The organism is Asaia spathodeae NBRC 105894 (genome assembly GCF_025994195.1).
Taxonomy (GTDB): Bacteria; Pseudomonadota; Alphaproteobacteria; order Acetobacterales; family Acetobacteraceae; genus Asaia; species Asaia siamensis.
In genome coordinates, this window is record NZ_BAPY01000002.1 from 1 (window position 1) to 57,671 (window position 57,671).

Consider the following 57,671-nt stretch of genomic DNA (forward strand, 5'->3'; position numbering starts at 1 on the left):
CTCGGGTGCCACCAGCGACGGTCTGGGCATCACCGCCAGCGACCTGAAATATGTTACCGGCCTGCAGGGCGACCAGACCACCATCACCGGGTTCAATGCCGCCATCGCTTCCTATATGGGTGGCTCGTCCATCGCAGGCGCACCGTCTGTCTTCGGCACCGGCACCGCCTTCCAGGCAGGCACCGCTGGCACGAGCCTGACCGACGCTCTTGGCCTTACCTCCAGCAGCACCGCTGGCGTCAACCCGACGACCAACGTGTTCGAAGGCTCCGGCACCCTCAAGGGTACCGGTAATGTCTCTGACATGATCGCCCAGGTGCAGGCAGCCATCAAGGCCATGACCTTCGTCACCTCGACGCTCGGCGCCAACAGCAACGTCATCAAGAACATGAGCACCTACGGCTCGACCATCTCCGACAACCTGACCAACGGCATCGGCGCCCTGACCGACGCTGACATGTCTGCCGCCAGCGCCAAGCTGACCTCACTACAGACCAAGCAGTCGCTGGCCATCAAGTCGCTGACGATCGCCAACTCGCAGTCGCAGAACATCCTGTCGCTCTTCCAGTAAGAATGACTAAAACCCTCGCCTCATGATGAGGCGAGGGTTTTTCCTTGCCCTTCCTGCTATCCCTGACTGGGTTTTCGAACCGCTTCGGAAAATTATTCTACAGGCCCGCTCAGAACACGCGCCGCGATAACGACAGGCGCCCCGGCCGAATCGGCCCCTGTTCGAAACGTCGCCCATTTCCCCAATGAAAAAACCCAGGTGCCAGTAAAACTGACAACCTGAGCATGCGGCTTGCAACTGCCGTCCTGCCCGCTATCATCCTGACGCGCGCATTGCGTATAATCCGCCTCAGTCAGCGGAATATAGATATTCGCATTCAGCTGCGCCGTGCGGCCATGAATCTGGATCGTCCCATCCACCCCGGATTTTTGTCCCTGCTGCCCGTTATTGGCAACATCGTCAGGTGTGCCTCGCGTCACGATATCGATATATTTCGTCTCGTTATCGGCGCAGACCTCGACAGAAGCAGAGCCTATGGGCTGGGCATCCGCACGCGGTTGGGTGTTCTGAACAAATGCCTGAATCTCGGCAACGCGCACGACACCGGCGGGGCAGCGCATGCTGTCCCCATTGCCACGATAGGTCGTGCCCTCCCCCATCGCAGCGCGCGTCATTGCAGGCGTCGCGAGCGTTATGCCCGCAGACAGAATCACGGTGCTGGCAAGAAGGCGCGCTCTCGCCCGACATTTTCGCGTTTCAAGCACCTGCCCGCCCCTCACTTGTTGTTTGTAACCACATGGCAGGAGCGTATTGGAAATACAGCCTTGCAGTAAGGGCTCTTGCACAGGATAGGTTTAAAAAGCGTCACGATCTAATTGCGGATAAACCCATCGTGCAAAATTTTTCCGAAAATATGAAACCGGTTGCCCGACCGGTTGGATCACGTTACGAACATCAGCGTGAGGCGACAGACCCTGATCGTCACAATTCAGGATAAATCCGGTGCAGGCCCATGATCAGTGACGTTATGACCCGTAGCTTCGACGCATTGAACGCCTATGGCCAGACGCAACGGACGCTGCAGACCAATCTGAACCCGACGGCGAAGAGCGCAGAATCAGAAGACAGCGTGACCAGCTTCAGCAATGTGCTTGGCGACGCGATGAAAAATGCGATCCAGGTCGGCAAGACTGCAGAAACGAAAGCAGCGACCGGCCTGTCCGGCGGGGGTGATCTTACCGATATCGCCACCTCGGTCGCCGAGGCGAAACTCACCTTGCAGACCGTGACTACGGTGCGCGACCGCTTTGTGCAGGCCTATCAGGACATCATGAAGATGTCTGTCTGACACAGGGCCACGATGCAGCCCTCGGTCGATATTCACGAAATCCTGCAACAGAGCCTGTTTGTTGCGGTCAAGATGGGCGCGCCGTCGCTTCTGGCCTCTCTTGCAGCGGGCATTCTGGTTTCGCTCTTTCAGGCCGTCACGCAGGTCAATGAGGCGACACTTTCTTTCGTCCCGAAATTCATTGCCGCCACAGCCGCGCTCATGCTGACGAGCTCGTTTCTTTACGCAACGCTGCACAGCTATGCCATGCTCATCTTTGATCAGATGGTTATCGCCGGGGGATCATGAGGCGAGCCAGCATGATTGGTTCGACACCGCACCAGAGGCTTGCACCGTGACCGATCTCCCGCTGCCCGCTCTCTCTGCGCTGTTCGTCCTGACCCTGTGCCGGGTCAGCGCGCTGGTCATGTCAGCACCGGGCTTTGGGGAAAGCTCTTCACCCATGGTCGTGCGTGCGGGGGTGGCACTCGCTGTGTCGCTTCTGATCATGCCGGTCGAGCAACCGCATCTCATGCCTATCGCCACGGCGATACTGACAAATCCCTCTTTGCTGGTGGTCACGGTCGGCCAGGAGCTGCTGGTTGGTATTTTCATCGGTCTCATCGCGCGTCTGCTGGCCATGTCGCTGGTGATTGCCATGCAGTTCATCGCCACCTTCACCGGGCTGGCGAGCGTGTTGCAGCCAGACCCCGATCTTGGCGCATCGAGTACCGCCATCAGCCATATGGCATCGTCTCTCATCCCCGTTCTTTTTCTCTCGACCGGCTTATATGTTCTCCCCCTCGCGGCGCTGACCGGCTCGTATGACGTCTTTCCTCCCGGCCAGACGCCACTTTTCAACGATATGGCCAAGGCAATCGTCACCACCACTGCGCTCAGCTTCAAGCTGGGCTTTCAATATGCCGCGCCTTTCGTGCTGATTGGCACGCTATGGCCCGCCATGCTGGGGGTGCTGAACCGATTGATGCCCTCCATTCAGGTTTACGGCATCGCCATGCCCGCCCAGCTTCTCGGCGGCGTGCTGCTTATTGCCCTGCTGATCCAGGTGATCACGGGCGTCTGGCAGGAACGTATGCAGGAATCCCTTTCGGAACTTCCGGGCCTTCATGCGCCGCACTGACGCGCCCGGCGAAGTGGCGACGCCCTGATGGCTGAAGACAGCAGCAGCGAAGATCGCACACAGGCCCCTACGGGGCGACGCCTCGCCAAGGCAAGAGAAGAGGGCAATGTCGCGCAATCGCGCGAAACCCAGATGCTGCTCGTTCTGGGGGCCTTTCTTGCTGTCTTCTCCCTGGCTGGCGCCGCATCGGCCACACGCTTCGTCGCACATATGCACGGCCTGATCGAACATTTCTCGACCCCCATCGACGACATGGCCTCAATCGGCTTTGTCATCCGTCAGGCCCTGAATGAAGGGTTTCTCCTCATGGCCCCTCTGGTGGTCGTCAGCTTTGTGGTCGTTATCGTTTTCAGCATGTTCCAGACCCAGTTCCTGTTCAGGCCGCAGGCCCTGACGCCCGATATCACGCGGCTTTCCCCGCTGGCTGGCTTCAAACGCGTGTTCAGCATGCGCAACCTGATCGAGCTACTCAAAAGCCTGGCAAAATTCCTGATTTTCGGCATCGTGCTTTACACCATCGCCTCAGGCACGCTGCATATTGCCCCCGAGGCCGAACGATGGACCCTGCGTCGCCTGACCTACGAGATGATTTCGTGGTTCACCTATGCGACACTCATCATTCTTCTGGTGCAGGCCTTTATCGCAGGGCTCGATGAACTCTGGACACGCTACAGCCGCCTGCAAAAGCTGCGCATGAGCCATCAGGACATCAAGGACGAAACAAAACAGGAAGATGGCGACCCCAAGATCAAGGCAAAGCGGGCCCAGATCCGTATGCGCCGCGCCCGCCAGCGCATGATCCAGTCCGTCAAAAAAGCCACGGTTGTGGTCACAAACCCGACCCATTACGCCGTGGCATTGTCATATGAGAGTTCGGAAGCCGCAGCTCCCAAGATTGTAGCAAAAGGGGCAGACGAGCTGGCCGCCCGAATCAGGGAAGCCGCTCAGGACGCGCGCGTCCCCATCGTCAACAGCCCCCCACTGGCCCGGGGTCTCTATGCCCTGCCGCTGGATACCGAAATCCCGCCGGAATTCTTCAAACCGGTCGCCGCTGTCATCGCCTATGTTATCAAGCTCAAGACGCCACGTTCAAGACTCTAGAAGCCGACCCACGGGTCGAAAGACGCTACGCGCGGCTATCCCTACGAGGTAATCCTGCGAAAGCGGATAAGGCTGCGGGTCAGTTTCTCTGGCGCCCAGTTGGGCATGTGCCGCCAGGGCGTGGTGACGTTGGCGATGTTACCCGAGAGAGAAACGAAACGCTTCTGTTCGGACCCGACCCATTCAGGCACCCAGGCCGTCTCGATCTGGGTGATCCAGGCATTACCCTCAATACGGAAGCGACCGATATACGAAACAAGCGTCTGGAGCAGGGCGGCGCGATCGGCATCGTTGCGGGCAGGCACTCTACCCTCTCCCTCCAGATTGAAGGCGACCCATCCGTCCTGGGTAAAGATGACACGCCCACGCGGTGCCTCACCCATGGCAGGAACCAGACAGGCCGTATCGCGCTCCTCGACGCTATAGGCGATAAGCTCCCAGGTGCCGATCAGAGCCTGACGCAGCGCGTCGCCCGTCACGTCAGTATTGGACGGTTTCTCTGCTATTGTCTCGCCTGCCATCAGATCTGCCCCGCTGAATGTTCACCGTTACTTGTTCCGCAACGTGTTTTATCCCCAATTCCATAGAATTCGCTTCAAGGTTTTTTCAACACAAGATCACGCGAAATCCCGAATCGGGGGGCAGAAGAAAGCAGAAGATGATGCGATATGCCAGTGCGAAGATGCAGACCTGCCCTGCTCTCGCGTTCAGATCAGCCCCTCCAGATGCAAGGCGTTCGTCCTTGCAGCCCGGATCGAGCCCGCCCCGGCCTGCGGTCATCACGCGTGACCGAGAACCGGGACTGGTGGAAAATCAGAAAAATCTCTCTCGTTAATGGCTGATCTTACAGCCTGCCCATCAGGATCAGGACCACCAGAATCAGAACGATCAGCCCGACACCACCGCCTGCGCCATAGCCGGTCCAGGCCGTGCCATACCAGCCGCCATAACCACCGAAAGTGCCGAGAAGCAGGAGCACGATCACAATCAGAACAAGAATATTCATAGCGGGATTCCCCCCAGCGGCAGTCATGATTGCACCGCCGTAGGCCCTACACGCTCGAGAGGCGCGCAGGTTCGCCGAGACCTGAGGCGAAACCCATATTTTAGGTTTGTGTGTTTTTCATATCCCAGCCGTTACAAGCAGCGCAGACACGAAGCAGCAAACGCTGCCCCTCCATCCCGGCAAGAGAAGTAATCCCTCCTGGGATATGGAGTGTCCGGTCACGGGGGCGCTCAGTCGACTCCCGATTCAAAAGTCGGGATAAACCGGTTCCAGACCCCTTCAGCGAGACAAGGACACTCCCTCCCCTCATCGAAACCGATCGTCTCTCGCATGCGTGGCATCCCGCGTCGTCGCTTTCGATACTCTTCACGAGCCTGCGCCACGCACAAACTGCCAGAAGGCCTGCGTCACCGGCGCGAGCCGACCCCCTGACTTTGAACAAGCATCCATTTCGCCATTCCGACCGAACTGGAAACGCCCAACGGAAACAGGAATACCTGCCAGGCTGCTCGGCAAGGCCGCCGATGCGCTCCCTGGAAGGTGGGATAATGGGATCCTGAAGCACTGAACCTGCTCGCCCTCAGGAAAGAACAACGCAAATGATGAATTATGCTCCGAAGGCCTGAGATATGACGATCTCCCCATCGATAATGAGCGATGGTAAATAAGAGAATACAAAAATACTCACTATTGTTCTTGGTTTCATTTTGCAAAAAATACGAACAAAGAACCACATGAAGACTCTAAAAAATACAAACATTTATGAAAAAATATTTATATCATTATTTTAAATAAATTAACCAAATTTTTTATAAATCACGCTTGCGGCTGAATATATATCTCCATGTCACGAGTAACATTGATTACAAACGCCGCCTTTTATCGCCTAAAATCCGTCAGGATTTTGCCATTAAACTGTCGTTAAACTGCGATTGACTCTCATAACGGAATCGTGATCAAGTCCCTGAGCGATGAACGGCCGGGATCATTGGCAACCAGGAAATAATCATCCCTTCCCTCATTGCGACTTCGCAGAACGCCTGCGCCGGACAATCTCAACTTTCGAGGGCGAAATGACGAACAAAACCAGAACAAGATCCTTGCTCACCCTGTTGCTTGCCGGTTCCACGGTCGCAACATTTGCAGGCCAGTCGGCACGCGCGCAGATCAGCCCGGATGCCTTGCGTGAATCGTTACGCGTGGCGCCACGGCCCGGCATGATGCCCCATGGTGGTCGTCTTTTTCCCGGAAGCTCCCTCAATGGTGTCCCCGGGTTTCCGCTTCCGACCGTTCACTCGCAAAAAGCCTATGACCCGCAGGACAGCTTCACGGCCAAATGGACCCGTGCCGATGCCATGCAGATCAAGGCGCATTCCGACACGTCAGTCGCCGCCGGCCAGAACTCTCTGCCGCAGCAACTTGTCATGCCTGATGTTCCGGCCGATTTCCCGGCAACCAACCCCGATGTATGGGTCTGGGACACCTGGACTCTCATCGACAAGAAGGCCAACCAGTTCAGCTATAATGGCTGGGAAGTCATTTTCTGCCTGACCGCTGACAAGAATGCGGGTTATGGCTTCGACGATCGTCATACCCATGCCCGTATCGGCTATTTCTATCGCCGTGCCGGTGTTCCTGCCAGTCGGCGCCCGGCCAATGGTGGCTGGATCTATGGTGGCCATCTGATCCCCGAAGGCGCGCAGGAGCAGGTCTTCGCAGGCACGGATTACACCATCACAGCCGAATGGTCAGGCTCGATGCGCCTGCTTGACCCCACGAGCAACAAGGTTTCGCTGTTCTATACGGACATGGCCTTCAACCGGAATGCGGCAGGTCAGGACATCACGCCCTCGCAGGCAGTGATCACCCAGAGCCTCGGCCAGATTCATGCCGACTTCAACCATGTCTGGTTTACCGGCTTCACAACCCATACGCCGCTGCTGCGCCCTGATGGCGTCCTCTACCAGAACGGCGCACAGAACCCGTATTACAATTTCCGCGACCCGTTCACCTTTGAAGATCCGCAGCATCCGGGCGTGAACTACATGGTCTTTGAAGGCAATACTGCTGGCCAGCGCGGCACGGCAGATTGCACGGCAGAAGACCTCGGCTATCGCACCAATGATCCGCATGCGGAAACGGTGCAGCAGGTGCTCTCGACCGGCGCCTATTACCAGAAGGCCAATATCGGTCTCGCAGTCGCCGAGAATTCCTCGCTCTCGAAATGGAAATTCCTGCCGCCGCTGATTTCCGCCAATTGCGTGAATGACCAGACCGAACGTCCCCAGATGTATATCAAGGACGGCAAATACTACATCTTCACGATCAGCCATCGCACCACCTATGCGGCTGGCGTGGATGGACCTGACGGTGTCTATGGCTTTGTCGGCAATGGCATCCGCAGCGACTTCCAGCCCATGAATTATGGCTCGGGCCTCATGCTCGGCAACCCGACCGACCTCAACGAGGCGGCTGGCACCGATTACGACGCCAACCCGAACCAGAATCCGCGCGCCTTCCAGTCCTACTCGCATTACGTGATGCCGGACGGGCTCGTGGAGTCCTTCATCGATACCGTCGAAGGCCGTCGTGGTGGCGCCCTGTCACCCACCGTCAAGGTTCGCCTGCGGGGCGACGCGTCGGTTGTCGATACGCGCTATGGCAATAACGGCCTCGGTGGCTATGGCGACATCTCGGCCAATCGCGCTGCGATCAATGTCGTGGGATTCATTCAGGATCTGATCAGCCAGAAGACCCTGTTGAGTGCTGATACAAACACGCGCATGCGTTCCTTCCTCAACACAAGCCAGTAACCTCGAACCCGGTCTGCGCGTTACGACGCGCAGACCTTATTTCCCTCGACCTGGCAGGTGACGATGCTGCGGCTTGCTTCCGTTTTCCCACCCTTCACGCTGAAGCTGACACGGATTATCGCAAGGCGGCTCTGCAGTTTCGCTGCGCCACTGGCCCTTGTCGCCCTGTCGATTGCTCCGGGACAGGCGGCACCAGCAACCGATCTCCTGCCCGATACGGCTCTCTGGCGACCAGCCCTGCATTACACGCCCCCCGCCCACTGGATGAACGACCCGAACGGCCCGTTCTTTCTCAATGGCACATGGCATCTCTATTATCAGTACAACCCGGACGGCATGGTCTGGGGACATACCTCCTGGGGTCATGCCACCAGTCCCGATCTGCTTCATTGGCAGGAGCAGCCCGTCGCCCTGCCCGCCACACGAGGCCGTGATATTTTTTCGGGGTCGGTCGTCTATGACTGCGACAATCGCTCGGGCCTTGGCACGGCGGCCTCTCCCCCTCTGCTCGCGCTTTATACCACGGTATTCAGCGGCGATCCCGCCCATCCCGATGGAACCCAGGCCCAGTCTGTCGCCCTGAGTCTCGATCAGGGACGTTCCTTCGTGCCTCATGAGGGCAACCCGGTTCTCACGCTTCATCCTGACTCCCGTCAGTTTCGTGACCCATCCGTCATCTGGTACGCCCCCGGGAAATACTGGGTGATGACAACCGTGGTCGCCGACGCGCAGGTCGTGAAGCTCTACCGCTCGACCGATCTGCTGCACTGGGATTTCCTGAGCGACTTCCAGCCTTCGGGCTATCGCAAGCCCGGCATGTTATGGGAAATGCCTCTCCTCATTCCCCTGCCTCTCGACGGCAACGATCATGATCTGCGCTGGGTCATGATTGTCAGCGTCAATCCGTGGAGCATCGCTGGCGGGTCGGGTGTGCAGTATTTCGTCGGCCATTTCGACGGCACAAAATTCACCCCGGATAATCTGCCACAGGAAGGTGCAGACCCCGCAGCCTATCGCTGGCTCGATCATGGAGCCGATAATTATGCTGCCATACGCTTTGCCAACGCTCCCGATCAAAGCCCGCGCCTGATCAGCTGGATGAGCAACTGGGCTTATGCCGACAGGCTGCCTACCTCACCCTGGCGAGGCCAAATGACATTGCCCGTCAGTCTTTCGCTGCGCAGCGACCATGGCGCGATCACCCTTCAGCAGAACCCCGCGCCCGAATACGAGCGCTTCGCGCAGGCGCATCCGGGTCGGAATTTTACGGCACGGCGTCTCGCTGCCGGGGCAAGCTGGCATCTGGCCATGAAAAGCGGTGTGCAGGACATCGCCGTTACTCTGAAAAGTGCAGGCAAAGGCAAGGCGGGCCTCGTGCTCCGACAGTCGGCAGACGGAAAGGAAGGAACCCGGATCAGCTATGATTTTGGTACGCATCTCCTGACCCTGGACCGCAGCCATTCAGGAAAAACCGGTTTTTCGTCCAATTTCAGCCTTGTTCATATTGCTCAACTGGCGCCACGGAACGATACGATAACGCTTCATATCGTGGTTGATCGCAATTCGGTCGAGCTATTTGCCAACGGAGGAGACCTGCGCATGACAGATCTGATTTTCCCGCAGGAAAACAGCAACGACATGACCCTTTTTGCCACCGGCGCACCCACCCTTGTGGACTCGCTGCATGTTGCAGATCTTGCTCCCTGAAAAGGCGCTCAGGGATGCAAGGGCTGGAAAAGACGCCGCGCCGAGCCAAGCACGCGCTGCTGGTAAGCAAGGTTGAGGGTGAGCGTATGCGAATGATAATTGCCGATCGCCCTCATCAGATCACCATGGGTCTCATTCAGGTAAAGACGCATGATCGCGCCCGCCGCACTGATATTATAACAGGGCTGCGTCAGAAGACGGCGGTAAACGAGCTCGGGCGCGGCATGTGTAAACTGCGCAATCGGCTGCACCCAGCGCGTATTGACCTGCATCAGACCCAGATCATCCGTTCTGTTACTGTTATGATGCACAAGACCGCTTTGACCGTTTTCAACCGCAAGGATGGAAGGCAGGATTCGAGGCGGCAAGTGGTACAGAGACGCAACGAAAATCATGCAGCTGGCATAGGCAACAGCCATGGCCCTTCCTTTTTATATCGGGATCGATTCTGATGCGCTTTTTCCGCACGCTAGCACATTCATGCAAGGCGCAGGCGCCAAAAACCCGCCGCGAGCCCCAGACAGAAGAAGCAGGTTTCACCCTGCTCGAATTGCTGGTTGTCATTGCCATTCTGGGCCTGCTGATCGGACTTGTTGCGCCGGCAGCCCTGCGCCAGCTTGGTGGCGCGCGTAATTCGGTCGCGCATCAGTCCATCCAGCGTCTGGGCGAGGTTCTCGATCTCTATCGCCTCGACATGGGCACGTATCCCAGCACCGAAGAAGGGCTTCATGCCCTGATCGAGCGCCCGCAGGGAGCCGAAAACTGGAATGGCCCCTATCTGAAGGATGGCGCCGAACCCAAGGACCCATGGCATCATCCCTATCTCTACGCAGCCCCCTCCGAACGGCCCAATCATGAGTACGATCTGTGTTCAGGAGGCGCAAAGAACATCACGAATGACCGTTCCTCAATGATCTGCAATCCGTGAGAGCGCCATGATCGCCTTGCCGTCTATCACGACATCGCTCGTCATCTCCTCCCCCTTTATCGGGTCATTCCTCGGTGTGCTGGCCTGGCGCCTGCCCGAAGGGCGGTCACCATTCTTCAACCGGTCGCGCTGTCCGTTCTGCAATGGCGTGCTCAGGGTTTGCGAACTCATTCCGCTCGTGAGCTACGCCGTGCAGAAAGGCCGTTGCCGCCAGTGTCAGGCGCCGATCGACAAATTCCATCCGCTCATGGAAGTCGCTGCCCTGGTCGTGGCCGGAAGTGCCGATCTGGCAACGCGTTTCGACCCGGTAGGCGACAGCCCGATCCACATCATGGCGCAGGGCTGCCTGTTCGGCTGGGTGCTGCTGCTATTGGCGGCTATCGATCTGCGCAGCCATACCCTGCCTGATTATCTGACCCAGCCCCTGCTTGGCGTCGGTCTTCTCTTTGCAGCCCTTCAGGGCAGAACGAATTTCCACATCCACACCCTTACAGCCCTGCTGTCATGGCTCGTCTTCGAGGGGCTGGCGACGCTTTACCGTGCGCTGCGCCATCGCGAGGGGTTGGGCGGCGGCGATGCGAAGCTGATCGCAGCAGGGGGCGGCTGGCTGGGACCTCTTCTTCTGCCCGAAATCATCGGTTCCGCCGCCATCATGACCCTCATCGCGGCGGCAATCAGCACAAAAGGCAGACTGAAAGGCGCCATGAAAATCCCGCTCGGCCCGGGTCTTTCTCTGGCCCTCTGGGGGGGATGGCTGATCGAGACCTCAGGTCTCGCCTATGCCTGACCAGGCACTCGATGCCCTCTCCGCTCTGCTCGTCGAAACCGGACGCTGCGATCGCCGCGCCATAGAGCGCGCCGAACGCGCTGCCGAGCAGAGTGGCGGTCGGCTTGACCATATCCTGCTCCAGCTCGGTCTGGTGTCAGAAGGGCTCATGGCGGCAAGCTATGCCGAGCTGCTGGCCCTGCCTCAGGCTTCTGCCGCACACTACCCGCCAGAACCGGTCCTGTCCGAGACCCTTTCGACGCGCTTTCTGCGCGACGCCCATGTCGTGCCTCTGGGTGTCGAGGGCGATACGCTGCGTCTTGCGATGCGCGACCCGCTCGACAGCTTCACTCCCGACGCACTCGAAGCCGCAACCGGCCTGACGATTGCGCCCCATGTCGCTCTCCCCCTCGAACTTGAGGCCGCGCTCGACCGCCTCTACCCGCGAGACGTAGCCGAACCCTCCAGCGACACCCAGGATGAGGCCCCCCTCGAAGACGATGCCGAGCGGCTGAAGGATCTCGCTTCCGAAGCCCCTGTCATACGCCTCGTCAACCAGATCATCAGCCGCGCCGTCGAGACACGCGCCTCCGATATTCATATCGAGCCCTTCGAAGACAGGCTGCGTGTGCGCTATCGCTATGACGGCGTTCTTCATGAAGTCGAGACGCTTTCAGCGCAGCTCATTCCGGCCGTTCTGTCGCGCGTCAAGATCATGGCGCGGCTCGATATCGCCGAAAGGCGCCTGCCTCAGGACGGGCGTATCAAGCTTGCCGTACGCGGCCATGAAATCGATTTCCGTGTATCGACCATCCCCTCGCTTCATGGCGAAACACTCGTCCTGCGCGTGCTCGACCGCTCCAGCGTGCGCTTCGACTATGCGACACTCGGCCTTTCCGACAAACTTGTCGCCAGATTGCGTGACCTGCTGGCCCTGCCCAATGGTATCGTGCTCGTCACTGGCCCCACAGGCTCTGGCAAGACCACCACGCTCTATACGGGCCTGACCGATCTCAATGCCGTCACACGCAAGCTGGTCACGATCGAAGACCCGATCGAATACCAGCTGGCCGGTATCAACCAGGTGCAGGTCAAACCCCAGATCGGGCTCAGTTTTGCGGCTCTGCTCCGTTCCATCCTGCGTCAGGACCCTGATGTGATCATGGTGGGCGAGATACGCGATGGCGAGACGGCGCAGATTGCAGTGCAGGCCGCACTGACCGGCCATCTGGTGCTATCCACGCTCCATACGAATTCCGCCTCTGCCGCCGTGATCCGCCTGCGTGATATGGGTGTGGAAGACTATCTCATGACCGCCGTGCTGCGTGGCGTTCTGGCACAGCGTCTGGTCAGACGGCTCTGCCCGCATTGCAAGACAGGCCACACACCGCCCGACGCGTTGATCGACCGTCTGGGTCTGCGCACGCTCACCAATGGCGCGCCTGTCACCCTCTATCAGGCGACTGGCTGCCCGCATTGCCGACAGACGGGGTATCTGGGTCGTCTTGCCATCGCTGAGCTGCTCGAACCCGATGAAGCCATCGAAAAGCTGATTTTCGAGCGCGCCGATCATCTGGCCATAGAGCGCGCCGCAATCGCGGCCGGAATGGAGCCGCTTTTCACGGCGGGTCTAAGGGCAGCGCTTGCGGGTGAAACCACGCTTGAAGACGTGACGCGCAGCGTCCGCGCCACGGTCTGAACGCGTGGTAGACTACGCCTACAAGGCCATAGACTCTCAAGGCACCCTGCTGAGCGGATCACTCGACGCCCGGAGCGAAGCCGAGGCGATCGCGGCCCTGCGCCGGCTCGGTCATATCCCGGTAACGCTCGGCCCGGCACGCCCGACAGGACCAGGTCAGATTCTCTCCGGCGTTTCGTTCTCTCTCTCTCGGCGCGACCTGACACGCGGTGAACTGGCCATACTGACGCGTGAACTCGCCGTGATGCTGGGCGCCGGACAGGATATCGACCGTGCCCTGCGTTTTCTGATCGAAACGGCACAGGGCGCACGCCAGAAGACCGTTCTGAACGCCGTGCGCGACCAGCTGCGAGACGGGCGCGCCCTGCATCTGGCGATGGGCGCTTCACCCCGAAGTTTTCCCAGACTTTATCTCGGCATGGTGCGGGCTGCCGAAGCCACGGGCGATCTGGCGCCCACCATGGAGCGTCTGGCGACACTGCTCGAACGCGAACGCGCTCTTGCCAGTACCGTGCAATCGGCCATGATCTATCCGGCCATTCTCACCCTTGCCGCCATCGGTTCGGTCACGCTGCTGCTGACAAAGGTCCTGCCGCAATTTACGCCACTCTTTGCCCAGAATGGCGTCGCCCTGCCTGCCTCGACACAACTCCTGACCGAGATTGGCGCGCTGATTGGCCATTATGGCGTGTTCGGCCTGATCGCAATCGGCCTTCTGGCGCTCGTGGCACGGCTGCTGCTCGCCCGACCCGGGATCAGGCGCGTGGTCGATCGCCTGATCCTGCGCCTGCCAGGCCTCGGGGCGCTGAGCCGTGAAATTCTAGCGGCCCGTCTGGCGCGTATTCTGGGCACGCTTCTGGTCAATGGCGTGCCGCTCCTGACCGCGCTGGGCATCGTGCGGGAGGCTCTGGGTAATCGGGCAGCCATTGCGGCCATCGATGCTGCAACAGACAGCGCCCGACAGGGGGCAGGACTGTCGGCCACGCTCGACCGGACCGGGATCTTTCCACGCAGGCTGATCCATCTGCTGCAGCTCGGTGAAGAAACAGCTCAGCTCGGCCCCATGGCCTTGCGTGCTGCCGATATCCACGAGGAACAGGCCCGGATCGCCATACAGCGCCTTGTGGCCATTCTCGTACCGGCCATCACCATCGTCATGGGGGTGATGGTTGCCGGTATCGTCTCTTCGCTTCTGCTTGCCATGCTGAGCCTGAACGATCTTGCCCAGTAGAGATCATGCCCAGAGCGGCTTCACCCTTCTGGAAATGCTGGTTGTGCTTGCCATCATGGCAGTGCTCGGGGCGCTGCTGGTCGCACATGGCCCCTCCCATTCCGCCCGTCTCGAGCTGCGCAGCGCCGCACGCGAACTCGCTTCGGGTCTGCGCGAGGCGCATATGCGCGCGCTCTATTCCGGCCAGACCCAGATTTTTAGCATCGACCCGGCGCGGCAAAACTATGGTGTTATCGGCACTGTGCCGCATGCCCTGCCGAAAATCGGCTATCTTCCCGTCACGTCGAGCCATTTCGTCTTCTATGCCGATGGAAGCGCCGCCGGCCCGGTCGTGTCGCTTGTCGACGGGCCGAACCGGATTGCCCTGGGGGTCAACTGGCTGACCGGCGCGGTAGAGGCCCGTGGCGGATGAGAGAGACGCCAGATCACGAGGCAGGCTTCACCCTGATCGAGGTGCTGATCGCCTTCATCATCGTCATGCTGTCTCTTGGCGTGCTCTATCGCGGTATGCTCGACGGGGTGGGGGCCACTCACCTGGCCAATGCCACGCATGAAGCCCTGTCACGTGCGCAGTCGCATATGGCGGCCATAGGCCATGGCATGCGTCTGGGGGCTCATGAGCAGAGCGGCGAAGATGGCAGCGGCTTTCGCTGGAAGGTGGTGATGACACCGCAGCAACAGCTTGCCGGTATGGTGCTTTATCATGTCGCCGTGACGGAATCCTGGCCCGACCCGATGACCGGGTCAGGACGTCGTGCGCTCACCCTCACCACGCTTCGCCTCGGCGCCCCGGAAACACCGTCATGAACCGGTGCCGCCGAAAGGAAGCCGGTTTCACCCTGCTTGAAATGCTGATCGCTCTGGTCGTGTTCTCGATCGTCATGCTGGTCCTGCGTCAGGGTTTCGATGCGGCCACGCGCGTTTTCGAGAAGCAACGAACCTCTCTCTCGGCACAGGGCGATCTGGGAGCTGTTGATCGCTTTCTGCGCCAGCTGATCGCCACTGCCGACCCCGGTGCCGGGCAGGAAGGGCCGCTCTTCGTGGGCAGGGCGCATGGTCTGGTTCTGCGCGGCCCGACACCGCACGCCCTGGATGACAGTCCTGAAGCGCGCGCGGACATGCGACTCTCTGTTGATGAGGCACACCGGCTTGTGCTGATCTGGACACCTCACCGACACGTGATCGAGCCCACCCCGCCCCCTCGCACCCAGATCCTGCTCGAGGGCCTCAAGGGCCTCGATTGCAGCTACTACTCAGACGGACACTGGAACACGACATGGTACGGCAACAAACTGCCCCAGCTTGTGCGGCTGCGGCTGCATTTTGCAGAAGGCGATCCACGTCACTGGCCCGATATCGTTGCGGCTCCCCTGCTGGACCCGATGCCATGAGCGCAAAGAATGGCGCTTCATGACACTGCGTATGTTCTTGCTCTGGTGGGGGCGTCAGCTTTTTTCCCTGATCCCGCAGCGCCTCAGGGAAACGCGTTTCATCCCTGCCCGACCTGTCCTGTCAGCTGTGCCACAGGAGAACCATCTCGCGCTCACCCTCTCCTTTCGCGACAAGACCATGGCTCTGGGCAGGCTGGGCCTTTCGGATACGGAAGATGACGAGACACGCTTACGCTGTCAGAACGCCCTGAAAAAAGCCTCACGACCGGCGCGGCTGATCATGATCCTTCCAGAGGCGCAGATCATGCAGCGCAGCGTGACCCTGCCTCTGGCTGCAGAAAACGATCTGAAAACCGTGCTGGGTTTCGAGATGGATCGCCTCACCCCGTTCCCTGCCGAAACGCTCTTCTGGAGCCATGCGGTGACGCATCGTGATCCCTCCCAGAAGACTGTCACACTCAGCCTTTCTCTGGCCAGACGCGCGCTTGTCGAACCGCTTCTGGCACCGCTTTCGACGCTTGGTCGGAGCTTGGACAGGCTCGAAAACGCCAGCGGCTCAAAACAGATCCTGCTCTCGCCCCAACGGGGAGGAGCGCGTCTGCGCCTCTCAGACCCGCGCCGTCTGGCATGGGCAGGCGGCACCTTTATGCTCGTTGTGCTGATAACCCTCGGTTTCTGGCAGCAATCGCTGCGTCTGAACCGCCTTGACGCCGAAATGGCCGCCTTACGCCCTGCCGCCCGACAGGCGAGCGCCCTGCGACGCCAGATCGAAGACCATCAGGCAGAAGCGAGGATCATGGATCAGGCGCGCAAACGCTGGGGGGATCCTCTCGTTATTCTGGCGGCACTGACCGATGCTCTTTCCGACCGCTCCTATCTCACCGATCTGAGCCTGCGACAGGGGCAGCTGCTGATCAGCGGGCAATCCTCGGAACCGACCGCCCTCATCCAGACCCTGAGCCGCACGCCGCTTTTCCACAATCCTGCCTTCATCGCGCCAGTGACACATCTCTCGGGGCAGAATGCCAGCCTGTTCTCGATCCGGACCGATATCGGCACACCGAAAAGCGGCAGGTCCGAGGGCGCCACTCCATGAAGGCATCGTCTTCGTCCCTTCCCGAAGGCCGCCGCGGGCAGATATTCGCCTGCGCGCTGCTGGTGATCGCTCTTTTTCTGGTCTGGAGCGTCGCGCTTGGCCCGGTCTTCGGGCTTTATGCGACACGCGCACACCGCATCGCAGTGGAAGAGGAAACACTCGAGCGCATGCGCCATCTGCAGGAGATCCTGCCCCATCTGCGCCTGACCGCAGCACGGCTTCCGCAAGAGGGGTCGCGCCTGATCGAGGGCAGCAGCGATGCCATTGCAGGCGCAAATCTGCAGGATCTGGTGCAGAAGATCGCCAGCACTCAGGGGGCGGATCTGGGCAGCAGCGAAACCCTCACTCCGGTCAGGGACGGGCATTATCGGCGCATCGGGCTGCATATCACACTGACCGCGCCCTATGCTGTGCTGGTGCATGTGCTGACGTCATTTGAAACCAGTACACCGGCCATGGTGAGCGATGCGCTGCATCTGCATGAAGCAGAAAGCGAAGGCGCCGCGCCCGACAGCATGAGCTGCGACATGAATGTCTTTGCCTATCGCCGCGTCACCGGAGCACAGAAAGGCAACGCCCCATGATGCGTTTCCCTGACCGCCTCTGGCTGCTTTTCCTTCTGGCGGGCCTCCAGACGACGCCGGGGCTCGCTGCGCCGCAAGCCCCTGTCGAGACACCTCTGACCCGGCAGGAGCAGATACTGGCCCGCCCGCTTTTCACCCCGACAAGACGGCCGCCGCCAAGCACTGCCATGATGGCCGGTACACCGCGTCTTTCGGCCATCATCGACGGCACCGGCCCGCAGCGTGCCATCTTCATGCTTCCGGGCCGCGATCGCGGAATCGTCGTGCCGGTGAACGGTGTCATCGGGGCGTGGCAGGTAACCGGCATTGAAAACGGCGCCGTGCGCATCAGGGACGGACATGGCGAGAGAGTACTCCGCCCCGACCGTGAGCGTGCCGAGCATGCCGCGCCAAACCCGCTTCCCTATGCCCCTTCATCGCAACCCGCCCCACGACCCGAGCCCGATTTCGCTCCGCCCGCCTCTTCTCTCGACAACGCTCCACCAGGTATGCCGCAATGATTTTCCAGCCTCGCGCTCTCTCCCGTTTTCGCTTTTCCCGCGCGCGCGCTGTCACCTTCGCATCAAGCACCGCGCTTTGTGCCGTAATGCTTGTGGGTCTGTCGGGCTGCGACAAGGGGCCGCCAAAGGTCAAGCCGCTCGGTGGCCCACTGCCTCTGTCAGGCCTGTCGCAGGATCTCTCTGAAGGACGTCTCACAAAGGGCACGACACCGGGACAGGCTCAGACCAGCCTCGGTCGGGCGGCACTCCCCAGCCTGCCGGTTGCGGGCAGCACCACGGGTATCGGCCAGATCTCGCTGAACTTTGCCGATACCGATATCCGCGACGCGGTCGCTCAGATCCTGAATGATATCCTGCACGTCAATTATGCCATCGATCCGGCTGTCAGAGGGCAGGTTACGCTGCGCACCAGCGAGCCTCTGACCAATGCGCAGATTCTACCCGCCCTGCAGGTTCTGCTGTCCCAGGTTCATGCCGTTCTGATTCATTCCGACGGGCTTTATCGCGTAGTGCCCAGCCAGTCGGCACCGGGCGCAGCACAAGGCGCGGTCGCGGGCATGGCAGACAGCCTCTCGATGGGTGGCGAGGTGATGGTGGCCCTGCGTTATGCCCAGGCCAGCAATCTGGCTCACGCCCTGCAGCCTTTCGTGCAGAACGGTGCGCGTGTCACCCCGGTCGAGAGCGGCAATGCGCTGCTCGTGAGCGGCGACCCTTCGGCACGCAACGCGCTGATCGAGGTGATCCGGGCTTTTGACGTCGACTGGCTGAGCGCACAATCCTACGCTTTGCTGCCTGTCGATTCCGGCAATGCCAAAGACATGGCAACGGCTCTGCAAAGCGCTCTGCACGGTACCAACAACTCCCTGTCGCAACTCGTGCAGGTTCTTCCGCTAAGTCGTGTCAACGCTGTTCTCGTGGTCTCGCGCACGCCACGCTACATAGAGGATGCCAAACGCCTCTTTGCGCTGATCGAACGTCACAGGCGCGCAACCGTCCGTAGCTGGCATATTTTCTATGTGCAGAATTCAAGCGTGAATGATGTCACCTACACGCTGCAGCAGGCTTTTACCCCCGAGAATGTCACGGCCCTGCCACCTGGCAGCACCAGCGGCACAGGCCAGAACACGCAGACGGGGTTCACAGGTGCCATGTCGAGTGCCATGGGTGGCGGTGCAGGCGGCGGCACAGGAGGGCTTGGGGGCGCGACGGGGCTCGCAGGCGGTCTGACGGGCAATCAGGGTACGACCGGCCTTGGAGGAAATGCCACGACAGGGCTCGGCCAGAATGCAGGCCAGAACACGCAGCAGGCGGCGCTGAACAACCCCCTTCTCGGAGGGCTGGACAGCAGCGGAAGCGGTGGTGAGAAAAACACCGATACGCTGCGTATTCTCTCGAACGCACAGCATAATGCCATTCTCGTCTTCGCTACCGATCAGGAGAGTGACGAGGTCGACCAGATGCTGCGGCGTATCGATGTCATGCCGCTTCAGGTGCGTATCGATGCGGTCGTGGCCGAGGTCCAGCTCAATGACGCGCTGCAATATGGCACGCAGTTCTTTTTCAAATCCGGCGGCATCAATGGTGTGCTGAGCAATAACAGCCAGAGCATCACGGCAGGCACGCTGGCAACGGCGGCTTTCAGCCATACCCTGCCCGGCTTCATCATCGGCGGGGCAAGTGGTGGTGGCGCGCCTTTTGCAATCGACGCGCTGCAGAATGTCACCACCGTGCATGTGCTGTCTTCACCGCAGCTCATGGTGCTCGACAACCGGGCAGCGCGCCTTCAGGTAGGTCAGCTCGTGCCGGTGCAGATCGGGTCGCAATCGAGCACGATCGGCACGTCCGTCTACAACCAGTTCACCTATCAGCCGACCGGGGTGATCATGGAAGTGACCCCCCATGTCAGCCAGAGCGGGCTGGTAACGCTCGATGTCTCGCAAGAGGTGAGTTCGGTCAGCGCCAATGCGGCAAGCAACAGCAGCAGTGCTGCAAACCCCACCTTCAATGATCGCTCGGTCAATTCACGCGTCGTGGTTCAAGACGGCCAGACAGTCGGGCTTGCCGGGCTGATCACCGAGAGTTCGAGCCGGGCCAATAGCGGCATTCCATGGCTCAAGAACATCCCCGTGCTCGGCTTTCTGGCGGGCACCCAGAACAACAGCCGTCAGCGCACAGAATTGCTGATCCTGATCACACCGCATGTCATCCATGACCAGCGCGAGGCTGTCGACCTGATGGAAGACCTGCGCGACACCCACCCCAATGCTGCCGACGTGCCCAATGAGCTGACGCCGATGCATGGCACGGGTAGTGCAGACCCGCAAAAGCGCATTCGCGAAAGCCTCAGGCTGGATCATTGAGCGCCAAACCAAAGAAGCACGAGGGCGGGTTTGCGCTGCTGATCACGCTCTGGACGCTGGCCGGGCTGTCTTTTCTCGTAGCCATGATTCTGGCCAGCGCAGGGTCAGAGCTGCGTGAAACGCGGCTTTTACGCCGCACGGCCCAGATGGACAGCCTTGCAGAGGGGGGCATCTGGACCGGTGTTTTTCACGAACTCGGCCCGGAGAAAAACCGCTGGAGCAGCGATGGTACCCCGCACACACTGATGCAGGATGGCATGAAGCTGACGATCAGGGTGCAGTCACAGGCAAGCCGCATCAACCCCAACATAGCGCCACGCCCATTGCTGGCTGCGCTTTTGCAACAAGGCGGTGCAACACCTCCGCAGGCCGACGCCCTTGCTGGCGATATCGTCGCATGGCGCAGCAGAAGTCAGAACAACGACCCGAATGAGCAGAAACGCTTTCTGGGCGCCGGCCTCTCCTATCGGCCCCCTCATGCGCCCTTCCAGTCTCTTCAGGAGCTTGCGCTCGTGCCCGGTATGACGGCGCCTCTGCTCGACCGTCTGCTGCCGCATCTCTCCCTGACCCAGACGGAAGATCTCCGTCTGCCCGTGACAGACCCAGTAACCCGCGCTGCCCTCGCCCGTTCGGGCATGGCCCCGCTGCCACCGCTCAAGCCGGGTCAGCCCCATGGCACAAGCGTCGATATCCTCGTCAGTGTGGAAGACGGTCAGGGAGGCGCGGTCGAACGCCGTGCCTCTTTTCTGCTAACCGGCGATAACGGACGTGACACTCCCGATATCCTGCGACTGGCACAGATGACCCGCTGACAACCGATGCTGACCTGCCCCGGACCGCCCTCGCGACAAGCGGGGCGGGAGAAAAAATCAGTAATCGAGATTTCTGATAAGCTTCATCCGCAGATAATAGACGCCTTTCGTGTCCGGGCTGGAGACGAGGATACCGTCAGTCAGCTTTATATCGCCCAGATGGCTGTTCCTGATGACCGCCATCGCCATGCCCTTGGGCGTCCAGCTGTTGTCGATGGAAAGACCACCAAACTCGAAGCGCCTGAAGCGGGAATAGGCAGCGCTATCGACATCCCGTATGTCGAAATCGACCGGTTGCCCATGAGGAACAGACTTCAGGGCCTGCGCGAGTTCGGCCATCTGTCTCTGCTGTGGCGCGATGATATAGTGCTCGATATTAAAATCTGCAGAAAAGACGATCAGAAAAACAACGAGTGGAAACGCATAACGGTAATTCGCACGGAAGATATGGAACAGGCCGTTGAAGAAAAGCACAACGAAAATCGTTTCCAGTCCGACCAGCGTCCTGTAGGGCGAAGACGTTTCAGCAACGATGAGATTTGGCGCATAGATTGCGAGGCAAAACGCAAATACCAGAATGATCTTGACCGGAAATCCGATTTTTCTCGGTGTGCACCAGATGCCATATAAAATCAGAAGGGCGCTCAAGACACCATAAAGCGTGGAGCGGTGTATATTGTAGTTCTGGATCGACTGCGCGACCGGATTATTTATGAACCACAATATCTTGTGGAAGACATGATGCTCCAACCCGTCTCTTCCTGTCGACCCGAAATAGGCTGTGTATATTTTCACATAAAGAAAATTGGTCGCCATGGCAGCGCCAAGAATGAGACCGTATCTGATGATTTCGCTGAGTTTTCTGGACGGCTCGAAAAACGCCAAGAAGAAAGCAAAAAAGACGAAAATCATCGCAGAGGGCTGATAGATGAAAAAACTCAGCGTCAGAAGTACATAGCCCAGACCCTCGTTTACTCTTCTATTTCTTCTATTTGTGCTGACAGCAAGAAAAGACAGGAATGCCAGACAAAGAGAAAGCGCAAACGGATAGGTCATCGCCCATGCTGCGTATATCTGCATCGCGGGAAGAAAAGCGATACCAGCTGCAATTGTCATGCGCTCATAGAGAGAATTGAACAGGTTGTTCTTTCTCAGATAGCTGTAGAACAGGACGGCATAGAGCGCGATGAAAATGACCGACAGCAAGCGGAACCAGGAAAATCCGGATACACTGCCGATCGTATAGGTCATCATCTGACGCAACGCGCCATATACCGGACGACCTGACATTGCCTCCCACTGTATGCCCCATCCCGGCGCCGTATAGTGATAATAAATCACCGAGAAATCATCAGAAAACCCGTATCTGGACAGAAATACGAGAGAAAGACCCAGCATGATAAACAGGGACAGGAAAATATTTTCCGCTATTCCCGATTTTTTCTCTTCAGTGAAAAATTTCATTGTAATTATTCTGCCCTGGATATCTCTGGTCACGCACACCGATTGTCTCAGCCCTATAGGATAGATCGGCGCCTGCCCCATAGGGGAAATTCGTGGGGTGAGTTGAGACATGATGAGACGACCTTCACCGTTGAGAAGACGAGAGGCAGATGATCGCCCCAGGGGAAAACGCACCCAGACGGCAATGTATCGTCAAACAAAGGCATCGCCTGTGCTAGCGCCGAAGCGCGACGACCGGTGACAGAATGCCGGGTTTCGCGGGGCTGACAGCGCGGTTCTTGCTCTTGTTCACTGAGCAGCGACTGATGGAACCCGCTATTTCCTTTCAAACGTTCAAGCAGATACGAGGCCTCTGGGCGTAAACCAGCAAGTGGTATGATCTGGCGAACAGAGAGCCTGATCCTTGCACAGCTCCTGCCCTCCGTCGGGAACAGGCGGAGTCTCTCTATTCGTTTTCCCGAAGCAGGCGCGAGGCAGTTGCGGCGGCAGCGGCACGACCGCTGAACCCGGCCTTGTTATAGAGCTGCTCGGTATGTTTATCGATCGTGCGCGAGCTGACCTTGAGGATATCGGCAATGTCGCGGCTCGATTTGCCACGGCTTATCCAAAGCAGTACTTCCGCCTCGCGGGCACTCAGCCCGAGCTCTTTCTGCAGAACAATTTCCGGCGCAGCAGGAACGGGGGCAATCTTGAGCAGCAGGATTTCCGGCCCTTCGCGCCCGACAAGCAGGATCTTGTGCGGCGTGTCTTCCACCACCCAATGGCCCAGCAACGTGCCGGGAGCCAGATCGTCCAGATCGGGTGTGGCCAGCTCATCGAAGAGATCCACCGGCATGAGCGCAAGACGCTCTGCAGCCTGAGGCGTGCTCCAGGCAATCTGCCGACGCTGCATGTCGAGCCCGAACAGATAGCGCCCGGCCCTGTCAAGCGCGGCATGAGCAGCCCGCACCTGCTGGCTCGCCGCCAGACGCACACGGATACGCGCAAGCACCTCGTCGAAATGAAAGGGTTTGGTCACATAATCCTGCGCGCCGACATCGAAAGCCCGAAGCACATGCTCGATTTCAGTCAGCCCGGTCATGAAAATCACCGGCACTGCCGCAAGCTCGGGCTCGGCTGCCATGCGGGCGCAGACTTCCCATCCATCCATGCCCGGCATCATGGCATCGACCAGCGCCAGATCGGGCCGTCGATGCGCCATGATGGCAAAGGCTGCAGCGCCTGACTGCGCCAGCAGAACCGTAAACCCCGCCTCGTCGAGCGCAGCATCCATCATGCCGAGCGCCGCCGGATCGTCATCGATCACCAATATGGTCGGGCGTTCGGTCGTCATGCGTCTTCTCCTGCAAGCATTGTTGCCAGCTCGGCCAGACGATAGCCCTGCGCGGCCTCACGCAAAGGCACCAGAGCCTCCATCAGAGCTGGCTCCGCCTGTTCCAGCTCGTCCAGCGCCGCACGGAAACTGCGCAGATCACCGCGTTCGAGATGATGACGCAGCCCCTCGCGCTCTTCACCGCTCAGGCGACGTTCTTCCGCCGATGGCGCCTCGTCGCGCAGAGGCGACAGATCTTCAGATGCCGGATCGGAGTCCGTGCTTTCTGAACGAAGCGTCCATTCCAGCCCGAGAACACGCCCCATAGCCTCGAAAAGCGCCACAAAATCGACCGGCTTGCCGAGCACGGGGCAGTCATCAAGCGATGGCACACGCTGGGCAGCCAGTTCCGCCATGTTCCCGGTAATGAAAATGATCGGCATGACACCCGCATGCGTCTCCCTGATCGACAGCGCCAGATCGCGCCCGTTCATGCCCGGCATCGAAAGGTCGAGCAGCAGCAGATCTGGCTGATAGAGCGACAGGCGATTGAGACATTCCAGCGCATTGGCCGCGCATTCGATCTCAAACCCGCGCGGCGTCAGCATGTCGGTCAGCATCTCCCTATGACGGGGGTTGTCATCGACAATCAGGATACGACGCGGCGGTCCCTTATACGCGACAGGGAGCTGCATCAGGCGCTGGGGAGCATTCTCCTCGCGGTCCGAAAGAAAGAGCCTTACCCTAAAGCGCGTGCCGTGGCTGGCCGGGTCCTGTGAAGAGGAAAAGGTGAGTTCACCCCCCAGCACTTCTGTCAGCAGCCGTGTGATGGTCAGGCCCAGACCAGTGCCCGGTATGGCGTCGCCCGCAGCGCGCTCGAAAGGCTCGAAGATACGCTCGTGATGCTCCGGCGCGATGCCCGGCCCGGTATCCTCGATCACGAATTCCGCAATCTGGCTGCGCCAGCTCACACTGAGCGTCACCCTGCCCGCATCGGTAAACTTGATGGCATTCGACAGCAGATTGAGCAGGATCTGACGCAGCCTGTGGGCATCGCCATTGACCATTTTTGGCAAAGTACCGGGTGCGAAAACGAAATCGAGCCCTTTTGCCGCAGCCTGCGGCCGGACCATCTGCGCAACGGATTCCAGAAACTGCGCAAAGGGAATACGATCGCGATAGATCTCGATACGCCCCGCCTCGATACGGGATATGTCGAGCAGCCCCGTCAGCAATGCCGTCATATGGTCGCCACTCTCTCGAATGGTACGCAGCGCATTGAGACGCTCGGCCGGTATGCGGGCATCGGTTTCGAGTATCTGCGCGTACCCCATGATGGTGTTGAGTGGTGCGCGTATCTCGTGGCTTATCCCGCTCAGAAACCGCGTCTTGGCATGGCTTGCGGCTTCGGCCTTCTCTCTTGCCTTGATCAGGGCCGCATCGGTGCGCTTATGGGCGGCTATCTCATTGAGCAGCAGACGCGTCTGGCGCTCGGTTTCCTCGCCTGCAACACGCTGGCTCTCCTGCGCCAGAAGGATCAGCATCGAGCCGATGGCCGAAGCCATGCAGAGCAGAAGATAGGGATGCTCCTGCGCGAAAGATGACAGAGCCAGCCCGCCCAGCACGGCAAAGACGAGGGCAAAGAGCAAGAGAAACCTGCCAACAGGATGCCGCAAACCTGCACCGATCGCCTTGGGCAGATAATCGAGCGGGCGCGCAATCTGCCGGGCCATCCGGGTGGAAGGCGGTTTGCAGCGGTCATGGCAGCGTGCATCGAGCGAGCAGCAGAGCGAGCAGATCATGCCTGCATAAGCCGGGCAGAAAGCCATGTCGGGGGCTTCATAGGAGCGCTCGCACAGCACACAATGAGCTTCACCCGCATGGGCGTGATGTTTCGAGGGGCGCCGGGCAAGATAGGTGCGGCTCCCTACAAGAACGGCGATGAGAGGGGCCACAAACAGCGCTACCCCAAGCGAGATGAACGGCGCGAAAGCATGGGCCGCCACGCCGAGACGCCCCCCAAGGGCCAGCAACCCCAGCAGCACGCCAGAGACTGTCGCCCCCAGCCCGACGGGGTTGAGATCGGGCAGCATGGCACGACGGAATTCGATCTGCTTTGGGCTGAGGCCAAGAGGCTTGCACACCACCAGATCGGCCACGATCGACCCCATCCAGGCGGTAGCCAGCACGGCATAGAAAACAAGTCCTGTCTCGATGGTGCTCACAATGCCCGCTTCGAGCAGGATCAGCGCAAGACCGATGGTGAAGAAGATGTAGAAAACCCGCCCCGGATGACTATGGGTGAGGCGCGAGAAGAAATTCGACCAGGCCAGAGAGCCCGCATAGGCATTGGTCAGATTGATCCGTGTCTGGGCGATCAGAATGAGCAGAAACGTGGCGAGCAGGGCGAAAAATGGCGACAGAAACGTGCCATAGGCCAGACGATAGAGCGCCTGCGGCTGGGCGGCCTCGCTCGCATCAAGCCCCAAACGCAACGCCGCACAGGCCAGAAACGACCCTGCCAGGATCTTGACCGCATCGAGCACGACCCAGCCAGGCCCGCCGATGAGAGCCGCCGCCCACCAGCCAAAACGGTTCTCCCGCGTGCGCTCGGGCAGAAAGCGCAGGAAATCGACCTGTTCCGCGCTCTGGCAGATCAGCACCATCATCACCGAGGCCGCGCTGCCGACAGAGAGCAGATTGAGCCCCGCCACCTTGGGGGGCCCTGAAAAATGCACCCAGCTGCCGAGCCATTCGGGATGCAGGAACAGGGCAGCGAGCAAGGGAACCGTATTGAGCAAAAGCCAAAGCGGTGCCGTGAGGATCTGGAAACGCGCGATGAAACGAAACCCGCCTGCCGCCAGCGGAATGACGATCAGAGCCGCTATGAGATTGGTCATCCAGGGCGGCAGGGAGTCGATATGCGCGAGCATGGCAGCCAGAATGGCTGTTTCGATCCCGAAAAAAATGAAGGTGAAGCTGGCATAGATCAGCGAGGTAAGCGTCGAGCCGATATAGCCAAACCCCGTCCCTCGGGTGAGGAGATCGATATCGAGCCCGCTGCGCGCAGCCGCAATCGTGATCGGCAGGCTGACCAGAAAAATGACCAGACAGACGAGCGCCACCGCCGCTGCGACATTCCCGAAACCAAAAGCCAGGGTCAGCGTCGCGCCGATCGCCTCGAGCGCCATGAACGAGATCGAGCCCAGCGCGGTCAGGGCCGCCCGCAGGGGTGACGCGGCCCGCGCGCTCTTGGCCGTAAAGCGCAGGGCATAATCCTCGGTCGATTGATCGGCGACCCAGCTATTATAGTCGCGCCGCATACGCACGATGCGCAGACGGCGCGCCTCCCCGCGCAGACGCGTATTGAGGGGCATCTTCATTCCATCGTCGAGTTAACAATATCCGCAGCATAGCGCACGATACGCAAGACTGCGTATAGGCCGCGGCACTTGTTTTGGGACCAAATCGGGCAGCATCCGAAAAGGAATCCCGAGCCATGACCCGTCTGCCGCCGCTTTCACGTCGCGCCTTCACCCGTTTCACCCTTGCTGCCTCGGCGGCAATGCTGGCTGGCACAGATCGTGCGCGGGCGGCCCCCCCGTCAGGCGAACCGATCCGCATCGGCATTCTGCATTCGCTCTCGGGCACACTCGCCATCAGCGAGGCGACACTCAAGGATGTCATGCTGATGCTGGTGGATATCCAGAACAGGAAAGGCGGTCTGCTGGGCCGCCCCATCGAGGCCGTGGTGGTCGATCCGGCCTCGAACTGGCCGCTTTTTGCCGAAAAGGCGCGACAGCTCCTGAGCGTTGACAAGGTCGCTTCGGTTTTCGGCTGCTGGACCAGCGTCTCGCGCAAATCGGTCCTGCCGGTTTTCGAAGAGCTGAACGGCATCCTGTTCTACCCCGTGCAGTATGAGGGGCAGGAATGCAGCCGCAATGTGTTCTATACGGGGGCAGCCCCCAACCAGCAGGCCATTCCCGCCGTCGATTATCTGATGAGCGAGGATGGCGGCGGTGCCAAGCGCTTTGCCCTCATCGGCACGGATTACGTCTATCCCCGCACGACCAACCAGATCCTGCAGGCCTATCTGAAGTCCAAGGGCGTCGCTGATGCCGACATCATGATCAATTACACGCCTTTCGGTCAGTCCGACTGGCAGACCATTGTGTCGCAGGTGAAAGCGTTCGGCTCGGCAGGCAAGAAGACTGCCGTGATCTCGACCATCAATGGCGATGCGAATGTGCCGTTCTATAAGGAACTCGGCGCCCAGGGCATCACGGCCACCGATATTCCGGTCATGGCCTTCAGTGTCGGCGAAGAAGAGCTGGCGGGTATGGATGCCAAACCGCTCGTGGGCCAGCTCGCAGCATGGAATTACTTCGAAAGCATCGACACGCCCGCAAACAAGAGCTTCATTGCCGACTGGCATAAATTCACGAAAAATCCCAAGCGCACCACCAATGACCCGATGGAGGCCCATTATATCGGCTTCAATCTCTGGGTTCAGGCCGTCGAGAAAGCCGGCACGACCGATCATGACAAGGTCATCGCCGCCATGGTGGGGCTGCGCCAGCCCAATCTCACCGGCGGCATTGCGCAGGTTCTGCCCAATCATCACATCACCAAGCCGGTCTATATCGGAGAGATCCAGGAAGACGGGCAGTTCAACGTTGTCTGGCAGACGCCGCATGAAGTGCCGGGCCAGGCTTGGTCACCCTATGTGCCTGAAACCGCGCATCTGACCGGAGACTGGTCCGCACCCGTCAATTGCGGAAATTACGACACCCAGAAGAAAGCCTGCCTCGGATCGCACCATGCGTAAGGCTTTCCTTGCTCTTGCCTTCTGCACGGCGCTGGCCTGTCAGCCTGCCCATGCACAGGAGGCCCCTGCCCGGCCCCCGGCTGCGCCATCCGTCGCAGCGCCCGTCCAGACACCGGCCGATGCCTATACAGACATGGCATCGACCCATTTCGACGCCATTATCCGTGGTGTCGAGAGGCTGGGACGCTCGGGCGAGGCGAGAGCCCTAGCGGCCCTTCAGGCTCTTGAGGCGCATAAGCTGCTCGCTGGCAATGATACGATTTATATCCGCACGGATACTGGTCTTGTGGACGCGCGCACGGGTCAGAACGCCCCTGCCGATCTGACCGGTCTGCACCCGGTAAGGCTCAATAATCGCGTCCGGCAGACCCTTGCCTCGGCGCGCGCCGAACTGCTCCTCGCCCAAGGGACACAGACCGAGCGACGCGATGCGCTGGCCCAGATCCAGGCCCATCCCGATGCCGCCATGCTGCCGGTTCTCGACAAGGCTCTGGCCGATCCCTCCAATAAAAGCCTGACCGGCAGCCTGAACGCCGCCCGTGCGGCCATTCTCCTCAGTCCCGGTGCCCCGCCCGTTGCGCTCTCCGAGCAGCTGGCGGCAGTGGCCGCCATCAAGGCGCAGGGAGGCCTGCCTGCCAAATCGCTGCTGTCTCGTGCCGCAACGCTCGTCCCCCTTGCCCCGCAGACACGCGAAGCCGCAGGCAAGGCCGTGGCGTCGATCGATTTCCATCTCAAGCTCTGGGGCTACGGGCAGGATCTGTTTTATGGCGTCAGTCTGAGTTCGGTCCTGCTGCTTTCCGCCATGGGGCTTGCCATTACCTTCGGGGTGATGGGGGTCATCAACATGGCTCATGGCGAGCTGATGATGGTTGGAGCCTATACGACATTCATGGTCGAGCGTCTGGTCGCCGCCTATATACCGGCGCTGGCGCCTTTCAGCCTGATCCTGGCCCTGCCTGTCGCTTTTGTCGTCAGTGGCGGGCTTGGCATTCTGATCGAACGCAGCGTGATCCGCTTCCTGTATGGGCGTCCGCTTGAAACGCTGCTTGCCAGCTGGGGTGTCTCTCTCATCCTGCAACAGGCCATACGCTCGGTGTTCGGCCCGACCAATGTGGCGGTCACCACGCCGGGGTGGTTGGGCGGATCGTTCGCGCTCGGCGGGCTTGAAATCACCACCGTGCGTCTTGCGATCTTCCTTTTCGCCATTGCCGTCATGGCCGCTCTGACACTCGTGCTCAAGCGCACGCCACTCGGGCTGCATATGCGTGCCGTCACCCAGAACCGCCGCATGGCCGCCCTCATGGGTATCCGTACCGCACGTGTCGACGCCCTGACCTTCGGGCTGGGGTCAGGCATTGCCGGGCTGGCCGGTGTGGCTGTCAGCCAGATCGATAATGTCAGCCCCAATCTGGGCCAGGGCTATATCATCGACAGTTTCCTCGTCGTCGTGTTCGGCGGGGTGGGCAATCTCTGGGGCAGTCTGGCGGCCGCTCTCGCTCTGGGTATTGGCGGCAAGGGTCTCGAACCACTTATCGGCGCCGTCTCGGGCAAGATCCTGCTGCTCGTTCTCGTCATCCTGTTTATCCAGCGTCATCCACGCGGCATGTTCCCGATGCGCGGTCGGGGGATCGAATCATGAGCACCGACTTCTCCTTTCGCAGCGCACGCTGGACGGCGCTTGCCGTCGTCGTGCTGGCGGTTGTTCTGGCCCTGGCCAGCCTCCTCCCCCAAAGCAGCGCGCTGAGTGTCTCGCCTTTCGTCGTGACGCTTTGCGGCAAATATCTCTCCTATGCGCTGCTCGCACTGGCGGTCGATCTCGTCTGGGGTTTTGCCGGTATTCTCACCCTTGGCCACGCCGCGTTCTTCGCTCTGGGCGCCTATGGCATGGGCATGTATCTGACGCGTGAAATCGGCGCACGAGGTGTGTATGGCAATCCCGACCTGCCCGATTTCATGGTCTTCCTCTCATGGCATCGCCTGCCCTGGTACTGGTGGGGGTCAGACCATTTCGCCATCGGCCTCGCCCTCATGCTGGGCGTTCCGGCCGTGCTCGCTGGCCTGTTCGGCTGGCTGGCTTTTCGCTCGCGCGTCTCTGGCGTCTATCTCTCGATCATCACCCAGGCGCTCACCTATGCGCTCATGCTCGCCTTCTTCCAGAACGGAATGGGCTTTGGCGGCAATAACGGTCTGACCGGCTTCAAGGATGTTCTGGGCTTTGACCTGACGGCTCCCGGCACACGCGCCACGCTTCTTGCGTTGACCGGCTTCATTCTCGGGGCGGTGCTGATGGGCGCGCGCTTCCTTATGGGCGGCCGCTATGGCAGGCTGCTGGTCGCCGTGCGTGACACGGAATCCCGGACGCGTTTCCTGGGCTACCGCCCTGAACAGATCAAGCTGCTGGTCTGGGTCGTTTCGGCCCTGATCGCAGCCCTTGGCGGCGCCCTTTATGTGCTGCAGATCGGCATCGTCAATCCGGGCGAGTTTGCCCCAGCCAATTCGATTGAAGCCGTCATCTGGGTGGCAGTCGGCGGGCGTGGCACACTGACCGGCGCCGTGATCGGTGCAGTTCTCGTCAATCTGGGCAAGACGCTCTTCACCGCCATCCTGCCCGAATTCTGGCTCTACGGGCTGGGGGCGCTGTTTCTGGCCACCACGCTTTTCCTGCCGCATGGGGTGATGGGGCTGCTGCGCCACGTGCCGCGCAAGCGCGAAGAAGAAGTCACGCCTGAAATCACCAACCCCGAAGGATCGAACGCATGACGACCGACGCTCTTCTCGATCTGCGGGATGTTTCCGTCAGCTTCGACGGATTCAGGGCCATTAACAATCTGTCGCTCCGCCTCGCCCCGGGTGAGATGCGCGCCATCATCGGCCCCAACGGGGCAGGCAAGACCACGATGATGGACATCATCACAGGCAAGACACGCCCCGATACGGGAACGGTCTCGTTTCGCGGGCATGATCTGACACGGCTGGATGAACCCGCCATTGCAGAGCTCGGCATAGGGCGGAAATTCCAGAAACCGACCGTTTTTGAGGCGCTGAGTGTCTGGGATAATCTCCTTCTGGCCCTCAAAGGTCTGCGTCGCCCGCACAAGCTGCTTTTTGCCCGGCTCTCCTCATCGGAGGTGCAGCGCATCGAAGCCCTGCTCGCCACCATTCGTCTGGCCCCGGAAAGCACACGGCCAGCAGGCGGGCTCAGCCATGGGCAGAAGCAGTGGCTCGAAATCGGCATGTTGCTGGCGCAGGAGCCTGATCTGCTTCTGGTCGATGAGCCCGTTGCCGGGATGACCGATGCAGAAACAGCCGCCACCGCAGATCTCCTGCGCGACATCAACCGCTCGCGCAGCGTGGTGGTGGTCGAACATGACATGGATTTCGTGCGCGCCCTGGATGTGACCGTAACCGTGCTTCATGAGGGCACGGTTCTGGCAGAAGGCGATCTCGACACGGTCAGCGCTGATCCGCGCGTGATCGAAGTCTATCTCGGGCGCTAAGGAGGCTGCCATGCTCACTGTTGACCAGATCGAGATGCATTACGGCGCGGCCATTGCCCTGCGCGGTGTCTCGCTAGAAGCCCGTCAGGGGTCCGTCACCTGCCTTCTGGGGCGTAATCGCGTGGGCAAGACCAGCACGCTACGCGCCGTGACCGGCATGCATGCCGTCTCGTCAGGGCGCATCACCTGGGAAGGGGAAGACATCACGAACCTGCCTGCCTATGAGCGGGCGCGTCGTGGCATCGCCACCGTGCCGCAGGGGCGCGATATCTTTCCGCTCATGACGGTACGCGAAAATCTCGAAACCGGGCTGGCGCTCCTGCCGCGCGGGCAAAGACGCCTCCCTGACGAGATTTTCGACCTGTTTCCGGTGCTCGCAAAAATGATGGCGCGCCGGGGGGGCGATCTCTCGGGTGGCCAGCAGCAGCAGCTCGCCATTGCGCGCGCGCTCGTCATCAGACCCCGCCTGCTGGTGCTGGACGAACCGACGGAGGGCATTCAGCCCAGCATCATCAAGGATATCGGTCGTGTCATCGACAGCCTGGGCCAGCGTGGTGACATGGCCATTCTTCTGGTCGAGCAGTATTTCGATTTCGCCTTCGAACTCGCCCAGCAGATCGTCGTGCTGGACCGTGGGCGTGTGGTCGTATCCGGAGCAGCCGAGACACTCGAGGCTGACGACGTGCGCCGCTACGTGGCGATCTGACCCCGCCTCTGCGTCCGCCCTTGTGCCCTACGCAGAAATGCGTAGTCCGGTTCCGGCCGTTTTTGTCTAACCATCAAGGGCGAAAACGCGGTTGCGAACCGACACGGACGAAAGGGCAGGATCGTGCATCTGGCGCCATATGAAGTCGATAAACTCACTCTTGTTTCAACAGGTCTTCTGGCCCAGCGCCGTCTGGCGCGCGGGCTCAGGCTGAACTACCCCGAAGCCGTGGCGCTCATTTCGACCGTTCTGCTCGAACTGATCCGCGACGGGCGCCATTCGGTGGCCGAGCTCATGACCATGGGCGGCACCATTCTCGGCAAGCGTGAGGTTCAGCCCGGCGTGGCCGATCTGGTGGCCCAGGTGCATATCGAGGGCACGTTCCCCGATGGCACCAAGCTCGTTGCCGTGCAGTCACCCATCACCCGCGCCGAAGGCGATCTCGCCCTGGCATTGTTCGGCAGCTTTCTGCCCCTGCCCGATGCCGCCCTGTTCGGCCCCGGCGGCGAGGATGTATCGGGCGCCATCGACGCCGATGAGGGCACACTGACGCTCAATGAGGGCCGTCCGACCCTCGAGATCGACGTGACCAATACCGATCTGCGCCCCATCCAGATTGGCAGCCATTTCCATTTCGTCGAAGCCAATCCGAGGCTGAAATTCGACCGCGAGGCGGCTTATGGCAAGCGTCTGGATGTTCCGGCTGGAGCGGCCATCCGCTTTGAACCCGGCGAAACCAAGACCGTCACCCTGATAGATATTGCCGGCAATCGCGTCATTCGCGGCGGCAATAACCTTGCCGATGGTCAGGTGGGTGCGGCCAATCGCCGCAACACGCTCGATCGCGTGGGTGCCCGCGCCTTCGCCAACAAAGACTGAAACAGGGGAGCATCATCATGGCTTATCAGATTACGCGCGCCGATTACGCCTCCCTGTTCGGTCCCACGACCGGCGACCGGATCCGCTTGGGCGATACCTGCCTCTATGCCGAAATCGAGAAGGATTTTATCAGCTACGGCGATGAATGCATGTTCGGCGCGGGCAAGGTGATCCGCGATGGCATGGGGCAGATGACCGGCGTCGATTCCAGCCGCGCCCTCGACTGCGTCATCACCAATGTGGTGGTCATCGACTATACCGGTATCGTGAAGGCCGATGTCGGCATCAAGAACGGCAAGATCGCCGGGATTGGCAAGGCCGGTAACCCCGACGTCATGACCGGGGTGGACCCCGATCTGATCATCGGCGTGAATACCGAGGTGATCTCGGGCGAAGGCAAGATCCTGACCGCTGGCGGCGTGGATACGCATTTCCATTACATCTGCCCCGAGCAGCCTTTCACGGCGGCATCGAGCGGTATCACCACGCTGGTAGGCGGCGGCACGGGTCCGGCAACCGGCTCGCTTGCCACGACCTGCACGCCAAACCCCGCCTATCTCAAGCTCATGATGCAGGCGACGGACGATATTCCAGTCAATCTGGTATTCACCGGGCGCGGCAACTCCTCCAAGCCTGACGGCATGAAAGAACAGATCCTGGCCGGTGCTGGCGGTCTGAAGCTGCATGAAGACTGGGGCACCACCCCTGCCGCCATCGATACCTGCCTCTCCATGGCCGATGATTACGATGTGCAGGTCACGATCCATACCGACACGATCAATGAGAGCTGCACGGTAGAGGATTCGATCAAGGCTTTCGCTGGCCGCACCATTCACACCTACCACGCCGAAGGCGCTGGCGGCGGTCATGCCCCTGACCTGATGCGTGTCTGCGGCGAGCCGAATATCCTGACCAGCTCGACCAGCCCGACCAACCCCTATACGGTCAACACCGTGGCCGAGCATCTCGACATGCTCATGGTCTGCCATCACCTCGACAAGCATATCCCCGAAGACGTGGCCTTTGCCGCAAGCCGCATCCGCCCCAACACCATCGCGGCCGAAGGGGTGATGCACGATATCGGCGCGATCTCGATGATGACGTCAGACAGTCAGGCCATGGGGCGCGCGGGCGAGGTCATCACGCGCACCTGGCAGATTGCCGACCAGATGAAGCGCCAGCGTGGCAAGCTGCCGGAAGATTCCGTTCGAAACGACAATTTCCGCATCAAGCGCTATGTCGCGAAATACACGATCAATGGCGCCATTGCTCACGGCATGGGGCATCTGATCGGCTCGATCGAAAAGGGCAAGATTGCCGATCTGGTGCTCTGGCAGCCTGCTTTCTTTGGCACACGGCCTGAGCTGGTTCTGAAGAGCGGCTTCATTGCCTTTGCCCAGATCGGTGACGCCAATGCCTCCATCCCGACGCCGCAGCCCGTGCTGATGCGCCCGATGTTTGCGGCCAAGGCACGCGGCACGGCAGGCACCTCGATCCTGTTCGTCAGCGAGGCCTCTATCACGGAGCAGGGCGTGCTGTCTTACGGGCTGGGCAAGCGCATCGAAGCCGTGCGCAAATGCCGCGGCATCGGCAAGGCAGACATGAAGCTGAACGATGCGACACCGAAGGTAACGGTCGACCCGAAAACCTATGAGGTACGCATCGACGGCGAAGCCATCGGCATCGAACCCGCAGAAACCCTGCCCCTGACCCGCAAATTCAACCTGTTCTGACGCAAAAAGAGGCTGGCCAGCAAGCCAGCCTCTTCGCTGCCTCGCCTCCGCCTGGGAGGCGAGACGTTGCCCTCATTCCATCGCGACTGCGGCCTTCTCGTTATCCCGCCTGCTCCTTGAGGGCACGGGCGTAAAGAGCGCCAAGAGCCGCTGAGTCGAGGCGGCCTTCTATGCTGTCGGCGCGGCTGGTGAGCAGGACAGGCACCTTGGCACCCAGCACGATACCGCCCGAACTGGCCTGCCCCAGAAAACTGAGCGCCTTGACCACGATATTGCCAGCTTCGAGATCCGGCACGACCAGTATCTGCGCTCTTCCGGCAACGGGCGAGGTCAGGTTCTTGATTTTCGCTGCTGTCGGATCGACCGCGCCATCCAGCGCCAGAGGGCCGTCAATCAACCCGCCGGTAATCTCGCCGCGTTCGGCCATCTTGCTCAGGCAGGCCGCGTCGAGCGTTCCCTGAATTTTCGGGTTGAGGGTTTCAACCGCCGAGAGAATGGCAACGAGTGGTGCGCCAAAGCCAAGCGCCTGGTGCAGATCGATGGCGTTCTGCACGATATGCTGCTTTGTCGTGAGATCGGGCGTGATGTTGATGGCGGCATCGGTGATGAAAACCGGCTCCGACCGCCCTGCCACCGCCATGACGAACACATGACTCATGCGACGCCCGGTGCGTAATCCGCTTTCCTGAGCCACCACACCATGCATGAGCGTGTCGGTATGAAGGCTGCCTTTGGCCAGACCATGCACCTCGCCACCATGCACAAGCTCGATACCCCGTTTGACAGCCAGGGCCGGCGTGGCGGCCTCGACAATGCGATGGCCTGCGAGCGAAAGCCCGGCCTCCTGCGCCGCAGCGCTGATAAGCGTCGAATCGCCCACCAGTACCGGCACCAGAATGCCACGCTCTGCAGCCTGGAGCGCGCCTGCCAGGGCATGCGCCTCGCAGGGCCAGATAATGGCATAAGGCACGGCACCAAGTGCGGCAGCGCGCGCAATCAGCCCGTTAAAAATGGTCCTGTTGGTAAACTGTGCCGCATCGGGTGCCACAGTGCTCATCGCTCGCTCTTTCCTGAAATGCGCTCGCCTGAAAACTCCCCTTTCCGCCCCTTTGCGGACGGGAGGGGAAAAAGCCCTCCTGGCGCGCCTTACTGCACGTCTTCCCAATGCGGGAGGAAACGCCTGCCATCGCGGGCCGCCATATCCTCATAGAGGCGATAGCGCTCCAGGGCTGACGCTTCGGCCTGATGCAACAAATGCTCTGCCTGCTCGGGATTGGTGCGCGAGAGCGTTTTGTAACGCAGTTCGCGATAGGCATAATCCTTGAACGGGATACGCGGGCGCGTTGAATCGAGCTGGAACGGGTTGAGGCCCTCCTTGCGCATGGCCGGATCGAAGCGGAAGAGCGGCCAGTAACCCGAAACCACCGCACGAGCCTGCTGCTTCATGCCATCGCGCATGTCGATGCCATGGGCAATGCACTGCGAATAGGCGATGATGAGCGATGGTCCGTCATGAGCCTCGGCTTCGCGCATGGCGATGAGTGCCTGTTCGGGGTCGGCACCAAGGGCGATCTGCGCCACGTACACATTGCCGTAAGACACGGCTTGCAGCCCCAGATCCTTGCGTGGCACGCGCTTGCCTGCCGCCGCGAATTTGGCCGAGGCCCCGAGTGGTGTCGCCTTGGAGGACTGACCACCCGTATTGGAATAGACTTCGGTATCCAGCACCAGAATATTGACGTTGCGGTCCTGCGCCAGAACATGGTCGAGACCGCCATAGCCGATATCATAGGCCCAGCCGTCACCGCCGATGATCCATACCGAGCGGCGCACGAGATGATCGGCAACCGAGAGCAGCATCTCGGCCTCGGGCTCCGTCGCGCCTGCCAGCGTCTTTTTCAGCGTGGAGACGCGCTCGCGCTGGATGGCGAAATCCCACTCGCTTTCCTGCGGCGCATCAAGCAGGGCCTGAACCAGATCGGGGCCGATACGCTCTTTCATCTGCTCGGCAAGGCTGCGTGCAAGCTCCGTCTGCTTGTCGATGGCAAGACGAAAGCCGAGACCGAATTCGGCATTATCCTCGAAAAGGGAATTCGACCACGCCACACCACGCCCTTCGGCATTGGCCTTCCAGGGATGGGCCGGTGTATTGCCCGCGAAAATGGCCGAGCACCCTGTCGCATTGGCAATTTGCAGACGGTCACCGAAAAGCTGCGAGACAAGTTTGAGATAGGGCGTTTCACCGCATCCGCCACAGGCCCCGCTGAACTCGAAGAGTGGCTCATAGAACTGCACACCCCTGATCGTGGTCGGGTTAACCTGGGTGCGATCCATCTCGGGCAGGCTCTCGAAAAACCCGATATTCTCGCGCTCGCGCTGCAACAGGGGCAGCTTGTCGGCCATGTTGATGGCACGTTCCTGCGTCTGCGGGTCTATGGCCGGGCAGTTTTCGACACAGACGCCACAGCCTGTGCAGTCTTCAACATAAAGCTGCAGGGTATAGCGGGAGTCGGGATAGCCCTTGGCATTGATCGGCGCCGATTTGAACTGGGCTGGCGCCGTTTCCAGACGCGCAGTGTCATAGGTCTTGGCACGAATGACGCTATGCGGGCAGACAATGCTGCACTGACCGCACTGGATGCAGCTTGCCGGTTCCCAGACTGGTACTTCGAGCGCGATATTACGCTTTTCATAGCGTGTCGTACCGCCAGGAAAGGTACCATCGACAGGCATCGCGCTGACGGGAATCAACTCGCCGCGCCCGGCCATGATTTCAGCCGTCACACGCTGCACGAAACCGGGTGCTTCGGGGGGCACGATGGCTGGCATTTCCCGGCTGCCTTCGGCACGTCCGGGCACCGTCACCTCATGCAACGCCGCAACCGCAGCATCGACCGCCTTGTGGTTCAGCTCGACGATCTTGCGCCCCTTGGCGCCATAGGATTTTTCGATAGAGGCCTTGATCGACGCCACCGCCTGTTCGGCAGGCAGGATTGCCGCCAGATGGAAGAAGCAGGTCTGGAGGATCGTATTGGTTCTCTGACCAAGACCGATGTCCTGCGCGACGCTGGAGGCATCGACGACATAAAAACGCAGCTGCTTGTCGATGATCTGATCCTGCACCTTGCGCGGCAGCTGGTCCCAGACCTCATCGGGCCCATAAGGGCTGTTCAGCAGGAAGATACCGCCCCTGTTTGCGGCACCGAGCAGATCACGCCGAAAAAGAAAGCCGAATTTGTGGCAGGCCACGAAATCGGCATGGCGGATCAGATAGGGCGCATTGATGGGGGCATTGCCAAAGCGCAGATGCGAGGCGGTTTCGGCACCGGATTTATGCGAGTCATAATCGAAATAGGCCTGGGCATAGCGCCCCTCTATCTCGCCAATGATCTCGACGCTGTTCTTGTTGGCGCCCACTGTCCCGTCAGCCCCAAGACCATAGAACAGGCAGCGTGTCGTGCCTTCGGGCTCGATGTCGAAAGCCTCGTCATAATCAAGGCTCAGATGCGTCACATCGTCAATCAGCCCGATGGTGAAACCGTTTTTCGGCTCGGGGCAGGCGAGTTCATCAAAAACAGCCTTGGCCATGCCGGGATGGAAGTCACGGGAAGACAGACCGTAACGCCCGCCAATCACGCGGGGCATATGAGGAAATCTTCCGGTCCCCACGGCATCTGCGATTACCGAGAGCACCTCGAGATGGAGGGGCTCCATCGGTGCGCCTGGCTCTTTCGTGCGGTCCAGAACCGCGATGCGCTCCACGCTGCGCGGCAGGGCGGCGAGAAAGGCCTCTGCGTCGAAAGGACGATAGAGCAGGATCTGCAAGGCGCCGATCTTCTCATCCGGGTTTTGCGCGTTGAGCCAGTTGGCCGTTTCACGCACCACCTCGGCACCGGAACCCATGGCGATGACGACGCGCCTTGCGTCTTTCGGCCCGTCGTAGCGAAACAGGCTGTAGTGACGGCCGGTCAGCGACGCAAACCGGTCCATCATTCCCTGCACGATTGCCGGTGTCTTCAGATAGAAGCTGTTTACCGCCTCGCGTGACTGGAAATAGGTGTCGGGGTTCTGCCACGTCCCCCGGATGAAAGGATTATCCGGGCTCAGTGCGCGAGCGCGATGGGCGCGCACCAGATCCTCATCGATCATCGCCCTGATCTGGTCGTCAGGCACAAGGGCGAGCGAATTATATTCGTGCGACGTGCGGAAGCCGTCAGTGAAATGAATGAAAGGCACACGCGAGGCCAGGGTCGCAGCCTGGGCGATGATCGCCAGATCATGCCCTTCCTGCACCGACGCTGCGCCAAGCTGGGCAAAACCGGTCTGGCGCACCGCCATCAGATCCTGATGATCGCCGAAAATCGACGATGCCCCGGCGGCAAGGGCGCGCGCCGCCACATGCACCACCGTCGAGGAAAGCTCGCCTGCAATCTTGTAGAGATTGGGGATCATGAGCAGCAGGCCCTGAGAGGCCGTGAATGTCGTGGTCAGGGCGCCGCTCTGCAATGCACCATGCACACAGCCTGCTGCGCCACCTTCGGCCTGCATTTCCTGCACGATGGGCACATTGCCCCACAGGTTTTTCACGCCCTCACAGGCCCAGCTATCGGCTGTCTCTGCCATGGGCGAAGAGGGGGTAATGGGATAGATCGCGCAGATCTCGTTCACGCGATACGCCACATGAACGACAGCAGCATTGCCATCGAGCGTGGTCATTCTGGCGCCCGAAGCGCCAGTTTCCGGAGCGGGCACGGCCTTGACGGTGCTTTCTGCAGTCTTGCGGCTCATTTTCATGCCCTCTTTTGTCGCGCTCATGCCCGCACCATGAATTTTGTCGGAGAAACCAGCTCGCCGATCCCGTCAGACGCTGTCGCGCTGCCTTCGGCTTCGGGCGTCATGGCAATGGCATGGCAGGGGCATTGCGCGGCACAATCGCCACATCCCGTGCACAGATCCGCCGAAACCGCATAGCCCCGCCCCTTGCCGAGGCGGGTGATCGCCTGTTCGGAACAGGCGGCGTAGCAATTATCGCATTCATAGCAATTGCCGCAGGAGAGGCAGCGCCCCGCCTCACGTCGTGCTTCGTGCTCGGCCAGACCGGCGATGATCTCTTCAAACCCAGACCGTCGGGCTGGAGGAAGCTCCACAGCCTCTTCACGCCCGGCCTCGAGCAAGGTGGGCATGTTCAGCATGTCGAATGTCACGATATCGCGCGGCTTTTTCTCGGGCAGAGCCTCGCCTTTAAGAAAGGCATCAATGGCACGTGCCGCATGTTTGCCATGCCCCGTTGCGGTGGTCATGGTGCGCGCTCCCGGCACACAGTCGCCGCCAGCGAAAATACCGGCGTGACCGGTCATGAAAGCGCGATCGACCTGCAGGACATCGCCCTTGCCGATGGCGATATCGGCAAATCCCGCGCAGAGAGAGAGATCGGCATGCTGACCAATGGCCAGAATGACCGAGTCAGCCGCAACAATTTCGGTGTCACCTGTCGGCGTGATGCTGCCATCAGCGCCAAGGGTGATCGTCTCGATCTCGACACCCTCGGGGCCGAAATGCCTGACCACACTGCAATAGCGAATGGTCACGCCCTCTTCCTGCGCCGCCTCGATCTCTTCGGACAGGGCGCTCATATGGTCGCGGTCGCGTCGATAGAACATGAACACATTCTGCGCGCCCAGACGTCTTGCCGTGCGGGCAGCATCCATCGCAACGTTGCCGCCCCCGATCACAGCCACCACCCGCCCAAGGTCGGGCCGGGCGCCCTCGCGCACCTGATGCAGCAGATCGATGGCCTCCATCACGCGGCGTTTTCCATCGACCGGCAGCGCCATGGTGAGCGCACGCGCCGCCCCTACCGCGATAAACGCTGCATCGAACCCCGATTGCTCCATCACACTGCGTATGTCTGTCACCGGCGCATTGCAGCGCAGCGAGACGCCCGGCATGGACAGAACGCGGTCAATCTCTGCATCAAGCACCGAAAGCGGCAGTCGATAGGCCGGAATCCCGTAGGCCAGCATCCCGCCAGCATGTGCGGAAGCCTCTCTTATCTCGACTTCATGACCAAGGCGGGAAAGGTGATAGGCACAGGCCAGACCTGCCGGGCCGGACCCCACCACGAGTATTTTCCTGCCCGAAGCAGGGGCAGTCTCGACCACCCAGCCCGCCTCCATTGCGCGATCGCCCAGAAAACGCTCAACCTCATGAATGGCCACCGGGGCATCCATATCCGCGCGATTACAGCCGCCTTCACAGGGATGATAACAGGCACGACCGTGAATGGCTGGCAGGGCATTTTCCTGTGTCAGCAGACGCCAGGCCGCCTCGTATTCGCCCTTTTCAGCCAGAGACAGCCAGCCCTGGATGTTCTCCCCCGCGGGACAGGCATGATTGCAGGGCGGCAGATAGGCAACATAGTCGGGACGCCGTGAGCGCAGGCTACCCACTCCGACACGCGTTCTTACATGGAGAGCCCTGTTGAGTTCACGCAGCTTCAGCGGCATCGGAAAGATCCATTCCCTCTTTCAATCCCGACTCAAGTTGATAACAATTATCAACCGAATCTGGACTTTGCGGCCATAAGAAAGGTCGCATTCCTGATAACCCCATAGTGGGCGCCCAGCATTTTCGGATCATTGATGCAAATCAACATTGTTATGTTTATCAGCAGGGCTGAGTAAATATTATCTTCCCGTACCAATTATTTCAAAAATATTTGAGATGATGAACTTTTCTAATAGTAATGTCTATTATTATATTTTTCATTTGCAAACAATAAGATATAATTATGGCAAGTAACAAAAAATACTTTCCACAGACAATTATATCCCTATAAGTATTCTATCGGAACCTATGATTTTTTATGGAAATTTTTCACATCCCCTCAACTGGCTGTTTTTTTACCTAACATTGCCCCGATGTCAGCCAGAAGAAGTTTATAGCCGCATATGATCTGGCCTCCCACGAGGGCCCCGGTCGTATGATATCTCACACAGGCAGGACGCATTATCCGCTCTGCGTCACTAAACAAAATCAGTCAGGCTGCACCATGGCCTTTGGCACCCGCGCAGCACAGCTCTACATACCGGCTTCGCTGACCATGGGAGGGTGGTCATACTTCCCGAAAAGGGTTGTAGAAATTTCCATATTTCAAGCCAGACGGCAAGGACATAACACGCCAATATAACAATGTCGCAAAAACCCCTGTATCTACACGCGGACTCTCTGCCATACAGACAAAACTATCCGGATAGACGCGTATTTCGATGCATAGCGTCGCCTCAAAGTATCGGCAACTGCCCGAAAAATCCGTTAATTTATTGTTCAGCCTCGCATTAAGTAGTACTCGCTATCGCAAAACCGTGATTAATATACAACATTCCGCGCCATTTCAGCGACATTAGCGCGAGACTTGTTTCGCCCCATCGGGAATAGGCAATAAATAACGTTTCCCAGATCACAAAACGAGCACAAGGCCAGATCGATGAAGCTTCCCGGACACGCAGCAATTCTGGGTATTCATCACAAGAAGATCGTTACATTCCTTGTCACTCTTCTGGCCGGAAGCACCGCGCTTTCTACCATTGCCGTTGCTGATACGGAAACGAAACATAATCATCTGAGTACAAAAAAACGCAATACGGCACACGCCCCTCATGACGCCACGAAGCAGGCCTCCGATAGCGTGGCCGTCAAGGCAGCAGCCCTTTCTGCTCCCGTAATGGCTCCACCCTCTGGCACAGAGACGCTTTACGTTACCGGAACACGACTCACACAATCGCGCCTCACCAATGTCATGGCCGGTTCGACCCTGAGTGCAGACCAGTTGCAGCGGCGCGGCTATCTCGATCTGGGCCTGGCCCTGCTGCGTGAAAATCCGGCGGTAAGTGTTGGCGACAATTCGCCTCTCGGCACCCAGAGCGCGTTCGGTGCGGGGCAATCCTTCGTCAGTCTGCTCAATCTCGGGTCACAGCGCACCCTTACCCTTGTGGATGGCATGCGTATGGGAGGCGGCGCCACTGCCTCGATCTATGGTGTCGGGCCGGGTTCCGAAGTCGATATCAGCGCCCTGCCGACATCATTGATCAAATCGATCGATACGCGTCTCGGAGGCGCTGGCGCCGCCTATGGCGCCGATGCCGTGGCTGGCGTGATCAATTACGAACTCGATGATCATTACAAAGGGGTCTCGCTCAACGCGCAGGGAGACTGGTCGCAGAAACTCGACAACGCGGCCGAGAAAATCGCCTTCAAGGCAGGAACAGGGTTCGACCATGATCGTGGCGGACTGGTTTTCGATCTCGAATACCGCAATCAGGCGGGTATGCTCGCCAGTGACCGGCCTGACAGTTTTGGCGAGAATGCCGTTATCTATCATCGCGCCGCGCTGGGGCAGAATTCACCCTATACATTCGTGCTCGGCCCGGGAACGCGCTATATACAGAATTCGCTGACAGGCATGCCCACCCTGACGGGGAATTACGGCGATCTTCCTGTCTACGGGGGGCTATACGGTGCGACCTATGCCGGGCTTGCCGATGCGGGGATTGCAAGCGCAAACGGCACACCTCTGGTTTTCAGCCAGAACGGCCAATCACTCGTCCCGTTCAACAGCGGCACACTGCTCAAGGGGGATAATGCGCTGGGTATCGGCGGTGACGGATTGGCCTTGCGCAATTACATCCAGATGCGCACGCCCTCTGACAGGCTCAATCTCACGCTTCTGGGTCATTATGATCTGACGGATCATCTCCACGCCACTTGGCAGGGCTGGTATGCCAGAGGCAGTTCATCGAACCAGGTCAATAACGGCACCTTCAGCAGCGCTGCCTTCAATGATGCCCTGACACCCAATAGTAATGGTCCGCTAAGCAGCAGCTATTTCACTGAAGGGGTGGTGAATGGCCCGCTCGCGCTGAGCACCGACAACCCCTATCTGACCAGTGCAGAAAGCAGCACCATCAAAAACGCCCTTGCCGCGAATGGTCTGCCGACTGACCAGTTCTATCTGAACCGCCTCAACCAGGATCTCGACACCGGCTATTACCGCACCACTCTGCAGATGTTTCGCTTTCAGGGTGGATTGCATGGTGATTTCAGGGCTTTGAACCGCAACTTCAAATGGAAGATCAAGGGCGAGTATACACGCTATACCAATGTGACCACCCAACCCTCTTTGGTCATACCCAATCTGGTCAATGCTCTGAATGCCGTGCGTGCCGCCGATGGAACGATCGAATGTGCACCCGGTTATGAAAGCGCCCCCATTGCCACACGCAGCGCCGTCTGCGCGCCCCTGAACCCGTTCGGCTATAACCAGATGAGCCAGGCAGCACGCGATTACGTGACAGCGATCTCGCGTTCATCAAACCGCAACACGCAGCGCGATCTGCAGGCTGAAATCAGTTCTACCGTTTTCAGGCTTCCTGCTGGCGATATACGCTGGGATCTTGGTTACGAGCACCGGCGCGAAGCCTATCATTTCAGTCCCGGCACTTATCTGAGCGGCTGGGAACAGGCAGATGGCACGGTGCTGCAATATGGCAATGATGCCGTCATTCCGGCCACGGGCGGCGCCTATCATACCCATGAGGGCTTTGGCGAACTCGATGTGCCGCTCGTCTCGCCCGGCATGCATGTGCCCGGCATCTATCATCTTTCGCTCACAGCCAATGGGCGCCTGACCTATAACAGTATCACCGGTGCCTATTGGACCTATATGGCGGGCGCATCCTGGTGGCCGATGCGCGATTTCGGACTGAGCGGCAACTACGCCGTTTCCGTGCGTAATCCATCTGTCGGTGAACTCTATTCACCACGTTCGACCACCTATGAGAGCGGAACCGACCCCTGCTCGAGCGCCAGCATCACGTCCGGCCCCAATCCGGCCCTGCGCGCCGCCAATTGTGCAAAGGCAGGCCTGCCCCGGAATTTCACGTCAAACTTCGAATCCTACTCTTTGCCGGGATCAACGGGCGGTAACGCGCATCTGCGCAATGAACATTCCAGAAGCTTCACAGGCAGTCTCGAATTTCGCCCCCATTTCATACGCGGTTTCGACATGAAGGCCTCGTTTGTCGATGTGAAAGTTGCCGACGCCATTACCTATCTGAGCGCCAGCAACCTGCTCGCTGCCTGCTATGATTCCGCCGATTATGACAGCAATCCGTTCTGCTCGACCTTCAAGCGTAATCCCTCAGGACAGATCACCTCTTTCCAGTCCGGCTATTATAATATCGCCAGCTATGAAACGCAGGCGCTTCAGACGACGCTTGATTATATCCTGCCTCTCAGACGCCTCGGCCTGTCCGATAATTTCGGCACGGTCGATCTGCAGGGCAATTACGTTCATTACCTCAAAAGCCAGCAGCGTTACCTCTCCACCACCTATCTGCTGGCGGGAAGCACGGCGTCGCCCAAGGATAATTTCACGCTCAACACCACCTGGCAGCGCGGCGCGCTCACGGCGCAATGGCAGACGATGTGGTACGGGCCGAGCCTTTTCATGCTTCAGGTGCCCTCCACACGTTACGAGGCCAATAAGCGCCCGGCCTTTGCCCAGTTCAATCTCTCGCTCGGCTACGAAATCACGAAAAACCTTTCAACGAATTTCGTGATCAACAATATCACCGATGCCCTGCCGAAAGATTCCGGCATCTACAACCTCACCCGTTACTATGAAGCCCTGATAGGGCGCAGCTTCCAGATGCGTATCGGCGCCAGTTTCTGACGCCGCCGCAAGGCAAACTCATGTGTCGATGGGGCGGTTCGGGCTTTATCCCCGGCGACGCCTGTCGACGCGATAAAAGATCAGCGAGGCCATCCAGGCCAGCACGAAGAGGCCGATCACGATAAAGCCGATCTGGTTGAAACTGTCACTCACCAGTGAAACGAGCTGCCAGAAACGCCCTTCGAAGCCGATCTTGTCTCCCAGCAGTTTCAGCGTTTCGATGCTGCCGATCCCGACAGCCACAATGACCGAGATCAGGGTGATGATGATATTGTAGCGCAGCTTGCGCAGTGGATCGACAAACGCCCAGCGATAGGCCCCGAGCATCAGCACGCCATCAGCCGTATCGATCAGGGCCATGCCAGCTGCAAAAAGCGCCGGGAAGATCATGATGGTCGCAATCGAGACGCCATGACTGGCCTGAGAGGCAGACAGGCCGAGCAGGGACACCTCCGTCGCCGTATCGAAGCCCAGACCGAACAGGAAGCCAAGCAGCACCATATGCCAACTTCTGGAAACGAGCCTGAAAAGCGGCGTCAGCAGACGGGCCAGCACTCCCCCCTTGGCCAGCAGCGCATCGATATCAATTTCCTCAACCGCACCGCCAGACTTCACATGACGCCAGGCACGCCAGGCGCCACGCAGCACGATGAAATTCGTTATCGCCAAGGCAAACAGAAAACCGGCTGAAATCAGCGTGCCGGTCACGCTGCCGATATCACGCCAGGCGCCAAAACGATCCTGCATCGCCTGAGACAGCAATGCCGTTCCCAACGCCGCCAGCACAACGATAAGAGAATGACCGATGGCAAACCAGAACCCGGTCAGAAGTGGCTGACGCCCCATCTGGATGAATTTGCGCGTTACGTTGTCGATTGACGCGATATGATCGGCATCGACTGCATGACGCAGGCCAAAACCATAAGCCAGCAAGGCATTGCCCAGCAGAAGAGGCCTGTCACGCAGCAGCAGGAAACTCCAGATCCACAAGCCCAGATTGGCCAGTATCAGACACAGGCCAAGGATCGAGATACGCAGGCGCAGGCTTTTCTCAGGCGGGTTTATCTCCCCGCTCACCATCGTCATGAGCGCGTCATCCCTGTCCTGTGGCGCAAGGGGCTTGCGAACGCGTGATTGAACAAAACCTCGTCTCCAGCTGCCGGATCGTCCCGTCCGGCTGCCACGGCAGCAAAGACGAAGGCAGGTCTCCTGGCTCGCGGGTCGTCATATCCTGCGCCTTCCCGGAAGCACGCTTCCAGTGGCCCGAGCAGGAACTCGCCGCTCACAGTTGCGGGGACAGCTGCCGCCGCAAGCCCGATCCTGAGCGGATCTGCCGGCCCGTTCGGCATTCCCTTTTCACTCGCTTGCGCGAGACCTTCGACAGAGACGGAAGTAACCACTCACAGCCCTGAAAGCCAAGCCAATTCCCCTGTCTGATGCGCTGTTTTCTGCGCTGCATCGCCATGCCCCTGCCTTCGTTGACAGAATTTTTCGCACAAAAAATCACGCAACCATCCCGCGGCTCGGCCTTTCTGAAACCATGCAGATCACCCGACCGTGAGGCCGGGGGTCCCCAAGAAAGGAGCTATTACGATGAGCCTTTATCGGACAATCAACCCGGCAACCGGCAAGACCGAGCGCGAATTCGAGCTTCACACCAAGGCCCAGGCCTTCGAGAAACTCGAGGCTGCCCACGAGTTCTATAACAGCGACTGGCGCCATCGCAGCTTTGACGAGCGCAAGGCCATTGTGCTGAAGGCTGCGGAAATCCTTGAGCAGAACAAGGAAAAATACGCACGCCTCATCGCCATCGAAATGGGCAAGGTATTGCCGGAATCCATCGCGGAAACCGAGCTTTCTGCAAAAATCCTGCGCTACTACGCCGAGAACGCTGAGAAATTCCTCGCTCCGCGCGAGATTGAGGTCGCCAAGGGACGTGCCACCGTGCTGAGCCAGTCTCTGGGTGTCATCTACTGCGTGGAGCCCTGGAACTTCCCCTACTACCAGCTCGCACGCGTTGCTGGCCCGAACCTGATGGCAGGCAATGTCGTGCTGGCCAAGCACGCACCCGGCGTGCCGCAATGTGCGCTCGCCTTCGAGGCCCTGTTCCTCGAAGCCGGGGCCCCCAAGGGTGCATGGACCAATCTCTTCATCGACAACGATGTGTCTGAAGAGCTGATCGCCCGCCCCGAAGTGCGCGGTGTTGCCCTGACAGGGAGCGAGCGCGCGGGCAGCGCGGTCGCCGCCCAGGCGGGCAAGGCGCTCAAGAAGACCACGCTTGAGCTTGGCGGTTCCGATCCGTTCATCGTGCTCGAAGACGCCAATCTGGATGAGGTGATCCCCAACGCTGTTGCGGGTCGCATGTCCAATAACGGTCAGGTATGCACAGCAGCCAAGCGCATGATCGTGCATGAATCGCTTGCCGACGAATTCGTCCGTCGTCTCTCCGATGCCATCGCCGAATTCCGCTATGGCGACCCGCTGGAACAGGGCGTGACCCACGGGCCGATGAGCAGCGAAAACGCCATGAAGCTGGCCCTGAGCCAGGTCGAAAAGGCCGTCTCCAACGGTGCCAAGCTGGTCGTGGGCGGTAAGCAGCTCGACCGCGAAGGCTTCTTCATGCAGGCAGCTCTGCTGACCGGCGTTACCAAGGATAACCCGATCTTCTACGAAGAGATCTTCGGTCCGGCTGCCATCGTCTACCCCGTGGCTGACGATGATGCCGCCATCGCACTGGCAAATGACTCGCCCTACGGTCTGGGTGGCTCGATCCATACCAGCGATGTCGAGCGTGGCCGCAAGCTGGCCGAGCGCATCGAAACCGGCATGGTGTTCATCAACGAGCCGACCGGCACCGCTCCCGAGCTGCCCTTCGGTGGTGTCAAGAATTCCGGCTATGGCCGTGAGCTTTCTTCGAACGGGATCGAGGAATTCGTCAATCACAAACTGATCCGCTCAGCCTGATTGATGATCCGGATATCAGGGGTTTTCACCCCTGATATCCTTTGCCACGGAACTAAACCTCACGTTTTCGCGATGAACACAAGCAGGCCGCGGGCCGCGCTTTTTTCCTTCTCCCGCACGAAGGTGTTCATCATGACGACTTTCCCCAAGCCCCCTTTCGACACCCCTCTCCAGGACCGTATCCCCGGTCAGACCGAGGCCATGACCCCGCTGCCTGATCATGGCGAAAACAGCTATGAGGGTTCCGGACGTCTGACGGGCAAGATTGCCCTTATCACGGGTGCCGATTCCGGTATCGGTCGTGCTGTCGCCATCGGCTTTGCCCGCGAAGGCGCCGATATCGCCCTCTCCTTCCTTGCCGAAGAAGAAAAAGACGCAAAAGAGACGGCGCGCTGGATCGAAAAGGCAGGCCGCAAGGCGCTTCTGCTCCCCGGCGATCTGAAATCACGCGAAATCTGCAAGACCGTCGTGGACGAGACCGTTGCTGCCTTTGGGCGCATTGATGTCCTCGTCAACAACGCTGCCTTTCAGGTCGAGCGCCTCGCCTTGGAAGATATCTCCGAAGACGAATGGGATAACACTTTCGCCACCAATATCGGTGCGACCTTCCGCCTCACACGCCATGCTGTCGCCCATATGAAAAGCGGCGCCTCGATCATTCATACGATCTCGGTCAATGCCGACAGCCCCAAGCCGCGTCTCCTGGCCTATTCAGCGACCAAGGCCGCCATCCAGAATTTCAGCGGTGGTCTCGCCCAGCTTCTCGGCGAGAAGGGCATCCGTTCGAACACCGTCGCCCCCGGCCCGATCTGGACCCCGCTCATCCCCGCGACGATGCATGGCGATCATGTGCATGAATTCGGTGCCGACACACCGCTCGGGCGTCCTGGCCAGCCTGTCGAGCTGATTGCCCCCTATGTGATGCTCGCCAGCGATGAAGCCAGCTACATCTCGGGCGCCACCATCGCCGTGACGGGCGGTACGCCGGTTATCTGAGTATCCGGGGCTCCGCCCCAAAATCCCGCCAAAGGGCCGTCGCCCTTTGGAAACCCTCTATCAGGGATGAAAGGGGCGTGCCCCTTTCCGGGGGGCGGGGCAGCGCCCCGCAAAAACCACGTTCAGCGATGGCCGTTGATCAGCTCGCTGGCCAGCCCGTCTTCATGATAGACAATCTTCAATGCTGTGATGATGGCGCTCGTATCCGTCGCGACCGCACGGTTATTGTTGATGTCGTAATAGAGATCGCCAGCAAGGCTGGGCAGATTACCGTCGAAAATCAGACCGACAGCCTTGCCCTCGCGGCTGATGACCGGCGAACCGGAATTGCCACCCACGATGTCGTTGGTCGAGACGAAATCGAGATGCGTCGACGGGTTGACTTCACCCTTGGCGTCGAGCCAGCGCCTGGGCAGGGCGAATGGCTCGCTGCCAGTAGCATGATGGTACATCCCGGCGAAATCGGTGAAGGGCGCCACATCGACACCGTTCTTGCGCCAGCCCTTGACCGTTCCATAGGAAAGACGCGGCGAGAACGTGGCGTCAGGATAGAGCGTATCGAGACGCCCATCAGCCTTGGCCTGAGCAAAGCGGGCACGGGCAATATCACCCTGGGCCTTGTGCAATGGCGCAGTGACCTCATTGCGCATCTGCTCACGCAGCGCGGCATAGCTTGGGTAAAGCTTGCGGACGAAAACGACCAACGGATCATTCGAGGCCTCGACAGCCTTCAGACCGCCCTTCCATAGCGCCAGACGCGCCGCCGGATCGCCCATTTTCGTGCCCTTGATCAGACGGGCAGCGAGTTCATCGGGGGCATCGTTGCCAAGCGCCAGGTGCACGAGCGCATCATCGGCGCCGATGGTCTGACGCAAGCTTGTCAGACGCAGTGCGAAGAGAGCGGTTTCGAGTTCGGGATAAAACGGCTCCTTTGCGCCAAGCGCCGTCTCGATCTCGCCAAGCTGCGCGTCATGAAACCCGGAATGACGCTTGGCGTCGGGCTTGCTGCGTTCGTTCGCGCCCTCCACCAGAGCCATGACATTATTGACCGCCCCACCGAAGACCATGCTCAGAGCGAGATTGCGCGTGAACAGATCTTTTTCGAGGGCAATGGCCTGATCGACCGCCTTGAAAGGCTCGCCATAAGCCGATTTTCTGGCCGGATCGGCGTCAATCCAGGCCTGAAGGTCAGCATCCTCTTTGGCTCGACGGGCAATGATATCGCTCGATTGCAGCGCCGATTGCGTGCCGGAAAAGGATTTCAGGGCGTTCTGGACACCGAACAAAATGTCTTCAGCCTGTTTGGCGTGCTCGGCGCTCTCGCGCCCATACTGCCACAACATGCCCTCGCGCACCGAATACAAGGCAATAACGGTCGGGTTGATCACGTCACGCTGAAAAGCGAGAGCCGCCGCCGGAAGGCCTCGCTGCGTGCGCCCCGGATTACCGGATGTGAAGACCAGATCATCCGCCTTCGGGCCTGCCGGGTCGAACTGCAGATAGGGCGTATGGACCGGCTTGCCGCCCTCATAGACACGCAGCATCGACAGATCGATATCATAACGCGGGTAATCGAAATTATCGGGGTCACCCCCGAAAAACGCGATGCCCTGCTCGGGCGCCATGACCACGCGCACATCCTTGTAACGGCGGTAGCGATAAAGCGCAGTCTGTCCACCATGATAGAGCGAGACCATGTCGCAGCGCCAATGGGCGTCATCGCCACCGACGCAGTCTTTGGTAAGCTTGCTTTCGACTTCCTGAAGGGCCGCAGCATAGGCCGCGCCCTGCTTGCCCTTTGTGGCGTCGGCTACGGGGCCGGAAACATCCTTCATCGTATCAAGACGGTCGAGTTCCATGCCGGGGCACTGACGCTCGTCTGCCAGATCCCTGGTCGTGAACCCGTCACGGAAATAATCGTGATCCTTGTCAGACAGGGCTGCGAGACAGGAATTGGCGCAGTGGTGATTGGTCATCACCAGCCCGTCGCCGGACACGAACGAGGCCGAACACCCTTCTGCCAGACGCGCCGATGACTGGACCACGTGCTGGATCCAGCTGGCATCGGGCGTAAAGCCATAGCTTTTCTGCAAGGCGGCTTTGGGAAGGTGGTCGAAGGTCCACATGCCTTCATCCGCATGTGCCGTGCCCGCAAAGGCGACAGCACCGACAAGCGCAGAGGAAAGCAGCAGCGGGGATCGTTTGAAGGACATGGCTCGAAACTCGCGACTGGATAATGATATAATGTATCAATCCATATCACGATGCGATTTGCAACCGGGCGAGAACGCATCGTCTTGCCGGAGTGCCGTCACCAGACCGCCGCCGCGACCCGCGACGGAATCCGGCGCCCTGATCGATCCTCTTTATATCGAGACCGCAACATTATGATTTTCCCTGTCACAGCAAGGGAAGAACTCCATGACAAATTCATGACAGCGCCGGAACGGGCAGACATGATGGCAATATCCTGCCCGCCCGACCCGATACCCGCCTGGAAAGAATGAAACAGTTTTTATAAAGTAGTTACATGACGTTTCAGAATTTACAGGGGACCTTTTCCGTCATGGCCAAGGACAATGCGCCTTAATGACCATCAACAGAGGGCGCAGAATGATGCTCGTCTCGCTTTGAAATCACGCCGGACATGAAGCGAATTCAATTTATCCGCGACAAATGAGAGAATTCGCAAGTGCTTTATCATTCCTCTTCTCTCAAAATACGACGAAGCGGGAGTCAGGATTTATCGAGCCTTCGCGCCCTGAAATACTCTATCAAATACCGGAAATAATACGACATATTGCCATAAAAGCTTAACTTTACTCTGACAGCCCCAGTAACGCTTTTGCGACCCGTTACATCCAGAGACGTGTCGGAGAGACCGGTGAAAAGACTTGCCCTGTTCCTCGTTGCAACGACTGCCTGCACGCCATTCGTGAGCCGGAGCGCCGAAGCAGCCGCTTCTCCCGAGGCGCAGGAAGTCACCCAGAAAAAAGCCGACAAGGCGACCGCACTGACGAAGAAGAACAAATTCGTCAGACCGTCGGACGACGCCGAACAGGTGGTCGTGACCGGTACGCGTGAGAGCCACGTCAAGGCGCGTCAGAGCATCAGCCCTGTCGTCGTGATTTCGTCCAAGACGCTTGAGCGTTCAGGCGAACTCAACGTCGCCAATGCGCTGACACGGACCTATCCGTCCATCACCATGAGCGCACGCGGGTCGAACACGAACTCGCTCGTTTCATCCATCCAGATGCGTGGTCTGGGCCCCAATGAAACGCTGGTTCTGGTCGATGGCAAGCGCCGTCATTCCACGGCCAATATCGTGCAAAAGCCCGGCCCGCAATTTGCCTCCTCGGGCGTCGATCTGAACATGCTCGCGGGCAACATGATCGACCATATCGAGGTGCTCGAAGACGGTGCGGCGGCCATGTATGGCTCTGATGCCATCGCAGGCGTGGTCAACATCATCACGAAGAAAAAGGATCACGGCCTGACACTCAGCGGTCAGGGCGGCGCCAATGCCTATCTCGGCAGCGGTGAACAATACCAGCTCGACGCCGATGGTGGCTTCAAGCTTGGCAAGGATGGCTATGTCCATCTCGGTGCCCAGTTCTACCAGACGCAGCACGCCATCGCCTGGGGGCCGGACCACGCCCTGCTCGGCTACTGGCCCGCTGGTGCCGACACCAAGAATTATTTCGTGGGCGTCAAGCCCGGGTCAGAGAGCTGGCGCGGCCGCAAGACCGATTATCTGAGCACGCCCAAGGAAACGCGCGAGACCTTCGCCCTGAATTTCGGCAAGCCTCTTGCGGCGGGCGTCGAGCTTTATGGTCAGGCCACGCTCGGCTATCGCCATGCAGAAATGATGGCCTATAAATATCCCTATGTCGTACCGGCTGCCGGCATTTCCGAACTGCGTCCGATTACGGGCGATGACGAACTCGATTACGCTGCAGAGCTGGGCCTGAAGGGCGAGAATCTTTTCGGTTTCGACTGGAATCTCTCCACCGTCTATGGCGGCGATAATTCACGCATCAGCATTCGCGATGTCGTCAATCTTGGCCAGCTCGCCCGCACCGGCTATTCGCCAAGCAAGTTCTGGGATTACACCCAGAAAAACACGCAATGGACGAATAATCTCGATCTGCGTCGCGGCTTCAAGATCTGGTCCATGCCTGTCAGCCTCGCTTTCGGCGGTGAGCATCGTCTGGACTCCTACCAGATCATTTCAGGCAATCCGGAATCCTATCTCGATGGCGGCCCGGTCGAACATGCCGGTATTCCTCCGCAATCGGCTGGCACCTGGTATCGTAATATCTACTCGGCCTATGTCGATGCGACATTCCGCCCCACGCGCAAGCTCTCGATCGATGTGGCCGGACGGTATGAATATTACACCGACACCGACAACACCGAGAACGGCAAGCTTTCGGCACGCTACGATTTCACCAATCGTTTCGCACTACGCGGCACCATTGCCAACGGCTTCCGCGCCCCGACGCTTCAGGAATCGCATTTCAGCCGTCTGAACATTTTTGCAGGCACAGGCAGTGTCGGCGGTCAGCTTCCGGTTGAATCGGCCGCTGCGCGCTCTCTTGGTGCGCAGGGCCTGAAGCCGGAGCGCTCGGTCAATGCCAGCGCCGGCTTCACCATGGAGCCTGTGCGCGGCCTGCATGTCGAGACAGACGTCTATCAGATCAATCTGCGGGATCGTATCGTTCAGGGTGGCACAGTGCGCGGCGCTCAGGCGCTCGATGCCATCCGCTCCTTTGGCTTCGACGTCTCCCCGACGGCCACCAACGCTGCTGCCTCTTCAGCCTATTTCCTTTCCAACGGGGCGAGCACCCGCACCCAGGGTCTGGACATCAAGGCCGATTATCTTCTGCATCTGCATGAATACGGCAATGTGGCCCTTATGGCGGCCTTCAACCTCAACCGCACACGCCTGCATCACAACGGCATCTCGACCATTGGCAAGCCGCTGCTCAACGACCAGACCATCGGCTACATCACGACCGCAACGCCCCGCAGCAAGATCATCCTCAACGCGCTGTGGACCATCGGCAAGTGGGACGTGAATATCCGCCAGAGCCGTTATGGCGAGACCACCAACATGATGACCTATCAGGACTGGACGCCTGCCTCGGCTACCTGCCCCGGCGGCGGTGCGCTGCGCTACTCCACGACCTGCTTCGGCCAGTTCAAGAACACCCCTCGCTGGCTGACCGATCTCGAGATCGGTTACAAGATCACCTCGCGTGTCCATGCGACGATTGGCGTCAACAACGTGTTCAACGTGCGCCCCCGTCGTCTGCCCGGCAATCTCGTCCCTGCCGGTGGCTCGATGTATGACCAGTTCTCCAATCAGGTGCCGTTTACCGGCGGCTATTATTTCGGCCGCATCAGCGCCAGCCTCTGACCTGCTCCCTTCAGCGGTCTGATGAAGCCGGGGGTGGAAACACCTCCGGCTTCATGCGTTCTGACGGCACGGTTTCCCCCGGCAGCACCGTGTGTTGACACGTCGGCCTGCCGCGCATGATCCTCTGCGCCGCAGAGCGATCTGCCTCATAAATCAGGAGAAAATCCATGTTCAGCCATATCGTGATCGGCAGCAACGACCTCGATGCCTCGAAGGCTTTCTATGACGCAACGCTTGGTGCGCTGGGCTGTCCGCCTGCGCAGGTCGATGGCAAGGGTCGCCTGCTCTATGTGCATGATGGCGGCAGACTGGTCGTGACCAAGCCCATCGATGGGGCGCCTGCCTGTGGCGCCAATGGCGGCACGATCGGCTTCTCCGCCAGCTCGCCGGAAGCCATCGACGCTTGGCACAAGGCCGGTCTGGCGCATGGTGGCGTCGCGATCGAGAACCCGCCTGGCCCGCGCGAGACCCCCATCGGCACGCTTTATCTGGGCTATCTGCGCGACCCCTCAGGCAACAAGCTTTGTGCCCTTCACCCGATGGGCTGAACCGGTCTTTGCGCTTCTGCTGCCTGCTGCGGCCCATCGGTGAAAAACCGGGCATAAAGCAGCGGCAGAACGAGCAGGGTCAGGAGGGTTGACGTGATCAGCCCTCCAATCACGACAGTTGCCAGAGGCCGCTCTACCTCGGCCCCTGCACTGGCAGAAAATGCCATCGGGAAAAAACCGAAACTCGCGACAGAAGCTGTCGCCAGCACCGGACGAAAACGCGCCTTCGCTGCCGCGAAAGCAGCCTCGGCGGCCGCCATGCCCGCATGGCGAAAATCGCGTATCTGGCTGACCAGCACCACGCCATTGAGAATGGCGACCCCGAACAGGGCGATGAAACCGATTCCGGCGGCGATGCTGAAAGGCAGCCCTCTGAGTGCGAGGGCATAAATCCCCCCTGTGGCGGCAATGGGCAGGTTGATGAACACAAGCAGTGCCGCGCGCGGTGTGCCAAGCGCCAGAATCAGAAACACGAAAATCAGGAGAAGCGCGATCGGCACGACCATGCCCAGACGCTTCATCGCTGAGTCGAGATTGCGGAACTGCCCCGCCCAGGTCAGGCGATAACCCGACGGCAGAACCAGCCCTTTTGAGACTTTCGCCTGAGCCTCAGTCACGAAGGATTTGACATCGCGCCCCCGCACATTGGCCTGCACGACCACGCGGCGGTGCAGGGAGTCCCTGTCGATGCGGGCATTGCCCTGCTCGACCGAGAAACGGGTGACATCCTTCAGCAGAACCCAGCCTCGCCCGTCTTCACGACGCACCTGCAATCCGCCAATGCGCTCGGCGGAAGCCGTTGCCCCCTCGCGATAACGGATCTGCGTCGGCACCAATGCATTATCCAGAATAACCGGCCGACCGATATGCCCGCCAATGGCCTCGATGGTCGCGAGAATTTCCGGTACGGCAACACCCAGACGTGCCGCCGCATCGCGATTGACGTCGATATGCAGATAGGGAACAGTCCCCTCGCCCTGTTGGGCCACATCGGCTGCGCCGGGAATGGATGCGACCATACCAACGACCTTGCCCGCCAGCTTGTTGAGCAATGTCAGGTCATCGCCATAGATCGAAATGGCAATCTGACTACGTACCCCGGAGAGCATGTCATCCATGCGCATCTCGATCGGCTGTGTCCAGGAATAGGCCGCATCGGGCAGATCATGAGATAGCCTGCTGCTCATGGCGGCAACCAGCTTCGCCTGAGTCATCTCCGCCCGCCACGCGCTGCGCGGCTTGAGAAAAACGAAACTGTCGGTCTCGTTTGTCCCCATCGGATCGGTTGGAATGGCAGAGGTGCCGGTATTGCTCACCACTGTTTCCACCTCGGGAAACTCGCGCAGGATCTGCTCCTGCCTCGTGACGGAACGCAGCACGGTGGGCAGCGAGGCACTCGGCAGCCGCATCGATGTCACGACAAGGGCGCCCTCTTCCAGCTGCGGCACGAATTCGCCCCCAAGACGCGACGCCAGAAGCAGGGCCAGCACAAACACCGCCCCTGTCGTCATGAAAACAGTCTTTGCATGTGTGGCACACCAGGCCAGGGCGGGTTCGTAGACGCCGCGCAGCCGGACGACGAGACGCGTCTCCCGATCCTGGCGGGCATGACGCAGC

44 protein-coding genes and 1 riboswitch (1 of these 45 running past the window's edge) are annotated in these 57,671 nt (G+C 59.7%); of the genes, 31 read left to right on the forward strand and 13 right to left on the reverse strand.

What is annotated here, in order from left to right:
- The coding region (locus tag AA105894_RS01650; protein WP_267310206.1) for a flagellin at positions 1–571 on the forward strand (571 nt) is incomplete at its 5' end.
- 92 nt (positions 572–663) lie between these two features.
- On the opposite strand, the gene AA105894_RS01655 is transcribed toward AA105894_RS01650, so the two are convergent.
- Complete coding sequence (locus AA105894_RS01655; protein WP_267310207.1) at positions 664–1,185, reverse strand: hypothetical protein; 522 nt, start codon at positions 1,183–1,185, stop codon at positions 664–666.
- A gap of 338 nt (positions 1,186–1,523) precedes the next feature.
- Here AA105894_RS01655 and AA105894_RS01660 point away from each other — a divergent pair, with 338 nt between their 5' ends.
- Genes AA105894_RS01660 through AA105894_RS01675 form a run of 4 tightly spaced genes read left to right on the forward strand, consistent with a single transcriptional unit; the run spans position 1,524 to position 4,080 of the window.
- Complete coding sequence (locus AA105894_RS01660) at positions 1,524–1,859, forward strand: flagellar hook-basal body complex protein FliE (RefSeq protein WP_188426822.1); 336 nt, start codon at positions 1,524–1,526, stop codon at positions 1,857–1,859.
- 12 nt (positions 1,860–1,871) lie between these two features.
- Positions 1,872–2,147 (forward strand): flagellar biosynthetic protein FliQ, encoded by a 276-nt coding sequence (locus tag AA105894_RS01665; RefSeq protein WP_188426821.1) that lies wholly within the window; start codon positions 1,872–1,874, stop codon positions 2,145–2,147.
- Between the two features lie 46 nt (positions 2,148–2,193).
- The gene (locus tag AA105894_RS01670) at positions 2,194–2,979 is read left to right on the forward strand and encodes a flagellar biosynthetic protein FliR (RefSeq protein ID WP_267310208.1); all 786 of its coding nucleotides are present in this window, start codon (positions 2,194–2,196) and stop codon (positions 2,977–2,979) included.
- A 27-nt stretch (positions 2,980–3,006) separates the two neighbouring features.
- Positions 3,007–4,080, forward strand: a complete 1,074-nt coding sequence (locus AA105894_RS01675) for an EscU/YscU/HrcU family type III secretion system export apparatus switch protein (RefSeq protein ID WP_188426820.1) — start codon at positions 3,007–3,009, stop codon at positions 4,078–4,080.
- Between the two features lie 41 nt (positions 4,081–4,121).
- Here the strand turns inward: AA105894_RS01675 and AA105894_RS01680 are convergent, their stop codons facing one another.
- Complete coding sequence (locus AA105894_RS01680) at positions 4,122–4,601, reverse strand: lipocalin-like domain-containing protein (protein WP_267310209.1); 480 nt, start codon at positions 4,599–4,601, stop codon at positions 4,122–4,124.
- A 323-nt stretch (positions 4,602–4,924) separates the two neighbouring features.
- Positions 4,925–5,086 (reverse strand): DUF3309 family protein, encoded by a 162-nt coding sequence (locus tag AA105894_RS01685; protein WP_267310210.1) that lies wholly within the window; start codon positions 5,084–5,086, stop codon positions 4,925–4,927.
- A 1,073-nt stretch (positions 5,087–6,159) separates the two neighbouring features.
- Between AA105894_RS01685 and AA105894_RS01690 the strand changes: the two genes are divergently transcribed.
- Together AA105894_RS01690 and AA105894_RS01695 are read left to right on the forward strand one after the other, a co-directional pair.
- Positions 6,160–7,899 (forward strand): glycoside hydrolase family 68 protein, encoded by a 1,740-nt coding sequence (locus tag AA105894_RS01690; protein WP_306414302.1) that lies wholly within the window; start codon positions 6,160–6,162, stop codon positions 7,897–7,899.
- Between the two features lie 63 nt (positions 7,900–7,962).
- Entirely contained in the window at positions 7,963–9,606 is a 1,644-nt protein-coding gene (locus AA105894_RS01695; protein WP_267310211.1) for a glycoside hydrolase family 32 protein, read from the forward strand.
- An 8-nt stretch (positions 9,607–9,614) separates the two neighbouring features.
- On the opposite strand, the gene AA105894_RS01700 is transcribed toward AA105894_RS01695, so the two are convergent.
- Positions 9,615–10,025 (reverse strand): lytic transglycosylase domain-containing protein, encoded by a 411-nt coding sequence (locus tag AA105894_RS01700; protein WP_267310212.1) that lies wholly within the window; start codon positions 10,023–10,025, stop codon positions 9,615–9,617.
- Positions 10,026–10,057: 32 nt separating this feature from the next.
- Here AA105894_RS01700 and gspG point away from each other — a divergent pair, with 32 nt between their 5' ends.
- Genes gspG through AA105894_RS01760 form a run of 12 tightly spaced genes read left to right on the forward strand, consistent with a single transcriptional unit; the run spans position 10,058 to position 20,973 of the window.
- Complete coding sequence (gene gspG / locus AA105894_RS01705) at positions 10,058–10,534, forward strand: type II secretion system major pseudopilin GspG (RefSeq protein ID WP_267310213.1); 477 nt, start codon at positions 10,058–10,060, stop codon at positions 10,532–10,534.
- 7 nt (positions 10,535–10,541) lie between these two features.
- Positions 10,542–11,321 (forward strand): prepilin peptidase, encoded by a 780-nt coding sequence (locus AA105894_RS01710; RefSeq protein ID WP_267310214.1) that lies wholly within the window; start codon positions 10,542–10,544, stop codon positions 11,319–11,321.
- Positions 11,314–12,999 (forward strand): GspE/PulE family protein, encoded by a 1,686-nt coding sequence (locus tag AA105894_RS01715; protein WP_267310215.1) that lies wholly within the window; start codon positions 11,314–11,316, stop codon positions 12,997–12,999. The genes AA105894_RS01710 and AA105894_RS01715 overlap by 8 nt, the downstream gene beginning before the upstream one ends.
- A 4-nt stretch (positions 13,000–13,003) precedes the next feature.
- Entirely contained in the window at positions 13,004–14,230 is a 1,227-nt protein-coding gene (locus AA105894_RS01720; RefSeq protein ID WP_267310216.1) for a type II secretion system F family protein, read from the forward strand.
- Positions 14,220–14,642 carry a pilus assembly FimT family protein gene (locus tag AA105894_RS01725; RefSeq protein WP_267310217.1) on the forward strand — a complete coding sequence of 141 codons (423 nt, stop codon included), beginning with the start codon at positions 14,220–14,222 and terminating at the stop codon, positions 14,640–14,642. The genes AA105894_RS01720 and AA105894_RS01725 overlap by 11 nt, the downstream gene beginning before the upstream one ends.
- Positions 14,639–15,037: a PulJ/GspJ family protein gene (locus AA105894_RS01730; RefSeq protein WP_267310218.1), complete on the forward strand. Its 399-nt coding sequence runs from the start codon at positions 14,639–14,641 to the stop codon at positions 15,035–15,037. Before AA105894_RS01725 ends, AA105894_RS01730 begins: the two co-directional genes overlap by 4 nt.
- Positions 15,034–15,621, forward strand: coding sequence for a prepilin-type N-terminal cleavage/methylation domain-containing protein (locus tag AA105894_RS01735; RefSeq protein ID WP_267310219.1), 588 nt, complete (start codon positions 15,034–15,036; stop codon positions 15,619–15,621). The genes AA105894_RS01730 and AA105894_RS01735 overlap by 4 nt, the downstream gene beginning before the upstream one ends.
- A gap of 19 nt (positions 15,622–15,640) precedes the next feature.
- Positions 15,641–16,717 carry a PilN domain-containing protein gene (locus AA105894_RS01740; RefSeq protein WP_267310220.1) on the forward strand — a complete coding sequence of 359 codons (1,077 nt, stop codon included), beginning with the start codon at positions 15,641–15,643 and terminating at the stop codon, positions 16,715–16,717.
- A complete protein-coding gene (gspM, locus tag AA105894_RS01745; protein ID WP_267310221.1) occupies positions 16,714–17,301 on the forward strand; it encodes a type II secretion system protein GspM in 588 nt (195 codons plus the stop codon). The genes AA105894_RS01740 and gspM overlap by 4 nt, the downstream gene beginning before the upstream one ends.
- Positions 17,298–17,801: a hypothetical protein gene (locus tag AA105894_RS01750; RefSeq protein ID WP_267310222.1), complete on the forward strand. Its 504-nt coding sequence runs from the start codon at positions 17,298–17,300 to the stop codon at positions 17,799–17,801. Before gspM ends, AA105894_RS01750 begins: the two co-directional genes overlap by 4 nt.
- On the forward strand, positions 17,798–20,161 hold the full coding sequence (gene gspD, locus AA105894_RS01755; RefSeq protein ID WP_267310223.1) for a type II secretion system secretin GspD: 2,364 nt from the start codon (positions 17,798–17,800) through the stop codon (positions 20,159–20,161). Before AA105894_RS01750 ends, gspD begins: the two co-directional genes overlap by 4 nt.
- A complete protein-coding gene (locus AA105894_RS01760; protein ID WP_267310224.1) occupies positions 20,158–20,973 on the forward strand; it encodes a type II secretion system minor pseudopilin in 816 nt (271 codons plus the stop codon). Before gspD ends, AA105894_RS01760 begins: the two co-directional genes overlap by 4 nt.
- Positions 20,974–21,030: 57 nt before the next feature.
- Here AA105894_RS01760 and AA105894_RS01765 read toward each other — a convergent pair whose 3' ends face one another.
- From AA105894_RS01765 to AA105894_RS01775, 3 genes are all read right to left on the reverse strand, one after another.
- The gene (locus AA105894_RS01765; protein ID WP_267310225.1) at positions 21,031–22,437 is read right to left on the reverse strand and encodes a glucosyltransferase domain-containing protein; all 1,407 of its coding nucleotides are present in this window, start codon (positions 22,435–22,437) and stop codon (positions 21,031–21,033) included.
- Between the two features lie 445 nt (positions 22,438–22,882).
- Entirely contained in the window at positions 22,883–23,770 is an 888-nt protein-coding gene (locus tag AA105894_RS01770) for a response regulator transcription factor (protein ID WP_188426801.1), read from the reverse strand.
- On the reverse strand, positions 23,767–27,126 hold the full coding sequence (locus tag AA105894_RS01775; RefSeq protein WP_267310226.1) for a hybrid sensor histidine kinase/response regulator: 3,360 nt from the start codon (positions 27,124–27,126) through the stop codon (positions 23,767–23,769). The genes AA105894_RS01770 and AA105894_RS01775 overlap by 4 nt, the downstream gene beginning before the upstream one ends.
- A gap of 122 nt (positions 27,127–27,248) precedes the next feature.
- Between AA105894_RS01775 and urtA the strand changes: the two genes are divergently transcribed.
- The 7 genes from urtA to ureC all read left to right on the forward strand — a co-directional run bounded on the left by urtA (position 27,249) and on the right by ureC (position 35,392).
- Positions 27,249–28,577, forward strand: a complete 1,329-nt coding sequence (gene urtA / locus AA105894_RS01780; protein WP_267310227.1) for an urea ABC transporter substrate-binding protein — start codon at positions 27,249–27,251, stop codon at positions 28,575–28,577.
- Positions 28,570–30,216, forward strand: coding sequence for an urea ABC transporter permease subunit UrtB (gene urtB, locus AA105894_RS01785; RefSeq protein WP_267310228.1), 1,647 nt, complete (start codon positions 28,570–28,572; stop codon positions 30,214–30,216). Before urtA ends, urtB begins: the two co-directional genes overlap by 8 nt.
- The gene (gene urtC, locus AA105894_RS01790) at positions 30,213–31,337 is read left to right on the forward strand and encodes an urea ABC transporter permease subunit UrtC (protein WP_267310229.1); all 1,125 of its coding nucleotides are present in this window, start codon (positions 30,213–30,215) and stop codon (positions 31,335–31,337) included. Before urtB ends, urtC begins: the two co-directional genes overlap by 4 nt.
- Complete coding sequence (urtD, locus tag AA105894_RS01795) at positions 31,334–32,074, forward strand: urea ABC transporter ATP-binding protein UrtD (RefSeq protein ID WP_188426797.1); 741 nt, start codon at positions 31,334–31,336, stop codon at positions 32,072–32,074. Before urtC ends, urtD begins: the two co-directional genes overlap by 4 nt.
- 10 nt (positions 32,075–32,084) lie before the next feature.
- Positions 32,085–32,780, forward strand: a complete 696-nt coding sequence (urtE, locus tag AA105894_RS01800) for an urea ABC transporter ATP-binding subunit UrtE (protein WP_267310230.1) — start codon at positions 32,085–32,087, stop codon at positions 32,778–32,780.
- A gap of 123 nt (positions 32,781–32,903) precedes the next feature.
- On the forward strand, positions 32,904–33,659 hold the full coding sequence (ureB, locus tag AA105894_RS01805; RefSeq protein WP_267310231.1) for an urease subunit beta: 756 nt from the start codon (positions 32,904–32,906) through the stop codon (positions 33,657–33,659).
- 17 nt (positions 33,660–33,676) lie between these two features.
- Positions 33,677–35,392 carry an urease subunit alpha gene (gene ureC / locus AA105894_RS01810; protein ID WP_267310232.1) on the forward strand — a complete coding sequence of 572 codons (1,716 nt, stop codon included), beginning with the start codon at positions 33,677–33,679 and terminating at the stop codon, positions 35,390–35,392.
- 100 nt (positions 35,393–35,492) lie between these two features.
- Here ureC and AA105894_RS01815 read toward each other — a convergent pair whose 3' ends face one another.
- The 3 genes from AA105894_RS01815 to AA105894_RS01825 form a co-directional block, all read right to left on the reverse strand.
- Positions 35,493–36,449, reverse strand: a complete 957-nt coding sequence (locus AA105894_RS01815) for a bifunctional enoyl-CoA hydratase/phosphate acetyltransferase (RefSeq protein WP_267310233.1) — start codon at positions 36,447–36,449, stop codon at positions 35,493–35,495.
- An 89-nt stretch (positions 36,450–36,538) separates the two neighbouring features.
- Positions 36,539–40,108: a pyruvate:ferredoxin (flavodoxin) oxidoreductase gene (gene nifJ, locus AA105894_RS01820; RefSeq protein ID WP_306414304.1), complete on the reverse strand. Its 3,570-nt coding sequence runs from the start codon at positions 40,106–40,108 to the stop codon at positions 36,539–36,541.
- Between the two features lie 95 nt (positions 40,109–40,203).
- A complete protein-coding gene (locus AA105894_RS01825) occupies positions 40,204–41,898 on the reverse strand; it encodes an NAD(P)-binding protein (RefSeq protein WP_267310235.1) in 1,695 nt (564 codons plus the stop codon).
- A gap of 980 nt (positions 41,899–42,878) precedes the next feature.
- On the opposite strand from AA105894_RS01825, the gene AA105894_RS01830 reads away from it, so the two are divergent.
- Positions 42,879–46,124: a TonB-dependent receptor gene (locus tag AA105894_RS01830; protein WP_267310236.1), complete on the forward strand. Its 3,246-nt coding sequence runs from the start codon at positions 42,879–42,881 to the stop codon at positions 46,122–46,124.
- Positions 46,125–46,169: 45 nt separating this feature from the next.
- Here the strand turns inward: AA105894_RS01830 and AA105894_RS01835 are convergent, their stop codons facing one another.
- Positions 46,170–47,210 carry a HoxN/HupN/NixA family nickel/cobalt transporter gene (locus AA105894_RS01835; protein ID WP_267310237.1) on the reverse strand — a complete coding sequence of 347 codons (1,041 nt, stop codon included), beginning with the start codon at positions 47,208–47,210 and terminating at the stop codon, positions 46,170–46,172.
- 96 nt (positions 47,211–47,306) lie between these two features.
- A riboswitch (cobalamin riboswitch) is annotated at positions 47,307–47,518 on the reverse strand.
- A 199-nt stretch (positions 47,519–47,717) separates the two neighbouring features.
- Here AA105894_RS01835 and AA105894_RS01840 point away from each other — a divergent pair.
- Both AA105894_RS01840 and AA105894_RS01845 read left to right on the forward strand, forming a co-directional pair.
- On the forward strand, positions 47,718–49,088 hold the full coding sequence (locus tag AA105894_RS01840) for an NAD-dependent succinate-semialdehyde dehydrogenase (protein WP_267310238.1): 1,371 nt from the start codon (positions 47,718–47,720) through the stop codon (positions 49,086–49,088).
- Between the two features lie 132 nt (positions 49,089–49,220).
- A complete protein-coding gene (locus AA105894_RS01845) occupies positions 49,221–50,084 on the forward strand; it encodes an SDR family oxidoreductase (RefSeq protein WP_267310239.1) in 864 nt (287 codons plus the stop codon).
- Between the two features lie 122 nt (positions 50,085–50,206).
- On the opposite strand, the gene AA105894_RS01850 is transcribed toward AA105894_RS01845, so the two are convergent.
- Positions 50,207–52,297 carry a S46 family peptidase gene (locus tag AA105894_RS01850; protein WP_267310240.1) on the reverse strand — a complete coding sequence of 697 codons (2,091 nt, stop codon included), beginning with the start codon at positions 52,295–52,297 and terminating at the stop codon, positions 50,207–50,209.
- A gap of 671 nt (positions 52,298–52,968) precedes the next feature.
- Here AA105894_RS01850 and AA105894_RS01855 point away from each other — a divergent pair.
- Together AA105894_RS01855 and AA105894_RS01860 are read left to right on the forward strand one after the other, a co-directional pair.
- Positions 52,969–55,506, forward strand: coding sequence for a TonB-dependent receptor plug domain-containing protein (locus tag AA105894_RS01855; protein WP_267310241.1), 2,538 nt, complete (start codon positions 52,969–52,971; stop codon positions 55,504–55,506).
- A gap of 167 nt (positions 55,507–55,673) precedes the next feature.
- Positions 55,674–56,054 (forward strand): VOC family protein, encoded by a 381-nt coding sequence (locus AA105894_RS01860; RefSeq protein ID WP_267310242.1) that lies wholly within the window; start codon positions 55,674–55,676, stop codon positions 56,052–56,054.
- On the opposite strand, the gene AA105894_RS01865 is transcribed toward AA105894_RS01860, so the two are convergent.
- Positions 56,039–57,671: the 3' portion of an efflux RND transporter permease subunit gene (locus AA105894_RS01865; protein WP_267310243.1), read on the reverse strand. It continues 1,466 nt past the right edge of the window; the window shows 1,633 of its 3,099 coding nt (coding positions 1,467–3,099); its start codon lies beyond the right edge, outside the window — the gene reads right to left on this strand; the stop codon is at positions 56,039–56,041. The genes AA105894_RS01860 and AA105894_RS01865 overlap by 16 nt on opposite strands.

Excerpts from the sequence above, each read along its gene's own strand:
- AA105894_RS01740 (WP_267310220.1), top strand. The coding sequence starts at position 15,641 with ATGACACTGCGTATGTTCTTGCTCTGGTGGGGGCGTCAGCTTTTTTCC.
- urtD (WP_188426797.1), top strand. The coding sequence starts at position 31,334 with ATGACGACCGACGCTCTTCTCGATCTGCGGGATGTTTCCGTCAGCTTC.
- nifJ (WP_306414304.1), bottom strand. The coding sequence starts at position 40,108 with ATGACCACGCTCGATGGCAATGCTGCTGTCGTTCATGTGGCGTATCGC.
- AA105894_RS01690 (WP_306414302.1), top strand. The coding sequence starts at position 6,160 with ATGACGAACAAAACCAGAACAAGATCCTTGCTCACCCTGTTGCTTGCC.
- AA105894_RS01765 (WP_267310225.1), bottom strand. The coding sequence starts at position 22,437 with ATGAAATTTTTCACTGAAGAGAAAAAATCGGGAATAGCGGAAAATATT.
- AA105894_RS01665 (WP_188426821.1), top strand. The coding sequence starts at position 1,872 with ATGCAGCCCTCGGTCGATATTCACGAAATCCTGCAACAGAGCCTGTTT.
- urtB (WP_267310228.1), top strand. The coding sequence starts at position 28,570 with ATGCGTAAGGCTTTCCTTGCTCTTGCCTTCTGCACGGCGCTGGCCTGT.
- AA105894_RS01850 (WP_267310240.1), bottom strand. The coding sequence starts at position 52,297 with ATGTCCTTCAAACGATCCCCGCTGCTGCTTTCCTCTGCGCTTGTCGGT.
- AA105894_RS01860 (WP_267310242.1), top strand. The coding sequence starts at position 55,674 with ATGTTCAGCCATATCGTGATCGGCAGCAACGACCTCGATGCCTCGAAG.
- ureC (WP_267310232.1), top strand. The coding sequence starts at position 33,677 with ATGGCTTATCAGATTACGCGCGCCGATTACGCCTCCCTGTTCGGTCCC.
- AA105894_RS01835 (WP_267310237.1), bottom strand. The coding sequence starts at position 47,210 with ATGACGATGGTGAGCGGGGAGATAAACCCGCCTGAGAAAAGCCTGCGC.
- gspG (WP_267310213.1), top strand. The coding sequence starts at position 10,058 with ATGCGCTTTTTCCGCACGCTAGCACATTCATGCAAGGCGCAGGCGCCA.
- AA105894_RS01770 (WP_188426801.1), bottom strand. The coding sequence starts at position 23,770 with ATGACGACCGAACGCCCGACCATATTGGTGATCGATGACGATCCGGCG.
- urtE (WP_267310230.1), top strand. The coding sequence starts at position 32,085 with ATGCTCACTGTTGACCAGATCGAGATGCATTACGGCGCGGCCATTGCC.
- AA105894_RS01840 (WP_267310238.1), top strand. The coding sequence starts at position 47,718 with ATGAGCCTTTATCGGACAATCAACCCGGCAACCGGCAAGACCGAGCGC.
- AA105894_RS01675 (WP_188426820.1), top strand. The coding sequence starts at position 3,007 with ATGGCTGAAGACAGCAGCAGCGAAGATCGCACACAGGCCCCTACGGGG.
- gspM (WP_267310221.1), top strand. The coding sequence starts at position 16,714 with ATGAAGGCATCGTCTTCGTCCCTTCCCGAAGGCCGCCGCGGGCAGATA.
- AA105894_RS01735 (WP_267310219.1), top strand. The coding sequence starts at position 15,034 with ATGAACCGGTGCCGCCGAAAGGAAGCCGGTTTCACCCTGCTTGAAATG.
- AA105894_RS01680 (WP_267310209.1), bottom strand. The coding sequence starts at position 4,601 with ATGGCAGGCGAGACAATAGCAGAGAAACCGTCCAATACTGACGTGACG.
- AA105894_RS01685 (WP_267310210.1), bottom strand. The coding sequence starts at position 5,086 with ATGAATATTCTTGTTCTGATTGTGATCGTGCTCCTGCTTCTCGGCACT.
- AA105894_RS01700 (WP_267310212.1), bottom strand. The coding sequence starts at position 10,025 with ATGGCTGTTGCCTATGCCAGCTGCATGATTTTCGTTGCGTCTCTGTAC.
- AA105894_RS01715 (WP_267310215.1), top strand. The coding sequence starts at position 11,314 with ATGCCTGACCAGGCACTCGATGCCCTCTCCGCTCTGCTCGTCGAAACC.
- urtC (WP_267310229.1), top strand. The coding sequence starts at position 30,213 with ATGAGCACCGACTTCTCCTTTCGCAGCGCACGCTGGACGGCGCTTGCC.
- AA105894_RS01825 (WP_267310235.1), bottom strand. The coding sequence starts at position 41,898 with ATGCCGCTGAAGCTGCGTGAACTCAACAGGGCTCTCCATGTAAGAACG.
- AA105894_RS01775 (WP_267310226.1), bottom strand. The coding sequence starts at position 27,126 with ATGCCCCTCAATACGCGTCTGCGCGGGGAGGCGCGCCGTCTGCGCATC.
- AA105894_RS01695 (WP_267310211.1), top strand. The coding sequence starts at position 7,963 with ATGCTGCGGCTTGCTTCCGTTTTCCCACCCTTCACGCTGAAGCTGACA.
- AA105894_RS01730 (WP_267310218.1), top strand. The coding sequence starts at position 14,639 with ATGAGAGAGACGCCAGATCACGAGGCAGGCTTCACCCTGATCGAGGTG.
- AA105894_RS01710 (WP_267310214.1), top strand. The coding sequence starts at position 10,542 with ATGATCGCCTTGCCGTCTATCACGACATCGCTCGTCATCTCCTCCCCC.
- AA105894_RS01750 (WP_267310222.1), top strand. The coding sequence starts at position 17,298 with ATGATGCGTTTCCCTGACCGCCTCTGGCTGCTTTTCCTTCTGGCGGGC.
- AA105894_RS01655 (WP_267310207.1), bottom strand. The coding sequence starts at position 1,185 with ATGACGCGCGCTGCGATGGGGGAGGGCACGACCTATCGTGGCAATGGG.
- AA105894_RS01830 (WP_267310236.1), top strand. The coding sequence starts at position 42,879 with ATGAAGCTTCCCGGACACGCAGCAATTCTGGGTATTCATCACAAGAAG.
- AA105894_RS01815 (WP_267310233.1), bottom strand. The coding sequence starts at position 36,449 with ATGAGCACTGTGGCACCCGATGCGGCACAGTTTACCAACAGGACCATT.
- urtA (WP_267310227.1), top strand. The coding sequence starts at position 27,249 with ATGACCCGTCTGCCGCCGCTTTCACGTCGCGCCTTCACCCGTTTCACC.
- AA105894_RS01660 (WP_188426822.1), top strand. The coding sequence starts at position 1,524 with ATGATCAGTGACGTTATGACCCGTAGCTTCGACGCATTGAACGCCTAT.
- gspD (WP_267310223.1), top strand. The coding sequence starts at position 17,798 with ATGATTTTCCAGCCTCGCGCTCTCTCCCGTTTTCGCTTTTCCCGCGCG.
- AA105894_RS01845 (WP_267310239.1), top strand. The coding sequence starts at position 49,221 with ATGACGACTTTCCCCAAGCCCCCTTTCGACACCCCTCTCCAGGACCGT.